General features: G+C 38.8%; 53 protein-coding genes, 4 pseudogenes and 1 riboswitch (2 of these 58 running past the window's edge). Of the genes and pseudogenes, 25 read left to right on the forward strand and 32 right to left on the reverse strand.

Features of this window, described 5'->3' with window-relative positions; translation table 11 throughout:
* Both ABLB96_RS13465 and ABLB96_RS13470 read right to left on the reverse strand, forming a co-directional pair.
* Positions 1-535 carry the 5' portion of an amino acid ABC transporter permease gene (locus tag ABLB96_RS13465; RefSeq protein ID WP_000418067.1) on the reverse strand. 131 nt of this gene lie to the left of the window's left edge, so the window shows 535 of its 666 coding nt (coding positions 1-535); the start codon lies at positions 533-535; its stop codon lies off the left edge, out of view.
* On the reverse strand, positions 525-1,184 hold the full coding sequence (locus tag ABLB96_RS13470) for an amino acid ABC transporter permease (RefSeq protein ID WP_001104469.1): 660 nt from the start codon (positions 1,182-1,184) through the stop codon (positions 525-527). Before ABLB96_RS13470 ends, ABLB96_RS13465 begins: the two co-directional genes overlap by 11 nt.
* A 64-nt stretch (positions 1,185-1,248) precedes the next feature.
* Between ABLB96_RS13470 and ABLB96_RS13475 the strand changes: the two genes are divergently transcribed.
* Positions 1,249-1,353, forward strand: a complete 105-nt coding sequence (locus ABLB96_RS13475) for a hypothetical protein (protein ID WP_081404484.1) — start codon at positions 1,249-1,251, stop codon at positions 1,351-1,353.
* Between the two features lie 116 nt (positions 1,354-1,469).
* Here the strand turns inward: ABLB96_RS13475 and ABLB96_RS13480 are convergent, their stop codons facing one another.
* A complete protein-coding gene (locus ABLB96_RS13480; protein ID WP_017392947.1) occupies positions 1,470-1,754 on the reverse strand; it encodes a GNAT family N-acetyltransferase in 285 nt (94 codons plus the stop codon).
* Positions 1,755-2,017: 263 nt separating this feature from the next.
* Here ABLB96_RS13480 and ABLB96_RS13485 point away from each other — a divergent pair, with 263 nt between their 5' ends.
* Positions 2,018-3,223: an MFS transporter gene (locus ABLB96_RS13485; protein WP_348897062.1), complete on the forward strand. Its 1,206-nt coding sequence runs from the start codon at positions 2,018-2,020 to the stop codon at positions 3,221-3,223.
* Here the strand turns inward: ABLB96_RS13485 and ABLB96_RS13490 are convergent.
* Positions 3,201-4,091, reverse strand: coding sequence for a LysR family transcriptional regulator (locus ABLB96_RS13490; protein WP_000608482.1), 891 nt, complete (start codon positions 4,089-4,091; stop codon positions 3,201-3,203). The two genes, ABLB96_RS13485 and ABLB96_RS13490, sit on opposite strands and share 23 nt — an antisense overlap.
* A gap of 286 nt (positions 4,092-4,377) precedes the next feature.
* Between ABLB96_RS13490 and ABLB96_RS13495 the strand changes: the two are divergent.
* Both ABLB96_RS13495 and ABLB96_RS13500 read left to right on the forward strand, forming a co-directional pair.
* Positions 4,378-4,739, forward strand: a pseudogene (locus ABLB96_RS13495) (cyclophilin-like fold protein).
* Positions 4,740-4,784: 45 nt separating this feature from the next.
* Positions 4,785-5,855: an alpha/beta hydrolase gene (locus ABLB96_RS13500; RefSeq protein ID WP_348897063.1), complete on the forward strand. Its 1,071-nt coding sequence runs from the start codon at positions 4,785-4,787 to the stop codon at positions 5,853-5,855.
* Between the two features lie 46 nt (positions 5,856-5,901).
* On the opposite strand, the gene ABLB96_RS13505 is transcribed toward ABLB96_RS13500, so the two are convergent.
* Together ABLB96_RS13505 and ABLB96_RS13510 are read right to left on the reverse strand one after the other, a co-directional pair.
* On the reverse strand, positions 5,902-6,861 hold the full coding sequence (locus ABLB96_RS13505; RefSeq protein WP_348897064.1) for a response regulator transcription factor: 960 nt from the start codon (positions 6,859-6,861) through the stop codon (positions 5,902-5,904).
* Positions 6,858-10,322 (reverse strand): ATP-binding protein, encoded by a 3,465-nt coding sequence (locus ABLB96_RS13510; RefSeq protein ID WP_348897065.1) that lies wholly within the window; start codon positions 10,320-10,322, stop codon positions 6,858-6,860. The genes ABLB96_RS13505 and ABLB96_RS13510 overlap by 4 nt, the downstream gene beginning before the upstream one ends.
* 195 nt (positions 10,323-10,517) lie before the next feature.
* Here ABLB96_RS13510 and ABLB96_RS13515 point away from each other — a divergent pair, with 195 nt between their 5' ends.
* Positions 10,518-12,134: an allantoin permease gene (locus ABLB96_RS13515; RefSeq protein ID WP_348897066.1), complete on the forward strand. Its 1,617-nt coding sequence runs from the start codon at positions 10,518-10,520 to the stop codon at positions 12,132-12,134.
* A gap of 57 nt (positions 12,135-12,191) precedes the next feature.
* On the opposite strand, the gene ABLB96_RS13520 is transcribed toward ABLB96_RS13515, so the two are convergent.
* Positions 12,192-12,647: an Lrp/AsnC family transcriptional regulator gene (locus tag ABLB96_RS13520; RefSeq protein ID WP_000376211.1), complete on the reverse strand. Its 456-nt coding sequence runs from the start codon at positions 12,645-12,647 to the stop codon at positions 12,192-12,194.
* A 156-nt stretch (positions 12,648-12,803) separates the two neighbouring features.
* On the opposite strand from ABLB96_RS13520, the gene ABLB96_RS13525 reads away from it, so the two are divergent.
* Entirely contained in the window at positions 12,804-13,415 is a 612-nt protein-coding gene (locus tag ABLB96_RS13525; RefSeq protein ID WP_348897067.1) for a LysE family translocator, read from the forward strand.
* Positions 13,416-13,487: 72 nt separating this feature from the next.
* On the opposite strand, the gene ABLB96_RS13530 is transcribed toward ABLB96_RS13525, so the two are convergent.
* Positions 13,488-14,099, reverse strand: coding sequence for a translesion error-prone DNA polymerase V autoproteolytic subunit (locus tag ABLB96_RS13530; protein ID WP_348897068.1), 612 nt, complete (start codon positions 14,097-14,099; stop codon positions 13,488-13,490).
* A gap of 286 nt (positions 14,100-14,385) precedes the next feature.
* On the opposite strand from ABLB96_RS13530, the gene ABLB96_RS13535 reads away from it, so the two are divergent.
* The gene (locus ABLB96_RS13535) at positions 14,386-14,619 is read left to right on the forward strand and encodes a hypothetical protein (RefSeq protein WP_348897069.1); all 234 of its coding nucleotides are present in this window, start codon (positions 14,386-14,388) and stop codon (positions 14,617-14,619) included.
* A gap of 62 nt (positions 14,620-14,681) precedes the next feature.
* On the opposite strand, the gene ABLB96_RS13540 is transcribed toward ABLB96_RS13535, so the two are convergent.
* On the reverse strand, positions 14,682-16,085 hold the full coding sequence (locus ABLB96_RS13540) for a KGG domain-containing protein (protein WP_348897070.1): 1,404 nt from the start codon (positions 16,083-16,085) through the stop codon (positions 14,682-14,684).
* Between the two features lie 479 nt (positions 16,086-16,564).
* Here ABLB96_RS13540 and ABLB96_RS13545 point away from each other — a divergent pair, with 479 nt between their 5' ends.
* Together ABLB96_RS13545 and ABLB96_RS13550 are read left to right on the forward strand one after the other, a co-directional pair.
* Positions 16,565-16,969, forward strand: coding sequence for a DUF6367 family protein (locus ABLB96_RS13545; protein WP_348898381.1), 405 nt, complete (start codon positions 16,565-16,567; stop codon positions 16,967-16,969).
* Between the two features lie 139 nt (positions 16,970-17,108).
* Entirely contained in the window at positions 17,109-17,987 is an 879-nt protein-coding gene (locus ABLB96_RS13550; RefSeq protein WP_348898363.1) for an SDR family oxidoreductase, read from the forward strand.
* Between the two features lie 63 nt (positions 17,988-18,050).
* Here the strand turns inward: ABLB96_RS13550 and katE are convergent, their stop codons facing one another.
* Together katE and ABLB96_RS13560 are read right to left on the reverse strand one after the other, a co-directional pair.
* A complete protein-coding gene (gene katE / locus ABLB96_RS13555; protein ID WP_348898364.1) occupies positions 18,051-20,195 on the reverse strand; it encodes a catalase HPII in 2,145 nt (714 codons plus the stop codon).
* 53 nt (positions 20,196-20,248) lie between these two features.
* Positions 20,249-21,658 (reverse strand): iron-containing redox enzyme family protein, encoded by a 1,410-nt coding sequence (locus ABLB96_RS13560; protein ID WP_348898365.1) that lies wholly within the window; start codon positions 21,656-21,658, stop codon positions 20,249-20,251.
* A 315-nt stretch (positions 21,659-21,973) separates the two neighbouring features.
* On the opposite strand from ABLB96_RS13560, the gene ABLB96_RS13565 reads away from it, so the two are divergent.
* The 3 genes from ABLB96_RS13565 to surA1 all read left to right on the forward strand — a co-directional run bounded on the left by ABLB96_RS13565 (position 21,974) and on the right by surA1 (position 23,350).
* Positions 21,974-22,468, forward strand: a complete 495-nt coding sequence (locus ABLB96_RS13565; RefSeq protein ID WP_348898366.1) for a CinA family protein — start codon at positions 21,974-21,976, stop codon at positions 22,466-22,468.
* A gap of 268 nt (positions 22,469-22,736) precedes the next feature.
* A complete protein-coding gene (locus ABLB96_RS13570; protein ID WP_348898367.1) occupies positions 22,737-22,928 on the forward strand; it encodes a hypothetical protein in 192 nt (63 codons plus the stop codon).
* Between the two features lie 104 nt (positions 22,929-23,032).
* Positions 23,033-23,350: a surface antigen protein 1 gene (surA1, locus tag ABLB96_RS13575; RefSeq protein ID WP_348898368.1), complete on the forward strand. Its 318-nt coding sequence runs from the start codon at positions 23,033-23,035 to the stop codon at positions 23,348-23,350.
* 241 nt (positions 23,351-23,591) lie between these two features.
* Here the strand turns inward: surA1 and ABLB96_RS13580 are convergent, their stop codons facing one another.
* Together ABLB96_RS13580 and ABLB96_RS13585 are read right to left on the reverse strand one after the other, a co-directional pair.
* Entirely contained in the window at positions 23,592-24,020 is a 429-nt protein-coding gene (locus ABLB96_RS13580; RefSeq protein ID WP_348898369.1) for a hypothetical protein, read from the reverse strand.
* A 269-nt stretch (positions 24,021-24,289) separates the two neighbouring features.
* The gene (locus ABLB96_RS13585) at positions 24,290-24,433 is read right to left on the reverse strand and encodes a hypothetical protein (protein WP_348898370.1); all 144 of its coding nucleotides are present in this window, start codon (positions 24,431-24,433) and stop codon (positions 24,290-24,292) included.
* Positions 24,434-25,403: 970 nt separating this feature from the next.
* Here ABLB96_RS13585 and ABLB96_RS13590 point away from each other — a divergent pair.
* Entirely contained in the window at positions 25,404-25,691 is a 288-nt protein-coding gene (locus ABLB96_RS13590) for a hypothetical protein (protein WP_348898371.1), read from the forward strand.
* Here ABLB96_RS13590 and ABLB96_RS13595 read toward each other — a convergent pair.
* Entirely contained in the window at positions 25,674-26,597 is a 924-nt protein-coding gene (locus ABLB96_RS13595; protein ID WP_348898372.1) for a LysR family transcriptional regulator, read from the reverse strand. The genes ABLB96_RS13590 and ABLB96_RS13595 overlap by 18 nt on opposite strands.
* Before the next feature lie 111 nt (positions 26,598-26,708).
* Between ABLB96_RS13595 and ABLB96_RS13600 the strand changes: the two genes are divergently transcribed.
* On the forward strand, positions 26,709-27,947 hold the full coding sequence (locus tag ABLB96_RS13600; protein WP_348898373.1) for an SGNH/GDSL hydrolase family protein: 1,239 nt from the start codon (positions 26,709-26,711) through the stop codon (positions 27,945-27,947).
* A 45-nt stretch (positions 27,948-27,992) separates the two neighbouring features.
* Here ABLB96_RS13600 and ABLB96_RS13605 read toward each other — a convergent pair whose 3' ends face one another.
* From ABLB96_RS13605 to ABLB96_RS13620, 4 genes are all read right to left on the reverse strand, one after another.
* Positions 27,993-29,276 (reverse strand): DcaP family trimeric outer membrane transporter, encoded by a 1,284-nt coding sequence (locus ABLB96_RS13605; RefSeq protein WP_348898382.1) that lies wholly within the window; start codon positions 29,274-29,276, stop codon positions 27,993-27,995.
* 240 nt (positions 29,277-29,516) lie between these two features.
* A complete protein-coding gene (locus ABLB96_RS13610) occupies positions 29,517-30,188 on the reverse strand; it encodes a class I SAM-dependent methyltransferase (RefSeq protein WP_348898374.1) in 672 nt (223 codons plus the stop codon).
* A 70-nt stretch (positions 30,189-30,258) separates the two neighbouring features.
* The gene (locus tag ABLB96_RS13615) at positions 30,259-31,953 is read right to left on the reverse strand and encodes an AMP-binding protein (RefSeq protein ID WP_348898375.1); all 1,695 of its coding nucleotides are present in this window, start codon (positions 31,951-31,953) and stop codon (positions 30,259-30,261) included.
* A 110-nt stretch (positions 31,954-32,063) separates the two neighbouring features.
* Positions 32,064-32,681 (reverse strand): TetR/AcrR family transcriptional regulator, encoded by a 618-nt coding sequence (locus ABLB96_RS13620; RefSeq protein WP_348898376.1) that lies wholly within the window; start codon positions 32,679-32,681, stop codon positions 32,064-32,066.
* A 144-nt stretch (positions 32,682-32,825) separates the two neighbouring features.
* Between ABLB96_RS13620 and ABLB96_RS13625 the strand changes: the two genes are divergently transcribed.
* From ABLB96_RS13625 to ABLB96_RS13665, 9 genes and pseudogenes are all read left to right on the forward strand, one after another.
* The gene (locus tag ABLB96_RS13625; protein WP_002114559.1) at positions 32,826-33,998 is read left to right on the forward strand and encodes an isovaleryl-CoA dehydrogenase; all 1,173 of its coding nucleotides are present in this window, start codon (positions 32,826-32,828) and stop codon (positions 33,996-33,998) included.
* 24 nt (positions 33,999-34,022) lie between these two features.
* A complete protein-coding gene (locus ABLB96_RS13630; RefSeq protein ID WP_348898377.1) occupies positions 34,023-35,624 on the forward strand; it encodes a carboxyl transferase domain-containing protein in 1,602 nt (533 codons plus the stop codon).
* 9 nt (positions 35,625-35,633) lie between these two features.
* Complete coding sequence (locus tag ABLB96_RS13635) at positions 35,634-36,437, forward strand: enoyl-CoA hydratase/isomerase family protein (RefSeq protein WP_348898378.1); 804 nt, start codon at positions 35,634-35,636, stop codon at positions 36,435-36,437.
* Between the two features lie 11 nt (positions 36,438-36,448).
* Positions 36,449-38,440: an acetyl/propionyl/methylcrotonyl-CoA carboxylase subunit alpha gene (locus ABLB96_RS13640; RefSeq protein ID WP_348898379.1), complete on the forward strand. Its 1,992-nt coding sequence runs from the start codon at positions 36,449-36,451 to the stop codon at positions 38,438-38,440.
* Positions 38,437-39,339: a hydroxymethylglutaryl-CoA lyase gene (locus tag ABLB96_RS13645; protein ID WP_348898380.1), complete on the forward strand. Its 903-nt coding sequence runs from the start codon at positions 38,437-38,439 to the stop codon at positions 39,337-39,339. Before ABLB96_RS13640 ends, ABLB96_RS13645 begins: the two co-directional genes overlap by 4 nt.
* A gap of 329 nt (positions 39,340-39,668) precedes the next feature.
* Positions 39,669-40,759, forward strand: a protein-coding gene (locus ABLB96_RS13650) for an IS4-like element ISAba1 family transposase (protein ID WP_085947913.1) whose coding sequence is annotated in 2 segments (ribosomal slippage) — positions 39,669-40,209 and positions 40,209-40,759 — 1,092 coding nt in all. Because the reading frame shifts where the segments join, the coding sequence is not laid out codon by codon here.
* Positions 40,760-40,779: 20 nt separating this feature from the next.
* Positions 40,780-41,046: pseudogene (locus tag ABLB96_RS13655) on the forward strand (type ISP restriction/modification enzyme); the annotation flags it as partial.
* 118 nt (positions 41,047-41,164) lie between these two features.
* Positions 41,165-41,560: a hypothetical protein gene (locus ABLB96_RS13660; protein WP_107010074.1), complete on the forward strand. Its 396-nt coding sequence runs from the start codon at positions 41,165-41,167 to the stop codon at positions 41,558-41,560.
* A gap of 133 nt (positions 41,561-41,693) precedes the next feature.
* Positions 41,694-42,302 carry an AAA family ATPase gene (locus tag ABLB96_RS13665; protein WP_107010075.1) on the forward strand — a complete coding sequence of 203 codons (609 nt, stop codon included), beginning with the start codon at positions 41,694-41,696 and terminating at the stop codon, positions 42,300-42,302.
* Positions 42,303-42,457: 155 nt separating this feature from the next.
* On the opposite strand, the pseudogene uca reads toward ABLB96_RS13665, so the two are convergent.
* The 3 genes and pseudogenes from uca to ABLB96_RS13680 all read right to left on the reverse strand — a co-directional run.
* Positions 42,458-45,373, reverse strand: a pseudogene (uca, locus tag ABLB96_RS13670) (urea carboxylase); the annotation flags it as partial.
* 2 nt (positions 45,374-45,375) lie between these two features.
* Positions 45,376-46,029 carry an urea amidolyase associated protein UAAP2 gene (locus ABLB96_RS13675; protein WP_348896750.1) on the reverse strand — a complete coding sequence of 218 codons (654 nt, stop codon included), beginning with the start codon at positions 46,027-46,029 and terminating at the stop codon, positions 45,376-45,378.
* Between the two features lie 15 nt (positions 46,030-46,044).
* The gene (locus ABLB96_RS13680) at positions 46,045-46,785 is read right to left on the reverse strand and encodes an urea amidolyase associated protein UAAP1 (RefSeq protein ID WP_348896751.1); all 741 of its coding nucleotides are present in this window, start codon (positions 46,783-46,785) and stop codon (positions 46,045-46,047) included.
* A 28-nt stretch (positions 46,786-46,813) separates the two neighbouring features.
* Positions 46,814-46,909: riboswitch (guanidine-I (ykkC/yxkD leader) on the reverse strand.
* A gap of 225 nt (positions 46,910-47,134) precedes the next feature.
* Here ABLB96_RS13680 and ABLB96_RS13685 point away from each other — a divergent pair.
* Positions 47,135-47,566: an SRPBCC family protein gene (locus ABLB96_RS13685; protein ID WP_348896752.1), complete on the forward strand. Its 432-nt coding sequence runs from the start codon at positions 47,135-47,137 to the stop codon at positions 47,564-47,566.
* A 60-nt stretch (positions 47,567-47,626) separates the two neighbouring features.
* Here ABLB96_RS13685 and ABLB96_RS13690 read toward each other — a convergent pair whose 3' ends face one another.
* Complete coding sequence (locus ABLB96_RS13690; RefSeq protein WP_348896753.1) at positions 47,627-48,187, reverse strand: TetR/AcrR family transcriptional regulator; 561 nt, start codon at positions 48,185-48,187, stop codon at positions 47,627-47,629.
* Positions 48,188-48,865: 678 nt separating this feature from the next.
* Between ABLB96_RS13690 and ABLB96_RS13695 the strand changes: the two genes are divergently transcribed.
* Positions 48,866-49,363 (forward strand): hypothetical protein, encoded by a 498-nt coding sequence (locus ABLB96_RS13695; RefSeq protein WP_348896754.1) that lies wholly within the window; start codon positions 48,866-48,868, stop codon positions 49,361-49,363.
* On the opposite strand, the pseudogene ABLB96_RS13700 reads toward ABLB96_RS13695, so the two are convergent.
* The 10 genes and pseudogenes from ABLB96_RS13700 to ABLB96_RS13745 form a co-directional block, all read right to left on the reverse strand.
* Positions 49,349-49,438, reverse strand: a pseudogene (locus ABLB96_RS13700) (sel1 repeat family protein); the annotation flags it as partial. The gene ABLB96_RS13695 and the pseudogene ABLB96_RS13700 overlap by 15 nt on opposite strands.
* Positions 49,439-49,538: 100 nt before the next feature.
* Entirely contained in the window at positions 49,539-49,997 is a 459-nt protein-coding gene (locus ABLB96_RS13705) for a hypothetical protein (protein ID WP_348896755.1), read from the reverse strand.
* Positions 49,998-50,017: 20 nt separating this feature from the next.
* Positions 50,018-50,674: a hypothetical protein gene (locus ABLB96_RS13710; RefSeq protein ID WP_004835462.1), complete on the reverse strand. Its 657-nt coding sequence runs from the start codon at positions 50,672-50,674 to the stop codon at positions 50,018-50,020.
* A 9-nt stretch (positions 50,675-50,683) separates the two neighbouring features.
* Entirely contained in the window at positions 50,684-51,208 is a 525-nt protein-coding gene (locus ABLB96_RS13715; protein ID WP_348896756.1) for a PAAR domain-containing protein, read from the reverse strand.
* 13 nt (positions 51,209-51,221) lie between these two features.
* A complete protein-coding gene (locus ABLB96_RS13720; protein WP_348896757.1) occupies positions 51,222-51,650 on the reverse strand; it encodes a PAAR domain-containing protein in 429 nt (142 codons plus the stop codon).
* A gap of 147 nt (positions 51,651-51,797) precedes the next feature.
* Positions 51,798-53,018 carry a chloride channel protein gene (locus ABLB96_RS13725; protein WP_348896758.1) on the reverse strand — a complete coding sequence of 407 codons (1,221 nt, stop codon included), beginning with the start codon at positions 53,016-53,018 and terminating at the stop codon, positions 51,798-51,800.
* Between the two features lie 303 nt (positions 53,019-53,321).
* Positions 53,322-55,040: a biotin carboxylase N-terminal domain-containing protein gene (locus ABLB96_RS13730; RefSeq protein ID WP_348896840.1), complete on the reverse strand. Its 1,719-nt coding sequence runs from the start codon at positions 55,038-55,040 to the stop codon at positions 53,322-53,324.
* Positions 55,040-56,623, reverse strand: a complete 1,584-nt coding sequence (locus ABLB96_RS13735) for an urea amidolyase family protein (RefSeq protein WP_348896759.1) — start codon at positions 56,621-56,623, stop codon at positions 55,040-55,042. Before ABLB96_RS13735 ends, ABLB96_RS13730 begins: the two co-directional genes overlap by 1 nt.
* A 31-nt stretch (positions 56,624-56,654) precedes the next feature.
* Positions 56,655-57,461 carry a putative hydro-lyase gene (locus ABLB96_RS13740; protein ID WP_348896760.1) on the reverse strand — a complete coding sequence of 269 codons (807 nt, stop codon included), beginning with the start codon at positions 57,459-57,461 and terminating at the stop codon, positions 56,655-56,657.
* A gap of 12 nt (positions 57,462-57,473) precedes the next feature.
* On the reverse strand, positions 57,474-57,671 hold the 3' portion of the coding sequence (locus tag ABLB96_RS13745; protein ID WP_000496072.1) for a LamB/YcsF family protein. The gene runs 567 nt beyond the window's last position; 198 of the gene's 765 nt are visible here — the last part of the coding sequence; its start codon lies beyond the right edge, outside the window; its stop codon occupies positions 57,474-57,476.

Here is a 57,671-nt window from a genome sequence, read left to right on the forward strand (position 1 = left end):
TTTGCTGGCCAACTTTAATGACCTCAACTACACCAATCAGGACTGCCAAGGAACTAGTTTTCACCATTCGGGTAAATAAATTAATCGCGCCAGGAGTTACTCGTTTTAAACTTTGCGGAAAAATGACATAGACCAAAGCTTGAACATGGGTAAGTCCGAGCGCATAGGCCGAATCACGTTGATGCTGATCAATCGAAGTAATGGCAGCACGAACCAAATCGCCCATTTCAGCCGTACCCCATAAAACAAACACAACAACGCAAACCCACATTGCAGAAAACTGCCAGTTAAACCATGTCGCAAAGCCGAAATAAAACACAAACAGCAAAACTAAAATTGGAATGATTCGAATCGCTTCTAAATACAGACGGCACAATGCTTTAACGACTATGTTTTTAGAAGTCATAATGACGCCGAAAACTGTGCCGAAAATTGCAGAGAAAAAGACCGAAATAAAAGCAATTTTTGCAGTTGCCCAAAGTCCCCACATTAAACGTTCGAGGTGACTCGCTTGAAATAGATAATCAAGTTCCATGGCTCACCTTCCGACTTCTGTGCTCCAGATAACTGGTTAAAATAGACACGGGCAATAAAATAATCAGATAAGCCATGATGAGTAAAAACAGAGCTTCCGTAGTTTTATAATCCATGCCAATTAAGTCTTTGGTCACAAAAAGCAGTTCAACGACAGCAATGGCACTCACCACAGAACTTTCTTTAATTAGAAATAGGCAATTTGCCCCGATTGCCGGAATTGAAATAGCCAGTGCTTGAGGAAAAATGACATATCTAAAAATTTGAATCGGTTGCAGACCAATACTTTTTGCTGAGTCAATTTGCCCTTTTGCCACAGACTGTAAACCTGCTCGGAAAGCTTCAGCCATATAGCTTCCGCCTAAAAAGGTCAGTCCGATTACACCGCAAGTGAAACCATCGATTTTGATACCGAGTTTTGGCAAACCGTAATACAAAAAGAAAAGTTGGATTAATAAAGGGGTATTTCGAGATAACTCAATATAGAACTGGGCAATTCTATTTAGCACCCGCACGCGATATGTGATTAAAATACTGCAAATCAGCCCTACAATAATCGCCAGAATAATGCTGATAATTGAAATTTTCAGCGTGGTCAAAGTTGCAGAGAAAAATTGCGGCAACACACTATGGATATACTGCCAGTTCAAGGAAAATTCCAACAAATAATATTAAAACGTTATAAATATTTAGCTTTCGTCAGCCATTAAATATTTGTGTAACGAGTTTATTTTTTTCCCAATTGGTCTAAAACTATTTTTATTAGATAAGCTTTTCTATAAGTTTGATAAATTCGATTTGGTAAACGAAAACTGTTAACTCAGTTGAAGACAACTGCTTAAAACATATTCACTAAAACAAAGATGAATAATAAAACTAATAAAAAAATCGGACACCACGGCCCGATTTTTATTAAATGATTTTCAATTTATTGCTTATTTTCTAAGTACATCACCAATACTTGGGTCTTTATCAAAAACTGATTTTGCATATGGGCAAAGTGGAATTACTTTTACGTCTTTTTCACGAACAAAAGCTACCAAAGCATCCAGTAATTGTCGACCTACCCCTTGTCCGCGATAATTTTCATTCACATCTGTCGAATCAATAATCAGCATGCTTTCGCCTGCCCATGTATAAGTCATTTCACCTGCAACGGTTTCACCATCAAGTAAGCTAAAGCTGCCGTGTTTTGTATCATCTTTTTGTTGAATATTCACAATGAATTCCTCGTATTACAACTCATATTTATTTAGAAATGACTTTGTATAATCTTTATCTATAAGAACAAATTTAACTGTAAAAAAATAGCCTGTTTTTAGCAGTGAGTCTGTATGCTTTTTAAATACAATTCATGCATAAAACTCATAATTCTATTCGTAATTCTGCGTCTAATCCTTTCAAATCATTGCTGTTAAGCTCTGCGACCGGATTTTATTCATTTCATTTATGAAAATTAAATGGTTTTGAGATGGGAAATTTTATGTCTTCTTTTCATCAAACTGAGCCAAGCAAACATGAGAATACAACACCTGCATGGGGTGCAGTATTTGTAATGTCGCTCTGCTGCGCAGTATTAATTGCATCTGAGTTCATGCCTGTAAGTTTACTCACTCCCATTTCTGCAGATTTAAACATGAGTGAGGGCCAAGTGGGGCAAGCTATCGCAATTTCAGGTATTTTCGCCGTGATGACCAGTCTAACAATTAGCCGTGTATTTAAGGCAAGGGATCGACGTCATATCATTTTATTACTCACCCTACTGATGATTGTTTCTGGCATAGTCATTACATTTGCCCATTCTGCGGCTTTGTTTATGTTGGGTCGTGCAATCTTAGGCGTAGTTATTGGCGGTTTTTGGGCGATGTCGACATCAATTGTCATGCGACTCGTTCCTCCGCTTTCAGTACCTAAAGCACTCGGGTTATTAAATGGCGGAAATGCCTTAGCGACAACCATTGCAGCACCATTAGGCAGTTTTTTAGGTTCAATTATTGGATGGCGTGGCGCTTTTTTTTGTATTGTTCCTATCGCGATTGTTGCACTTATTTGGCAATTTAAAAGTATGCCCTCTCTTCCAGCAATCTTGTCGGCCGAGAAATCGAAAAACCCATTTGGTTTACTAAAACGCCCAATTGTACTTTATGGGATGACAGGAATTTTATTGCTGTTTATGGGCCAATTTGCACTATTTACCTATTTACGCCCATTTCTAGAAACTGTTACTCATGTCAATGCAAGCATGTTATCTATTTTATTATTAATCTTGGGTTTAGCAGGTTTAATCGGTACATTTGTAATTAGTTTAATCCTCCACCAACATGTTTATCGTTATCTGATTCTTATTCCATTGATCATGGCAGCAATTGCTGGAGCTTTTGTGCTAGGTGGTGAGAATTTATGGTTCATTGCAATATTGATGGGTTTATGGGGCTTTATTGGAACGTCAGCACCTGTTGCATGGAACACATGGCTTGCCCAGACACTACATCAAGATGCCGAAATTGGCGGTGGTTTGATGGTTGCGATTATTCAATTTGCAATTACTCTAGGCGCAACTATAGGCGGATTATTATATGACTCACATGGCTATAGCACCACGTTCTATATGAGCGCAACGATTTTGCTATTAGGCGCAATTACTGCTTTTCTCACATGGCGAAATGCTATTCACGTAGCACATCAATAACCAACCGTAACGCAGGTGAAAGTTGTCTTCGATGTGGATAGTACAAATGGTATCCGGGAAACTGGATACTGTACTCTTCCAAAACTTGAATCAGATTTCCCTCTTTTATATCTTCTCGAATCAAATCTTCGGGAATATAAGCAAGTCCAAATCCAGCTCTAACAGCTTCAACAATATCGTAGCTTTCATTAAATATCCATTGTCCTTGAATTTTGATTTTTGACTCTTGACCATCTTTGACAAATTCCCATGCGTAAACACTGCCTTGAGTCGTTAAACGAAAGCCAATACATTGATGACTTACTAAATCTTTAGGCGATTGTGGAATTCCATATTTTTCAAAATATGCCTGAGTTGCTATCACCACCATTTTGACATCTGGGCTAATACGTACCGCAATCATGCCATCAGCTACACGGCTTCCAAAACGAACCCCTGCATCAAACCGCTCAGCAACAATATCGACCATCCCACTATTGGCAGTTAGTTCAACTTGCACATCTGGATATTCACCAGCAATCTTTTTAAGTTTGGGAATCAGCACTTCCCGTATTGCATGGCTACTGGCATTAATCCGAACTGTACCAGCGGGTTGGTCTCGAAATGAAGTTAAAAGGGATAATTCATTATCAATCTGATCGAAGCTGGCACTAATCGTTTGTTTCAACCTTTCGCCTGCTGCTGTAGGTGAAACACTACGTGTGGTTCTGGTCAGGAGCAACATTCCCAAACGTTCTTCTAAACCTCGAATGGTATGGCTTAGGGCAGATTGTGAAATTCCCATTTTCCCAGCAGCCTTAGTAAAACTGCCCTCTCGAGCCACCATGAGAAAGGCATAAAGATCATTATAGTTTTCTTTATTTATCATCTGCTTTTATCTCTGTTCAAGGTTCAATATCATTATAGAGTATAAAACTATTCATGAATATTACTCATAAGTCCATGTTTGTTTTTTAGACTAATTATTAAAAAGAAGATTCGTTAAAATCCATATCAAGCAGTAAACATGAAGATTTAAATAAACTGAGGCGATTATTATGAGTCATTTTATTATTGTAAAAAATTAATGAATCACACTCATATCTTTACGTTAAAGAATAAATAGCTTCATTGCACTTATATGCTTTTTTCTTAAAGAAGTGAGGTGAGTTGATATGGCTAATTATAAGTTTTTTAGAGGCTTAGTCAGCCTATGTATTTTGTTCTCAATTACTTCCGCCTCTTATGCAATAAAGCCTCAAGGTAAAAATCAACAAAGGATATCAAAGATTATGACTCTACTGAAAAAATAGCTGATCTACCCAACAAGCTAATTACACAAAACGCGCCTCATGGATATGCCGGAAAAGCGGGTGATCTTACCTATTATGCTCCTTGGGGCAATCTGGCTTTTTTCTATAAAGATTCACATGTTGGTTACGCCAATGGTCTCATTTTTCTTGGAAAACTAGATGCTATTCCCCAAGCATTCAAGCAAAACCAACCGATCAAAATTTCAATTTCTCAAATCAAATAAGCATGTAGCTATTCACCCATTCACATTGTTTAAATTGAGGTATTTATGAGTACATCTCCCTTGTTTAAAAAGCTAAAAACCCATACAGCGGCTGCAATTTGTGCAGCAACTATTGGTCTATTTTCTTCAACTTCTGCTATGGCGGCCGATATGTCTAATGGTGCAAATAACTTCTATCAAAGTCAGCAAGTGACTATTCAAAAGGTGACTTTTAAAAATCAATACAATATGGATATTGTCGGCAATCTGGTTATTCCCCAAAATTTGAATAAAAAGACTAAAGCCTCTGCAATTGTAATTGGTCACCCTATGGGGGCTGTAAAAGAACAAAGCTCTATGCTTTATGCACAAAAACTGGCTGAACAAGGTTTTGTGACCTTAGCAATTGATCAATCATTTTGGGGTGAAAGCGCGGGCCAACCAAGAAATGTGGTTGCACCAGACATTTATGCAGAAGCGTTTAGTGCCGCTGTAGATTATTTGGGAACACAATCTTTCATTGACCCTAATAATATTGGTGTACTCGGTATTTGTGGAAGCGGGAGCTTTGTCATTAGTGCAGCAAAAATTGATCCGCGTTTAAAAGCTATTGCCACTGTAAGTATGTACGACATGGGTGCAGCAAACCGCAATGGCTTACGTCACTCACAAACCCTAGAGCAAAGAAAGCAAATTATTGCAGAAGCCGCTGCACAGCGTTATGTTGAATTTAAAGGTGGTGAAATCAAATATACCAGCGGAACTACGCATGAGCTAACAGCAGATACACACCCTATTCAACGCGAATTTTACGACTTTTATCGCACTCCACGCGGAGAATATACGCCTAAAGGCTCATCGAGAGAGCTTACAACTCACCCAACGCTCACAAGTAATGTCAAATTTTTAAACTTCTATCCATTTAACGACATTGAAACGATTTCACCACGTCCGATGTTGTTTATTACAGGTGATCAGGCTCATTCAAAGGAGTTTAGTGAAGAAGCTTATAAACTCGCAGGCCAACCTAAAGAACTTTACTACGTTAAAGGTGCTGGACATGTCGATTTATATGATCGGGTCGATCTCATTCCATTTAATAAATTAACCAGTTTCTTTAAACAAAACTTGAAGTAAGAAAAATGATAGAGGCTCTCTAAGGGCCTCTAGCCTTTTAATTAAGTTAATGAAACTCTTGCACCAAACTATTAATGTGCGCCACAGCAGCAGTTCGATTTTCAACGCAAAGTTTTTCAAACACATGCTCTAAATGCTTATTTACCGTCCGTGGACTCAGCTCCAAGATTTCGGCAATATCTTTATTGGTTTTCCCTAACAACAACCAGTGCATGACTTCTGCCTCACGTTGAGTCAACTGCGGACAATATTTCAAAATATCAGCCATTTCTAAGGCAGGTGTAGAAGTCTTAATCTGTATCAGATAGTTTTTTGCCACACTTGGGTTAGTCTCCCACGGCGTGAGCAATAAAAGCTGTAATTGCTGAGATGGTGTTGAATAAGAACAGCTGGTTAATTTTTTGGGGTCTTTTTCATGTTCCAAGTCTGAAAACCAAGCTTTTAAACCTGCTTCAAAACCCTCTAATTCAGATAAATATTGATTCAGTAAATCACTGGCTTTTTGAGTTTTCCACACAATTTTACCGTGAACATCTAGCGCGAGAATGGCTGTTTCCGTTGCATCAATCACCTGTTTTTGTTGTTGCAATAATTTGGCATGTGCCAAATGCGTTTTCACTCTTGCCAGTACTTCTTCAATATTCAGGGGTTTGGTCACATAATCCACCCCACCCACCTGAAAACCACGCACTATATGTTCTGTTTCCGACAAGCCTGTCATAAAAATGACGGGAATAAACTGCGTAATTGGACTCGCTTTAAGCTGTATACAACTTTCAAAACCATCCATATGTGGCATATTGCCATCAAGCAAAATCATATCAGGTAAGCATCGGTGTGCTATTTCAATAGCACTCAACCCATCGGTTGTGACAAGTACGCGATAACCTGCCTGATCTAGACTTTCATGTAGCAAGCCTAAATTTTCAGGCACGTCATCCACAATCAGAATAACAGCCTGCTCGTTTGGCGAAGCTTGCTGAAAAGAAACATGTTGCGTACTCATTGCTTATCCTGAATTAATCGTTGGGCGTGTTTTAAATCAAACTTTTGAATAGCCTGTTCAAGCTGCTCCCATAACTCATCATGCTCCGGAAAACTTTGACGGCATTGCGTTAAAGTCTGTTGAATTCCTCGAATATAACCCTGTCCAATCAAATCATTTAACTGTTGCAAGCTTTGCGGTAAATCGAGCAGATCATTATTTTCAGTTTGTTTAATTGGTTCATGAACAAGGATTTCCTCTTGCTTAAACACATTTATATCCAGTGCTTGAACTTCATTATTTTCAAGGTGTACATCTGATTTAGAATCAATCCACACCAAGCCTAACTTATCTCCAATTTTACTGAGCAATAAATTGAGATCGATTGGTTTTAGCATAAAGTCTTCACTTAAGACGGCATCTTGTGGATTGACTTCACGCTCGCCTGCATTGGCTGAAATAATTAAGATCGGCACATTGGTAATATTATTCTGACGCAATAATCGCGCAGTTTCCCAACCGCCCATCATAGGCATATTTAAATCCATCAAAATCAGGTTAGGTTGAAAAATAGGTACTCGTCTTAAACAGTCAATGCCTGACTCGGCTTCTTCAATCATAAATCCTAAAGGTTTTAGAAAATTAGCGACTAAGCCTCGATCCACCGCTTCATTATCGACAACCAAAATTCGTTTACGCTCACCTTGATAGCCTGTAATCTGGTTAGAGTAAACATTAGAAATCGGATGAACTACTTCTTTTGAAGGTAAGTAAAACTTAATCTTAAACTGTGAACCTTGATTGAGCTGACTAGTCACAGATAGTTGACCACCAAGTAAATCGACCAACAATTTGACAATCGGTAGTCCGAGTCCTGTTCCGGTAAATCCACCTTGCACTACATTGCTGCCCCGTTCAAATGGATTAAATATTCGCTCTAAATCTGCTTCTGCAATACCACAGCCCGTATCTCTAATTTCAAAATAAGCCGTTTGAAAACGATACTCAACTTTCAAAGTAATTGTACCGCTGGTCGTAAACTTTAAAGCATTGCCCAGTAAATTGATGAGTACCTGTTCTAAGCGTTTTTTGTCGGTACGCACATAGTGCGGTAGGTTCTCTCCAATTTCATAAATAAACTGTAAATTCTTCTGTTCAAACTGAGGCTGAAACATTTGAATAATCTGTTCAATAAAATTGGGAAAATGAACATCCACTACGTTTAAAGAAATTTTGCCTGTTTCAATTCGTGCTAAATCTAGTAAACCATCAATCAATGAAGTCAGATGCTGTCCACTGCGGCTAATCACCCCGAGCGCCATTTTGCCTTGTTCTGAAAGCTGTTCTTGTTTTTGAAGTAATTGGCTATAGCCCAAAATACTATTTAGAGGTGTTCGTAGTTCGTGGCTAATACCAATGACATAACGACTTTTTGCATCATTTGCCCGTTCTGCTGAAATTCTGGCATCTTGCAGGTCTTTTGAAGTGACTTCATGGGCAGCAATTTCATCAATCAATAATGCTGTTTGTTGGTGTGTCTCAATTTCGGCATTACGGCGGCTTTCATCGTTTAACACTAACCACCATGCAGCAACACTCATTAATAAAAATAAGATGGTGTAAATTTTGATAAACAGTGTAAATAGTTGAGGAACGGCTGCCGCATTAATTGTTTCTAAATAGGTTTTTTCTTGGATATAAACCAGACTTAAACTCACTGCCAAAACAATAGAAAGCCCTAGAGTCAACAATAGATACAAACTGACCCTGCTATTTAAACGGCTCGCCCAACGTTCTGGTAAATAGTGCCAAATGGCTTTTTTGAGTTGTACTGACCAGCGTGCATCGGGTTTACATAAATCGTGGCAGCGTGCTTCAAGTGAACAGCATAACGAGCAAATCGTACCGTTATAGGCTGGGCAGCCCGCCATATCGGCAAGTTCATAGTCCCGTTCACACACCACACAGTTTGCAACTGAGGTTGCCTGAATTTTTTCAGGCTGACGTGCGATGTAATATTTGCCTTTGGTTAAGTAAGCAATGATAGGAACACATAACACTGCACTCCCTAAAGCAATAAAACTCGCCAAGCCTTTCGCCATGAGTCCGAAAAAGCCCAAATAACTCAGCATCGATAACACTGAGGCAATCAGTAATGCGCCCACACCTACGGGGTTAATGTCATATAAATAAGCACGGCGAAATTCAATTCCCTTTGGGCTTAAACCTAAAGGCTTACAAATAATTAAATCGGCAACAACGGCGCCAATCCATGCCAAAGCGATATTGCTATATAGTCCCAAAATGCGTTCAACTGCATGGCTAATTCCCATTTCCATCAAAACAATGGCAATAAAAACGTTAAAAAGAAGCCAGACAATTCGTCCCGGATGGCTATGAGTCAAGCGGGCAAAAAAGTTTGACCATGCCAGTGAACCAGCGTAGGCATTGGTCATATTAATTTTAATTTGCGCCAAGCAAACCAGTGCTAGAGTCAAGATTAAGGCAAGCTGAGGGTTTGGAATAAATTGCCGATAGGCAACCCAATACAGATATGTCGGATTGTCTAGTTCAGAGACTGGAATAAACAGCTGAAAAGCCAAAACCATCAGCAGCATGCCCATCAAAACTTTTAGAAATCCAAAAATAATCCAAGATGGGCCACCTAAAAAAACGGCAAAACGCCATGCGGTTCTATTTTTTTCTTGTTGGGGTAAAAAACGTAAATAGTCGGCTTGCTCACCAATTTGGATCACAAACGAAAAAATAAGAGTGCACGCCGCACCAAAGTAATACAGATTAAAATCGGTTGAGTTCGAAACCGCACCAACAAAATGCAGACTACTACTTAAAATTTGTGGCTGTTTCCAAAGTACAAAAAACCACGGCAATAACAGCAATAAAAGCCAGATTGGCTGAGTGATTGCCTGAACTTTATTAATAAAACCAATGCCTTTGACCACTAAAGGCAAAATTACTAAGGCAGAAATTAAGTAACCAATAACTTGCGGGATACCTAAAGCAAGCTCAAGTGCCATTGCCATAATGGCGGCTTCAAACGCAAGCAAAATAAAGGTAAAGCTGGCATAAATTAGAGATGTAATGGTCGAGCCAATGTAGCCAAAACCTGCACCACGAGTAAGCAAATCGACGTCTACATTATATTTTGCAGCGTAGTAACTAATCGGCCAACTGGTTAAAAATATGATGGTACATACCACAATTGCTGCCCAGACTGCATTGCTAAAGCCATACTGCCAAAGCATCGTCGCCCCAATGGCTTCCATCGCCAGAAAGCTAACGGTCGAAATTGCGGTATTGGTAACGGTCCAAGGTGACCACTTACGTACTGAGGTCGGTGCATAGCGCAGTGCATAATCTTCGATACTTTCATCTGCCACCCAAATATTATATTCACGGCGTGTTTTGATCACACGTTGTGGCGCTTGTTGGGGGCGTGAAGAATCTGGCATAACACTCATGTTTTGGATGTGGCTGCATTAAACCCAGCAATCCTTATGCCAAAAGTCATTTATCATGGCGTTTTTTTCAAATACGCACATATACGCAAAATAACGTATTTTCAATTTTTCCCAAAAATCACACACTCAAAACCATCAAAAAACAATGATCAATATTTGTGTTGATTGACCGAAAATGATTGGGAGATTGATGTTATGAGTGTATCTGAACATCCAAATCTGGACACTGTGCAAGGTACAGATTCACAAAAAGCAGTGAATGAAACCTTAGAAGATTATACTTTACGTTATGCTCCACACAGCTTTCGGCGCTGGAGTCCCAAAGTTGTCGCTATTACTGCTCTTGGTGGTATTGCCTATCTTGCTGACTTTTCTATTGGTGCCAGTATTGGTATGTCTTACGGAACAACTAATGCTGTTTTCTCCATTTTATTTGCAGCGATTATTATCTTCTTAACAGGCATTCCTTTGGCCTACTACGCAGCGCGCTATAACATTGACCTTGACTTGATTACCCGCGGTGCAGGTTTCGGTTATATCGGTTCGGTTCTGACCAGTATCATTTTCGCCAGTTTCACATTTATTTTCTTTGCCCTTGAAGGTTCAATCATGGCGCAAGGGTTATTGCTTGGTTTAGGTATTCCGCTTTGGGCCGGCTATCTCATCTCGACCATTATGGTTATTCCACTCGTCATTTACGGCATGAAAGCTTTAAGTAAATTACAAGTTTGGACCACTCCACTTTGGCTCGTTCTGATGATTGGTCCTGTGGCTTATCTAATTTACCAAGAGCCTACCTTAGTTAGCCAGTTTGCTACTTTTACAGGTAAAGAAGGTTTTGCAACCATAGACATGGCAGCAATCATGTTAGGTGCGGGTATTTGTTTATCGCTAATTATGCAAATTGGTGAACAAATTGATTACTTGCGTTTCATGCCTGCTAAAACAAAAGAAAACAGCAAAGCATGGTGGGCAGCCGTTATTTCAGCGGGTCCGGGTTGGGTGATTTTAGGGGCAATCAAACAAATTATCGGGGCATTTTTAGGTTTCTATTTACTTACTAAAATACCGGGTGTAAACAGTACTGAACCTGTTCAACAGTTTAATGCAGCGTTTCATGACATGCTTCCGGGATGGGCTGCTTTAACACTTGCAGTGATTTTGGTGGTTATTTCTCAAATTAAAATTAATGTGACCAATGCTTACTCTGGTTCCCTTGCATGGACAAGTGCCTACACACGTATTAGCAAACATTATCCGGGTCGGATTGTCTTTGTGATGGTGAACTTGGCAATTGCACTTGCTTTAATGGAAGGCAACATGTTTGCGGTATTGGGTAAAATCTTAGGGTTCTATTCAAACTTTGCGATTGCATGGGTTGTAGTTGTCGCAACAGATATTTCAATCAACAAATATGTTTTAAAACTTTCACCGAAAGAACCAGAATACCGCCGTGATATGCTCTACAACGTAAACCCTGTTGGTATGGTTGCATTCCTTGTATCAGCAGGCTTATCAATTGCAGCATTCTTCGGTTTACTTGGTAGCTTCTTGGCGCCTTACTCACCGCTTATCGCACTTGTGCTTGCTTTTGTCTTAACTCCAGTCATGGGCTTATTAACCAAAGGAAAATACTACATCAAGTCACACGATGACGGCATTAAAGAACCACGTTACGATGCTGAAGGCACCCCAGTTGCAACGGTTTACCACTGCCGCGTATGTGAGCAAGGCTATGAGCGTCCAGATATTATGTTCTCTCACAAACATAACGGCACGATCTGTTCTTTGTGTAAAACACTCGATGCTTAAATACTCTCGATACTAAAAAAGAAGCTTTAAAGCTTCTTTTTTTATATTTGCTGATTCTTAGCCGATCGGAAATAAACGCTCAGGCACCACATCTTTCATCACAATGGTTGAGATGAGTCGTTGCACACTTGGAATAGCAGATAATTTTTCATCATACAAACGCTGAAAAGCAGGTAAATCTTTAGCCACCACATGTAGCAAATAATCTGGCTCACCAAACAAGCGCTGCGCTTGAATAATTTGCGGGATATCAATTACAGCATTTTCAAACTTCTCGACTGCCTGTTTATCACCTTCTTTAAGCGTAATAAAAACAATCGCTGAAAATTCAAATCCCACTAAGTTTGGGTCGAGTTCTGCCCGATAACCTTTGATGGCTCCCGACTCTTCTAAAGCCTTCACTCGTCTATGACAAGGTGAAATGCTCAAACCGACTTTTTCTGCCAACTCAGTGATAGATAATCGGCCATTTAATTGCAATTCAGCAAGAATCTTTTTATCTGTGCGATCCATTTAGAAAAATTTACCCCAAATATGTGTGATATGAGCAAACATTTAAAAGCACATTCTAAATACATGAGCATATTATTTTCAACAAGCTCGAATAAATAGGTTTTTTTTCTAAACCACGAGTGAAACCTTTGGAAAATAGTTTGCCGAGATAAGCATATGGCTTTTAACATTTTTATTGCATTTTGGAGTGTCTCCATTCTTTTTATTATTACGCCAGGGGCAGACTGGGCCTATGCCATTTCGGCAGGTATTAAAGGTAAAGTCGTCGTACCTGCTGTTGCAGGTATGCTATTTGGGCACTTTATTACGATTTTATTGGTAGCGGCTGGTGTCGGTTTACTTGTAGCAAATCATCCAACTGCACTCATGATTCTAACGGTTGCGGGTTCGGCTTATTTGTTATGGATGGGAATAAATTTACTCATTACCCCACCTACTCCGAATCAGTCCGATTCTGAAAAAGCACAATCACGGTTAAGATGGGCAACTAAAGGTGTGTATGTAAGTGGCTTAAACCCAAAAGTTTTTTTACTTTTTTTAGCGCTGCTTCCTCAATTTATTGACACTACCGCTTCATGGTCCGTGACGACACAAATTCTTGCCTTTGGTGTTGTTCACATGATTAGCTGCGCGATTATTTACTTAATGGTAGGTTATGGTTCAGAAGCTATTTTAAAAACCAGACCACAGGCAGCTCAGATAGTTGGCCGTTTTTCGGGTGGTTTGATGGTCGTTATCGCAACGTGCTTATTGATTGGGCAAATTTAAAAAGACATTTAGTAAAAAGTTACTGATCGTGATTTCAGATCAGTAACTTTAATAAAAAATATAAGAAAAAATTTATCTCATACGTTTGAGGTTATAAGTCACTACTCCCCAAATCACCAGTTCTTGGCCTTCTTCAATATAAATATTTTGATAATCAGGATTTTCTGCTTTTAACCAGATTTTAGGAGGCTGAAATTGACTATCTATCATTAAGCGCTTAACAGTAAAATCATTGTCGATGAGTGCGATTACAATATCCCCCGATTTAGCGGAAATACTACGATCTACAATAAGTGGATCATCAATATCAATTCCAGCGTCTAGCATGGACAATGAATTGGCTTTGACAATAAACGTGGCATTTTCATTTCTAATTAAATATTCATTTAAATCGAGTGCTTGCTCAATATCATCTTGTGCTGGCGAAGGAAAACCTGCCGCAACACGTTCTGTTGCTAAAGGAATATGGTAAATTTTGTCGTTGTTCGGATGGACTTGCTGAACTTTAAGTTTGGAGCTGAAGTCTGTCTGATTATCGGTTTTGACATTATTCAGTAACCAATTTTTGATAAAGTTGACTTGAGATTCGGGAACACGAATGACTTTTGTGGGTTCATTGAACTGTGCTTTACGTCCGGCATTTTCTCGCGCACCACCATGCTCGAAGTCTTTTTTCTTTGACATATCCTCTCCATTTCACCGTTCAAGTCCTACACAAACAATGTAACTTGAAAAAGTTACATTTTCAAGTTGACGAAATATTTTTTTTGCATAACAATAAATTTCATGATCAGATTTTAATCCATTTTGCTTTTAACAGGGATGTTTTAATCAAAATGGCAATTTGAAGAAAATCAAAACCTATTGCGAAATAGTCCTTATCACTGACTGTTTTTGATTTTTTATCAAATGAAATTCTGGACACTTAACATTTGGTTAAATTCAGTTTTTTGGTATGGAGACATGCGAAATGAGAAATCAACGTGATGCTGTTTTAGGTTATGCAAATGAACAACATGCCTACTATATTCGTCTTATTGAAAATAATGCCGTGCTAGGCGAAAGCTATGGAATATTTTGTGAAAATCCAGATAGCGAAGCAGCAGAAAGTATTATGACGACGCTATTTTTAAAGAAATCTTTTTGGTTAAACGGGTCTGAATACCTTGATATTGTAAAAGGCCTACAACCTCTCCCTCAGTAAATACAGTAAATAAACTAAAAACAAAGGAAGCAAAAGCCTCCTTTGTTTTTAAAACATTCTGCTTAAGACGTAAAACGTCCGTAGGCATCACGTTTTTGATTACGAGAGTTTTGACCGCGGCCATCATAATCATCATCGTCTTCACGGCTGCGACCGCGTCCTCGACCACTTGAACGGCCACCACGATCATCATCTTCGTCGTCATCATGACGGCTGCGACCGCGGCCTCGACCACTTGAACGGCCACCACGATCATCATCTTCGTCGTCATCATGACGGCTGCGACCGCGGCCTCGACCACTTGTACGACCACGATCATCTTCATCGTCGTCATCATGACGGCTGCGACCGCGGCCTCGACCACTTGTGCGACCACGATCATCATCTTCATCGTCGTCATCACGACGGCTGCGACCGCGGCCTCGACCACTTGTACGACCGCGATCATCATCTTCATCGTCATCATCACGACGGCTACGACCACGTCCTCGGCCACTTGTGCGACCACGATCATCATCTTCATCGTCGTCATCATGACGACCGCGGCCTCGACCACTTGTACGACCACGATCATCATCTTCATCGTCGTCATCACGACGGCTGCGACCGCGGCCTCGACCACTTGTACGACCGCGATCATCATCTTCGTCGTCATCATGACGACTGCGACCGCGGCCTCGACCACTTGTACGACCACGATCCTCATCTTCATCGTCGTCGTCATGACGGCTGCGACCGCGGCCTCGACCACTTGTACGACCACGATCCTCATCTTCATCGTCGTCGTCATGACGGCTGCGACCGCGGCCTCGGCCACTTGTACGACCGCGATCATCTTCATCGTCATCATCACGACGGCTACGACCACGGCCTCGACCACTTGTACGACCGCGATCATCATCTTCATCGTCGTCGTCATGACGGCTGCGACCGCGTCCTCGACCACTTGTACGACCACGGTCATCATCTTCATCGTCATCATCATGACGGCTGCGACCGCGTCCTCGACCACTTGTGCGACCGCGATCATCATCTTCATCATCGTCATCATGACGGCTGCGACCTCGGCCTCGACCACTTGTACGGCCACGATCGTCATCTTCATCGTCATCATCACGACTACGGCCACGGCCTCGACCATTTGTACGGCCACCGCGATCATCATCTTCGTCGTCATCATAACGGCTGCGACCACGACCATTACGCTCATCGTTCTTATGACTTAACGCACCAGCTTCACGAGCCTCTTCCGAGGTAAATTCATGTGCATTACCACTTGCATGTGCAGCTCGTCCAGCTTCACGTGCTTCTTCTGAAGTAAATTCATGTGCATTGCCACTTGCATGTGCAGCACGCCCACCTTTACTGGCTATTTCTCTAACTCTTTCAGGATCCATACTCGCAAATCCACGATTTGAAGTACCTGAACTATTGTTATCTTGATCTTCATATCTAGCATTAGCCATAGTTATATCTTCCTATATTAAAATTATAGTCGCTACCGCTTCTATTTAACGGATAAATTTAAGATAAGAGATTTAAAATATTTTCCCAACTATGCTATGTATCAAGCTTTTTAAATGTATATAAAATAATGCGCATACAAAAACCTAAGATCATTATTTAACAAAGATTTTATTAATTAAAATATTTATAATTTATTTTTATTTTTACTTTTTAAATATTCCACATACCTATTATTACTCAAACCAACACACTAATATATTTTTACAAATACAGTTAAAAATTATTCTTAAATAACATAATCTTTCACAATGTACAAATCAATAAAAAGCAGAAACATCTCAGCTATTGAACAAACAAATCAAAATATAATTAAAATTACTTAAAAACAATAACATAAAACATTACACTTTTAAAAAAAATTTGCTTGAGTGATAAAAATCACCATTTAAAATTAATTTATATAATTTAAAAGGAATTAATTATGCAATTAAATCATTTACAATCAACACTACAATACATTCATATTTCAGTTCCTGAAATTTTACTTAGTAATATTCAGATTAAAAGCTCTTGGCAAGATTTCAACCAAGAATGGAGCTATAGATTAGATCCACCTCATGCTAGCCACCCATTTCAAAGAGATTTACATATTATTAAATCAAAAAATATTGAAAAAGAAGACATAAAAGAGCTATTGAATAATCTAGTAGCTAAAAATAAATCTGAATTAACATCTATAGTAGAAGCAGAAACAGTAATAAAAGAAATTTTAGATTTATCAGCTTATATACCTATAGAAAATTGGCTAAATGATACAGGTAATCGATCAATTATTGAAAGTATGATTGATAAAAATAAAGTTAAATTATTAGATATTATTTAACAATTTTAAACGTTATATTTTTTTACATCCTTATATATAAAATAACAAAGACAACTTTTTCAAAAAGACTATTTACTCATATTCACGTGCAGATTAATCACTATAGAGGGACTGAAATTTAAATAGAGGTAGTCTAGACATGGAAAATACGACAAACCAATATCCATCAGAAGCTCCTGCACAAGTTCAATCTCACCAACCAGGTGATCAGGAAAAAATGTATCCTGAACCGGAAATTATCAAAGCATCACATAAAGGCAGTGAAAAACTAAAAGGTAAAGTTGCCGTCATTAGTGGTGGTGATAGCGGTATAGGCCGTTCCGTTGCCGTATTATTTGCCCGTGAAGGTGCCGATATTGCCATACTTTATCTTGAAGAAGAACAAGATGCCGAAATCACCAAACAGCTTGTAGAAAAAGAAGGACAACACTGTCTTTTACTCAAGGGTGATATTTCCGATCCAGATCTTGCAAAACAAGGCATTGATAAGGTATTACAGCATTTTGGTAAAATTAATATCTTAGTGAATAATGCTGGAGTTCAATATCAACAAAAAGAAATTGAAAGTATTAGTAATGAACAATTAGAAAAGACATTTAAAACAAATATTTTTGCATTGTTTTATTTAACAAAAGAAGCAATTCCATATATGGAAGAAGGCGATACTATTATTAACACCACCAGTATTACCAGCTATCAAGGTCATGATGAGCTAATTGATTATGCAAGTACTAAAGGCGCAATTACTTCTTTTACACGTAGCTTATCAAATAATTTAATGAAACAGAAAAAAGGGATTCGGGTAAATGGTGTGGCCCCAGGACCAATCTGGACTCCTCTCATTCCAAGTAGTTTCGATGCAGAAACTGTCGAAAAGTTTGGTAAAGATACTCCTATTGGGAGAATGGGTCAGCCAAGTGAAGTTGCTCCTGCATATCTGTTCCTTGCCTCAGACGATGCAAGCTATATTACAGGTCAGGTTATTCATGTTAACGGTGGTCAAATCGTAAATGGTTAATTAACTCGATCATATTAAAAAAGCCCTGAAAGCATTAACTTTCAGGGCTTTTATTTAAGTCACTTAAGCTGGAACATGTACAGCTATTTGTTCTCGTGACCAAACACGATGAGCTTTAATCAAGTTTTTAAATTTTTCTGCAACATGCTGGAACTCATCTTCTATGAGAGTCCCTTCATCGGCGACTAAACCGAGTGGTTCAAGCAAATCAGATTTATTGCCTAAAAACACAATTGGTTTTAAGTGCTTATAAGCTTCTAATACATAATGGCGAGCTACCCCATCTTGCATTACTGCCTTTAAATTATCTCCATCTGGAACAATTACTGCATCATAAGCAATTGAAGGTTCGGCCATTTGCATGCCATCAGCCACAATAATATTATCTTTATGATCTTTTACGGGAGCCAAACTCGGTGCAAGTAAATGGACAACAGCACCTTCTTTAATTGCCCAATTTTTAATGGCTTCAAGTGTATCTGACTTCACAAAATTATGAATAAGCACTGCAACCTTTCTACCTTGAATATCTTCAGGTGGGAAAGCCAAGAAAGATAATTTAGCTGATTTTTCAACTGCGGTTTTTTTATAATCAAGCGTTAAATCAGGCACTTCAATTCCTAGGTTCGCTCCCACTTGACGCGCCAAGTCTAGATCGATATTTGCCAAAATTTCTTGTACCTGACGCTCACGAATATGTTTTCTTTGAACTTTACTTAATTCAAAAGTATAAGCATCGACTACATGCTTTTGTTCATGGGGTGCAAGGCTTTTGTAATAGAGTCGAGGTTGTGAGAAATAATCAGAGAATGTCTCACTTCTTTGACGAAGTTTGTGTCCGCTAATTTTTTCAGGATAACTTTCAAAACCACCATTAGATGCCGCTGGCGGTGTTTCTACTGGCCAGTTTCCATCAATCGAATTTGGTTGATATGAAGCCTGCCCTTTATGAATCGTATGCTGATGAATACCATCACGTTGATTATTATGGAATGGGCATACAGGTTTATTAATCGGTATTTGGTGGAAGTTTGGCCCACCTAAACGGCTTAACTGTGTATCTGTATATGAAAATAATCGCGCTTGTAACAGTGGGTCGTTTGTAAAATCGATACCCGGTACTACATGCCCCGGACAGAAAGCCACCTGCTCTGTTTCAGCAAAGAAGTTATCTACATTTCGGTTCAAAACAAATCGGCCAATTGGTGTAACAGGGACTAACTCTTCAGGAATAATTTTTGTTGGGTCAAGTAGGTCGAAGTCAAAGTTCATTTCATCTTCTTCTTCGACAATTTGTACACCAAGTTCCCATTCTGGATAAAAACCTTGTTCAATTGCTTCATAAAGATCACGGCGATGGAAATCTGGGTCTTTACCTGCGAGTTTTTGCGCTTCATCCCATACTAAAGCACTTAAACCTTGTTTTGGTGTCCAGTGAAATTTTACAAAATGAGATTTACCTTCGGCATTAATAAGACGGAAAGTATGAACCCCAAAGCCTTGAATTGAACGTAAATTACGTGGAATAGCACGGTCTGACATTGCCCAAATTACTGCATGAGCTGACTCAGGGACTAAAGAAACAAAGTCCCAGAAAGTATCGTGTGCTGTAGCTCCTGTTGGCATTTCTGTGTCTGGCTCAGGTTTTACAGCATGTACAAAGTCAGGAAATTTAATCCCGTCTTGTACAAAAAAGACAGGTGCATTATTACCGACCAAATCGAAGTTGCCTTCTTGGGTATAAAATTTAATCGCAAAACCGCGAATATCACGAACAGTATCTGCCGAACCACGAGGCCCTTGCACTGTTGAAAAACGTACAAAAATTGGGGTCTGAATGCTTGGGTCGGTTAAGAACCCAGCTTTAGTTAAACGTTCATTTCCTTCATAAGCCTGAAAATAACCATGAGCCCCTACACCACGCGCATGTACGATACGTTCAGGAATACGTTCATGGTCAAAGTGCGTGATTTTTTCTCTTAAGATAAAATCTTCCAATAAAGTCGAGCCACGAATTCCTGCTCTTAAGCTATTTTGGTTATCCGCGATTTTAACACCTTGGTTTGTAGTTAATGCTTCATTAGTTGCATCATCTCTCACTGTGTCTAACTGTTCAGTTTTCTGGGTAGTATTGGCTTTATTTGCTGCATCAGCACCAGCCATTTCGCTTGTTTTATTAGTTAATTTAGTTTTGTCGTTCATGTCCATTACCTGTGTTTTGAAAGTTAAACTTGGGGTTGAAATAAAAAACGTTTATCAAACTAGTTTTTAAACGTACCTAAATAAGGAAAAAGAAGTTCTACGTATTTACGAGTACTCCAAAGACCAATACTTTTATGGTGAGAATCAGGGGCAAGAAACGGGGTAAGTTTGCATATTTTTATTGCAAGATCATGTGATTGCTGTACGCGCTCTTGGAGTGCATCCAACTCACCATCAGAGATATAGCTAAAGAGATAATCTTGAATACGCTGGCTATTCTTTAGTTCTCTGCTGTATGCCAAGAAGTTAGAAGAATGATCACTACCAGCAATCCAGTCATGAATAATTTGACGCTCTAGAGGGTTAAATACCCCAAACATTTTTCCATTTTCTTCATTAATCATCCGCCAGAACACACTTTGTTCAGGGTCGGTATTAAATTTAATCCACTTGTGATTAATGAGATGTGTAACCAAGCCTTTAACGTCTTCTGGGTTTGATAACCATTGATTAATCGTTTTGCATCCAAATTGTCTGGTTTCGTTATGAATCAACTGACCAACCAAAGCTTTTCTTTTAAGAATCTTAAGAACAAAGTCATCAAGGTTTAAATTATTGATAATGTGTGAAGACGAGACGCCACAATCATTAAGAGCAAATCCACGTTTTAACTTAGTGAGAAACTGCTCTTTGTCTCTGTATTTATTGTAAATATCTTCAATAACTTTAATGGCTTTATGCGCATGGCCATTGTCAATGTTATCAATGGTAATGTGCAGGTTAAAGTATTTAGAATCGATTCCTAATTCAGCAAGCTCATAATTAGAAATCAGAAGATGCAGCGGCAGCTGTTCATATCCTAAATTAAAACCAACAATTTCAGGGATAAATTCAGGCGGTGCATAACCCAATGCAAGTTGCACCACTGCTTGATAATAATATTCGTCTTCTAGAAGTAGATCGAAACTATCGAGGCCTAAACTTCGTAAAAGATCATCATAAATGCAGACATGATTGGCTTTTGGTTCACCTAATCCAAGCTCTTCCAAATAGGTAATGATCAACTCATGGAACATAGGATCATTCCAATAGTGTACAGAGCTATACAACCACGCTCCATCTACTTTCTTAGTTGGAGAAACCTTAATAAGAAATTCAAATGCCTGAGCAACATTATTAAAATATTCTCTGTCATGCCCTGCCTGTCTACGATTTAAATAAGACTGAAATTCCTCACAATTTTTTTTATTATCATTATCAAACCATGCTTTAATGGAATTAATATCTGAAGGAAAATTAACTTCCTTCATATCTATTTTCTCAATTTCTTTAGTTAAAAAGTCTCTTGCCTTTTCTTCTTTTTCAAAACTCGAAACATCCGGATCAAGAAAAAAAACAAACAGTTCATAATAATTTTGTTGATTATCTTGTAATAAGTCTAATAATCGTTCTTTCACTACAACAGGCATTTTCATTCTCCGTTTGTGAGATATCAATTACCATACGTCACATAGACTATAATCAAATTTTAAGTTTGTTATCGTACGTTATAAAAAAAGAACACCAAAACAATAAATCAAAAAAATTCAATTAGATACAAATTAACGCAAAATTACATTTAAACTTTTAGAATAACTTAAATCGCTGTTTTTATATAAAATTTGCAAAAATTAATCTATCTTTACATTTGATATCTATAAAAATTATAACTATTAAAAAATTAACAAAACAACCGATTAAATGGTTTTATAACATTTTAAAAACAATTGAAAAAGGAATTAAAAATGTTTAATACATGCTGCAAATTATTAGCCAAGGAAAAAATTAAAATTGCATTTTTTGAAAGTGCATCTGCTGGCTATCTTGCTTACCGTTTCTCCTTAAGCCCCCATTCTGGAGATATCCTTATAGGTAGTCTGGTAAGTTATGACCTGAGTGTAAAGGAAAAGACCTTACATATTTCCAAGGAACTTATTGAAAAATATACTGCAGAATCAATGGAAGTCACTATAGAAATGATTAATAAAGGAAAAAAACTTTTACATGCTGACCTCTATGTGGCATGTACTGGCCTCTTAAAAAAAGGAGGGTCTGAAACTGAAGAAAAACCCGTCGGAACATTTTTTTATTCAATAAATTACAAAAATAACTTTTATAATTTTAGGCGTGTTTTAAAGGGGCCAGCTTTTTTAAAACTCCGAAAACTTCTCTATTACATTACTCAAGATATAAAAATCATTATTTCTGATGAAGCATTTGTTAATCTACATAAAAATTAACAAATATACATTTAGACATATTCATTATTTTTCTTACCGCTTCTGTACCTAAATGTAATTTCTTAAACATTCATATTAATAATGTTTAAAATGAAAATTTGCGTACATTATAAAATCAATAAGTTATTTAAAGTTTATTTATTTTAAGTTTACAGTTAAATATAGGGTAACACCCCTACGCTTCAAATTTAAAATAAGCATGTTTTAATAAACCTATCTGAAGTTCTCAGATAAAACACATCATCATAATTGATATGAGGTAATTAAAATGAGCACTACTAATAATCAATCAAATCAACGTAATAATCCGCAGCAGCAACAACAGCAAAATGACTCTCGTAACAATCAACAGCAGCAAAACAATCAGCAGCAGCAACAAAATGACAATCGCGGCCAACAACAAGGCTCTAACCAAAAAGATTCTGGCCAACAAAACTCAAATAACAACCAACAACGTTAATCGTTTGTAGTTGTTATTTGAAGCGGTCATTTATTTAGGAAGGTGCAGTCACCTTCCTAAATCCAATATAAGCATAAAATTCAATAAAATATGAGGGAATTCTGATGACAGATCAAAATACAGATCATGCTCAATTAGTAGCTGGCGATCATAACTATTCTGATTCTCGCTGGCGTGAAAGCTATCTGACTCGACCTTATTATCAAGAAGCGCAATTAACTACCCCAGATCTAGATTATGATCGTGATTTTTCTGCCGCTTATGAACTTGGTCATCGAGCTCGTTCTGAATCTAAAGAAGGAACTCTGTTTGAAGATATGGAAGATAGCTTGCAGCAAAAATGGGAACACCTAAAAGCCGAGTCTCGTCTAAAATGGGAACATGCTAAACAAGCTATTAAGGATGCTTGGGACGATATGTAATATCCTGAAGGGTCCAAAGTTATGAGCCTATTTCCTATTGGCCCTGGGAAATAGGCTTTTTATTATTCTAAAATTATGTTTATTTAAAAATAGAGATGTATATTAAATTCAGAATTATTAATACATGTTTTATCTATAAAATACACAAACACATGCAACTTTCCTGAATATCAATAGTAATGATTGCTCTTGTTAAAACAAAAGTCTGACTCAAATTATCAGGTCAGATCCTTACTAAAAATTAATTTTGATTTTTTTTAAAATACTCAATTATTTCCTCACCATTATTCACATTTTTTTTCGGCGAAGAATAAGTTTCCTCATAAGCGTAGGCGGGTAAAGTAATTTTAGTTCTAATAGGCAGCAACTTCTCTTGCCCACCTGTGGTAATTCGTTCAATAAAACCAGCAAGCCAAAGTATAAATTCCTGAGAATTCTTACTTTTAGGAATAAGACTTAAATCCAATTTAATTTTAGACTCTTGTAAAGGTTTAATGAGCAGCTCAGCGAAATCAATATAATTATATAAAAGCTTTAGATTTGTCCCCTTAATCTCACCTCTGAGTTCGATCATCAAGTTGTTAAGATCTTCCATTGGTTCATCGGTAAACCCTTTTTTTTCTTTAACATTTTGATATATTTTCTCAGCTATTTTTAAATATTGGGGCATGTCCTTACCTTTTATATTTTGTTATTCCTAAAGTGAATTCTGGATGAATATAAGTAAACTATTGTGCTTGTTTTATTAATTTTTTGAAACGCCCCATTAGATTTGCAACAATTCGATAACACTAAAATTTTCAAATTACATAAACTCTCAACTCACTGATTAATATTATATTTTAAAATATTACGTTGTTTATTAATTCTATTTTTTAGATAAAATAGCGATAAAAAAAGCCCACTTAAATAGTGAGCTCTTTTCATAAAAACTAATTTTTATGAGTTTTTATTCATATCATGTGATGTGGTCGGATCACTTGCTTCATGCATTCCATCATGTTTTGAATTTCGGTCTTGGCATGCACTCATACCCATAGCAATTGCCAATACCATACTTACTGCACAAAAGATTCTTACCATTTAAATCACCTTTATAAATATTAAAATGTAGGTTTATGAATAACATTAACTTGTGTTGGCCTACCGCAGTGGTTCTCTTAACTTTTGTAGATTATGCAAGCTTTTGTAAAAACCTAAAATTTTGATTAATAAAATTATATTTCTTGCAATTGATATTTTAGTTATTTTTTGGCATGCGATGTTTAAATGAGCAGATTCATTATATAAAAATAGAATTACTAAAAAGTTTAATCATTCAACGTAGCTAATTAGTGGCATTTAAATACTCTACAAATAAACAATTAATAAATAATTGATATATAAGATTAAAAAGCAATACCACTACTAAAATAAAAATTAATTATATCGATATAATATTTTTTAATTTTCCTATTTTCTAAATAAAAACAGTGAAATATTTATAACAAGTTATATAAACCAATCTTTTATTTTTGCAATTGACCCACCCTAATGCTCAGCTTATGATGCTCGCGCTGACAAATTTTGTCAGTCGGTTTTAGCAGACCGTCTACCTAAGAGCACTAAAAACAAGTTTTTTGGTGTGTAGCCCCTCGTGCCTTTGATGGAGGAACGGGAGTGGGACACCTTCGGGTGTGCTGGTTTCTTAGGTATCAGTCTGCTAACCCTCTTTCGTTTCACCACCATAATGATTAGCAATGAGTGGGCGTAACTTCTTTTAATCAAGGAGTCACTCATGACGATTACTTTATATTCTTTATGCTTTTTTACTGATTCAATCTCTATTCGACATCTTTTATTTATTCCCTCTTTTTTTAGAGATCTGCTCGATCATCTTTTAAAAAGAAATAGTGTCTATAGCACTTAATCAATTGTCCATTTAATCCATTTGCGTATTTGCCCACTTAGGCAAATTGGGGTCAGAAGTTTTATCTATTCAAAAAGCGCATAAAGATTAGAGTACCTATCTATATCACTGAACGATAACAACAACTTTTGAAGAGTAACAATAATGTTTTATCTCTATCGTTTTGTTTTGGTGAGCATTCTTACAATAATTTTTTTAAATTTAATGGGGTGTCGACCAATGAGTAAAAATGAATTTAATACACGATGCGTTTGGTCGGGACATCATCTGTCAGAGTGTAATTGTATCTACAACTCTTTAGAACAGCACTATTCACCACAATTTGTAGAAAGCTTACCAAAAGTAAGCTTACAAAACATAGATGCGAAAATGAATTTTGTGGAAACGATGAATACGACAATTCAACAGTGCCAATTAAGCGCCAGACAATAATGAATTTATGGTGGCATGCTCCACCAAAAAGTCTAAAAATGCCCGTACACGACGAGGGACATATTTATCATGGCCAATCCAGACTGCATGAAATTCTTCAGATACATTGATATTCCAGTCTTCAAGAATTTTGACGAGTTGTTTTTGTTGAACTGCTCTTTGAATCTGAAATTCATTGAGCTGTGCAATTCCTGCACCTGTCAATGCTAACTGTAAGATCGCTTCACCTTGGTTTACTTTTAAAACTCTAGAGGGTGTTAAGTTAATTTCCTGATCTGCTTTTTTAAATAGCCAAGTTTTATTCTGACGTTGATAACTTACATCTAAAAGCTGATGCTGCTGTAGTTCATGCGGATGTTGGGGGCAGCCATATCGAGCAATATATTCAGATGAACACACATAGTGCTTTGTTGTACTACCTAATGAACGAGCCACCAAATTTGAACTTTTTAAAGGGCCGGTTCGAATAGCGACATCAATTCTTTGCTCAACCAAATTAATAACTTCATCACTTAAGTGAGCTTCAAGTTCAATTTGAGGATAGCGCTCATTAAATAAAGTAATACAAGGCAATAAAAAGTAAGTCCAATAGGAAAAGCTAGTATGTATTCTAATTCGCCCTTGCGGGATGTGATTTGAAGTAACGGATTGCTCAAGCTCATCTAGATCATTCAATATTTGAAGACCTTGCTCATAAAACTGGCATCCCTCACTGGTAAGCTGAAACTGACGTGTTGAACGATTCAGTAATCTAACTCCAAGTCTTTTTTCTAAACGTGAAATTAATTTACTTACCGCGGACGGCGTCATGTCACACGCTCGAGCGACTGCCGAGAAGTTTCCAAGCTCAACCACCCGAATAAAAATTGCCAACTCACCCGATCGATTTATATCAAAATAAGACATAACAAAATTTATTTATGAATTGTATTCACAAATCTTATTCCGCTTAGCCCGCTATAACAAGCCATCAATTTATTTCAAGATAACTTTAATTCGTTTTAAAGAGTTCATGAGATGAAACTTTATCAAGCCACTCTATTTTCTTTTGTTTTATTTACAAGCTTTACACGAGCAGAAGTACCAAATAACCAATGGGTAACGACTTGGTCTGCTAGCCCCCAAAAAGTCTGGAATAAAGACTTCGTTTTTCCAACATTCATTCCAGAGCAAATATCTAATCAGACAATTAGACAGGTGAGCCAAATTAGCTTAGGTGGTGAAGCTATCCGACTTGTTTTTACCAATCAATATGGCGAACAGCCGCTTTATATTGATAAAACAACGATTGGTTTAGCAAACGCAGTAAGCCTGAAATCTAAGAGCGCCTATCCTGTTTATTTTTCTGGTCAGCTTAAAGCAAAAATTTTACCAGGCAAACAACTGGTGAGTGACCCAATCGAGTTAGCTGTCCCTGACCATACTCAATTGGTGGTCAATAGCTTTATTCAAAAGCCTACAACATTTAAAACTTTTCATTGGGATGCAAAACAAACCAGTTGGCTCATTAGTGGCAACCAGACAACAACTTTAAATACGCCAACCGATGCCAAAACCACAACGGCGCGATTATTATTGTCGGCTATAGAAGTAAAACCAAAACAGAAAGCACATGTGGTTGCAGTCATTGGAGACTCGATTACCGATGGTGCAACCGCGACTTTAGATGCTAATAGTAGGTGGACCGACTTTTTAGCTAAACGTTTATCAGCACACCATGTGGCTGTGATTAATAGCGGAATTTCAGGAAATCGCCTACTTACCGAAGGTATGGGCGATAGTGTTATAAAACGTCTAAACAGTGAGGTGTTTCAATATTCAGGTGTTAAAACTTTAATTGTTTTGATTGGTATTAATGATATTTCATGGCCCGGCACGGCTTTCGCTCCTAAACAACAAACACCTTCTTTTGAAGCCTTAACCCAAGGTTATCAACGTGTTGTGAATGAAGCTCATCAACACGGTATTCAGGTCATTGGAGCTACCTTACTTCCGTTTGCAGGTGCTTTACCGAACACCCCTTTAGATAATTACTATCAACCCAATAAAGATCAATTACGTGAGCGCATCAACCAATGGATGAGAACCAGTCATACCTTTGATGGTGTACTTGACCTTGATCAAGGCTTAAAAGATCCTAAGCACCCTAATCGCTTAAATCCAGTTTATGATTCTGGAGATCATCTACACCCCAATGATCGTGGAAATCAACACATGGCAGAATTGGTAAATTTAAATCAAATAATTCACAATTAATGATTAGCCCATCAGGTGAGCATTTCACCTGATGGGAGTATCTATTTAGAAATCATAACTTGCTATCATGTTAAAGCGGTTATCAATGCCGTTTCGGCCATCGAAAGTTTCTCGTTCACCATATACATATTCAACACCTAAAGTAATGGGTTTGTATGGGTTATACATGGTATTTACCCAGCCCTGCCAAAGCTCTTTATTTTGAGTGGTACTATTATGTTGTAATTCGGCAAAACGGTTATCATCTTTGGCTTTCATATAGCCATAAGCTAAAGTCGAGCGAATTTTCGGTGTAAATTGATGAGTTATGCCCAAAGATACCGTATCAAATTCATTGCTATGCATGTTGTTTTGATCATCTATTGCATAGCCACTGTTGCTCCATAACAAGAAACGTCCATCCCCCTTAACATGGTAATAATCGGCTTTAAGTAAAGTATCTGGGGTCATTTGGTATTTACCGCCTAGGCCTACACCCCAAGCCCATTCACTATCATTATTCGTTCTTTTTTCAGCAACAAAACTACGGCCTGAAAGCATCGAACCATTGGCAAATTTATGATTTAAACGTCCGACTAAAGCAGGTAAGCGCATTTTATTATCTGGGTCTGTGGCCGCTGTATATTTCGGGTCTTCAACCGATACTACAAAACTTGTATTTGCCGTTAAATTATCGCTATAGCGAACCATTGGCGATCTAAGTAAAGCACTACCTACAAATGTACCTGCATCAATCGTTTCTGGATAATATTCAGGTGCAATAAATGTCGACCATGTTTGACCAATAAGCCATTTATCAAAAGTTAGATAAGCATGGCGTATACGAAACTGATCACGAGTGGCGGCCCCAAAGAAGTCCATTTCCAATTTTCCGCCCACATCACCAGCAGTTGTTGGTGTTTTAAAATTCAACCCGAAACGCGTAACATAGACTGTACTGTGCAATTGGTCTTTCTGGGCAGTTTCCTCTGGCGTGTGTTCAAGTGGAACCCCGCTAATATTGTTATACATGGTAGATGCACCCTTAATTTGATAAGAAGCATCTGCTCGTATATATCCATATAAGTTAAATTCTGTACCAGACTTAGTTAATACTTGCTGTATAGATTGTGGTGCTTGAGTGACTACAGGAGTTGTCTGCTCTACGCTTGCCTGTGTTAAAGATTTTTGAGTTTGTATATTGGTTTGTAGCATTGCCCGTAGTTCGTTTACTTCTTGGCGAAGTTGTTCTAACTCAGGGTTTACTTGTTCTGCAAAGGCAGAAGACATAAGCAAAGACACAGAAACCGCCAAAGCACTTTTGTAAATCGTTGTATTTAAAACTTTCATCATGAAATTTTCCTTTAGACCTTTAAACCGACTTAAAGATCTCGACATCCTTTTTTGTTATGCATCTATCTGAAATAGATCCTTGAAAATTTGCCTTTCTTTCACAAGAAAGAAGTTCCCTCATATTTTTTAGACCAAACCTCCCTAAAGCAGCACAAGGCTTTTAATTTTTCATTTTTATATTCTCATCCACATTGAGAATATTCGGTTTTAAGTCCTGATTTATATCCCCCAATCGTATTATTTTTTTGCAATAAACCCCTGATAAGTCAAAATTTGCGTATAAGGTTCTACACTTTCAAAGCCAGTTTTTTCCAAAAGTTTTATATATCCCTCAGATGTCAGGCTAAAAAAGTCTTGTGCCATACGCTCTAACATTTTTTGACATTGTTGTTCGGTTAAACCTTGTGCCAAGCATAGATAACGTAAAGCTTGAAGCTGCTTTGGGTTTATACAAGTCATGAGGTCATAAGTAAGCAAAACTGCTTTCTCTTTTAAGCATTCATAAATGTCTTTAAAGAATGTGGGCTTTATCTCATCGGCAACGAAATGCGCCACAAGAATAGAAAGTGCAGCATCGAAACAAGGTTCAACAGGCAGTGCTGAAGTATCACCATGTATGAAGGTGACTTGTGAAGATTTATCTAAAAGTTCAACCTGTTTTTGGGCTTTTTGCAGCATGGTTAAAGAAGGATCAACTGCTGTAAATTTCCAGTCAGGATGTCTTTTAAGTAAATATTCGAGTTCATACCCTGTACCACAGCCCACAATTAAGATATGAGCATTTGGTGGTAGTACCGATTGCAAAATGGCATCCACCTGTAGATGGATGACTTCATAACCCGGAATTAATTTACGAATATGCGCGTCATATCCTTCGACTACCTTTAGGCTAGTAAAGTCTTTTGCCATTTTGTTTTATCCCTTTTTATATTGCTTCCAATTTATAATTTGCCGCATTTTAACGGAGCTTTAGACCTTTTTAATCAAAGACATTTCCCGTTAAATTAAGCTCGGCACGCATAATTTCCTGCAATTTAAACTTTTGAGCTTTGCCTGAAGCAGTCATTGGAAACTCATTAAAGAATCGGACATAACGCGGCACTTTATTATGAGAAATGTGCTCTTTGCAGAATTGGCGAATGCTGTCTTCATCAATTTGATGATGTTCATGCAAAATAATACAAGCACAGAGTTCTTCACCATATCTAGCATCTGGTAAGCCAATGACCTGTACATCACTTACATCTGGATGGGTATATAAGAAGTCTTCAATTTCTTTTGGAAAGAGATTTTCCCCACCACGGATCACGACATCTTTAATACGGCCTTTAATTTTAATAAAACCGTCTTGATCCATTTCGGCAATGTCACCCGTGTGCATCCAGCCAGCCGAATCAATGACTTCTCGGGTCTTTTCTTCTTCGCCCCAATAACCCGCCATCACAGAATAACCACGAACACATAGCTCACCTAACGTGCCTTGCGGAACAATCCGCCCTTCTAAATCGACAATTTTAATTTCAACATGCGGATGAACATGCCCAACTGTGCTTACTCGTTTATCAATTGAATCGTTTACCGAACTTTGTACACTGACTGGCGAGGTTTCAGTCATACCATAACAAATGGTGATTTCGGACATATGCATACGGTCTATAACCCGCTGCATAATTTCACGTGGGCAAGGACTGCCTGCCATAATGCCCGTTCTTAAACTCGATAAGTCAAACTCATTAAACTGTTCATGTTCTAAAGTGGCAATAAACATGGTTGGTACACCATAAGCTGCCGTACAACGTTCTTGATGAATCGCTTTTAAAGTTTCTAAAGGATTAAATACAGCCGATGGATAAACCATGGTTGCCCCATGGGTAATACAGGCTAAATTGCCCATGACCATACCAAAACAATGAAACAACGGTACAGAAATACAAACGCGATCTTGAGGGGTTAAACGAATCCCTTCACCGACAAAATAACCATTATTTAAAATATTATGATGGGTCAACATGGTCCCTTTAGGGTTACCGGTTGTACCTGAGGTAAACTGAATATTAATGGTTTCATCAAACTGAAGTTGCTTCGCTAATTGTTTTAATTGTTCTAGCTGTTCAGACGTTGGTGTAGTGACTAAATCACTAAAGCGATAAATACCCGTATGTTGTTGGTCATCGATTTTAATGACAAATTTTAAATGTGGCAGTTGCGCCGAACTAAGCACTTTATCGGAACTGTTAGTTAACTCAGGGGCAATTTTTGTGAGTAATTCTTGGTAATCAGTCGTTTTGAACTGTGAAGCAATAATCAATCCTTTGCATGAGACTTTATTCAATACATATTCAAGTTCATGGCTTTTATAAGCTGTATTTAGATTGACTAAAATAATCCCTGCTTTAAAAGCTGCGAATTGTGTAACCGTCCATTCCACGCAATTAGGCGACCAGATGGCTAACCGATCTCCTTTTTTCAAGCCCAACTTTAACAGGCTACAAGCAAAAGCATTGACTTCATCCTGTAAAGCTTTATAGGTTAATCGTCTGTTTTGATGAAAACTAACGATTGCTTCCTTTTCTGCATATTGCCGACAGGCCTGATCAAATTGTTCACCAATGGTCATACCCAATAAGGGCTGTGTACTTGGTCCCGAGGCGTAGCTTAACCGTTCTTGTTGCATTGAATCATTCTCCTTGATTCTTTTAATTCTCTTCATACCTGATCTAATTGTTGTTACTGCAACTATTTTTCCAAACGACTTATTTTGTGTTGTTTTAACCTTTATATGCCCTATTTCTTCTGCACAGCATCTACACAAAAGTCAGCAATCTGTTTTGAAAAATAGTCTTTATGCTCATGATCAAACTTTGTATTTTGAGCTGGGTCTAGGGGTTCAACCACTACATAGGTCATGGCACCAACTACACAAAGTGCTGCTGTGTTTAAGTCATCCAAGACAAACTCACCACTTGCATTTCCATCTGCCAGTATTTTTTTAATACTTTGTTTAATCAATTGCTTCACACGAAAACGCTCATGTTCAACCGTTGAATCGACGGGTTCAAACATGAGTGAATATGCAAGCTGAGGACTATTGAGTGCCCGTTTTACAAAGGTTGCCACCGCTTTGTGTAATTTCTGCTTTGCCGATAAGCCACTTTCGGTAATCGAATCAATCACCAAGAGTTCTGTATTAATGGCATCAGACAAAACCTCAATCAACACTTGGCTTTTATTATCGAAGTAGCGATAAACCAGACCACTTGATACGCCCGCTTGCTCTGCAATTGTTTGTATTTGCGCGTCTTTAAACCCTCCCTCTGAAATTATTTTTCTGGCTGAATTCAAAATCGACTTTCGATTTTGCTCCATCCGCTCTTGCATTAAAGATGATCGTTTATAGCTCATAATTTATTCTCTAACAAATAAAATGAATTGTAAATCATTTTATGAATCAGTATTCACTTTTTCAAAAAATCATTGTATGTTACTTATCAAATACCCACAAAATATTTTATGGACAACAAATATAACCAATAGGATGAAAATACCATGAACCTACGCAGCTTGAATTTCGGTCTAGATGAAACTTTAATTGCACTTCAAGATTCAGTAGCGGCATTTTGTGCAAAGGAAATTGCACCTATTGCCCAACAAGTTGATCAAGACAATAAATTCCCTGCACACCTCTGGAAAAAGTTCGGAGATATGGGCCTTTTAGGCATGACGGTTTCTGAAGAATATGGCGGTGCCAATATGGGTTATTTAGCTCATATTATTGCTATGCAAGAAATTTCTCGTGCTTCGGCAGCCATTGGTTTGTCTTACGGTGCTCATTCTAATTTATGTGTAAACCAAATTAACCGTAACGGTAACGAGCAGCAAAAACAAAAGTATTTACCAAAACTGATTTCTGGTGAATATGTGGGTGCCCTTGCGATGTCTGAACCAAATGCAGGTTCTGATGTGGTCAGCATGAAATTACGTGCTGAGCAAAAAGGCGATCACTTCGTTTTAAACGGTTCAAAAATGTGGATCACCAACGGTGGTGATGCAGATGTACTCGTAGTTTATGCCAAAACTGACCCACAAGCTGGTGCAAAAGGCATGACCGCTTTCTTAATTGAAAAAGGCATGAAAGGCTTTAGTCACGGCAACCATTTAGACAAACTCGGTATGCGCGGTTCTAACACTTACCCACTGTTCTTTGACAATGTAGAAGTCCCTGCTGAAAACGTACTCGGTGGTGTCGGTAACGGCACAAAAGTACTGATGAGTGGTTTGGACTATGAACGTGCAGTTTTGAGTGCTGGGCCTTTAGGCATTATGGATGCCTGCTTAGATGTAGTCATTCCATACTTACACCAACGTGAACAGTTTGGTCAGGCTTTAGGTGAATTCCAGCTTATGCAAGGCAAACTTGCCGATATGTATTCAACTTGGTTGGCATGTAAAGCCCTCGTTTATGCTGTTGGTGCTGCATGTGATAAAGCTGACCATGACCGCAGTCTACGTAAAGATGCCGCAAGTGCCATTTTATATGCTGCTGAAAAAGCAACATGGATGGCGGGTGAAGCCATTCAAACTTTAGGTGGCAACGGTTATATCAATGAATTCCCTGCTGGCCGTTTATGGCGTGATGCAAAACTTTATGAAATTGGTGCCGGAACTTCTGAAATTCGCCGCATGTTAATTGGCCGCGAACTCTTCAATGAAACCAAATAATAATTATAAATAAGGACGCATCTTATGAACCAATTACAAAGCAAGATTAATGTTAGAAGTGAAGACTTCAAAACAAACCAGCAAGCCATGCAAACATTGGTCACAGATCTAAAACAAGTTGCCCAGCGTATTGCTTTAGGCGGCGGTGAAAATGCCCGTCAAAAACATTTGGCTCGAGGTAAACTTTTACCCCGTGAACGTATTGATCAACTGATTGATGTCGGCACGGCATTTTTAGAAATTGGTCAATTGGCAGCCTACAACGTTTATCAAGATGATGTTCCTGCTGCGGGTGTAATTGCTGGTATTGGTCAAGTCAACGGCATCACTTGCATGATCGTTGCCAACGATGCAACGGTTAAAGGCGGTACGTACTACCCACTTACGGTTAAAAAACATTTACGCGCACAAGAAATTGCCGAACAAAATCACCTGCCTTGTATTTATTTAGTAGATTCAGGCGGTGCCTATTTACCAATGCAGGATGAGGTTTTCCCAGACCGCGATCACTTCGGGCGTATTTTCTATAATCAGGCACGTATGTCGAGCCTAGGGATTGCTCAAATTGCTGTAGTAATGGGTAGCTGTACCGCTGGTGGTGCTTATGTACCTGCCATGTCTGATGAAACCATTATTGTACGTAATCAAGGTACGATTTTCTTAGGTGGCCCTCCTCTGGTAAAAGCCGCAACTGGCGAAGTGGTGAGCAGTGAAGACTTAGGCGGTGGTGATGTACACACACGTCTTTCAGGTGTCGCTGACCATTTAGCTGAAAATGATGAACATGCAATTGCGATTGCACGTAACATTGTTGCGAACTTAAATAAAAAACCAAACGACTTAAATAAACAAGTTGATGAACCACTATTTGATGCATCTGAACTCTATGGCGTGGTTCCAAACGATGCGCGTAAACCTTTCGATGTTCGTGAAGTGATTGCCCGTATTGTAGACGGATCTCGTTTTGATGAGTTCAAAGCACGTTTTGGTTCAACCCTGATTACGGGTTTTGCTTCACTTTATGGTATGCCAGTCGGGATTATTGCCAATAACGGGATTTTATTTTCAGAGTCTGCACAAAAAGGTGCGCACTTTATTGAGCTATGCACACAGCGCAATATTCCATTGCTATTCCTACAAAACATTACGGGCTTTATGGTTGGTCGCCAGTATGAAAATGAAGGGATTGCAAAAAATGGCGCAAAATTGGTTATGGCAGTTGCAACCGCAAATGTACCAAAACTGACCCTGATTATTGGTGGTTCGTTTGGTGCAGGTAACTACGGTATGTGCGGCCGTGCTTATTCACCACGCTTTTTATGGACTTGGCCGAACTCTCGTATTTCAGTGATGGGCGGCGAACAAGCTGCAAGCGTACTTTCGACTTTAAAACGTGACCAGATTGAGCAAAAAGGTGCCGAGTGGTCAGCGCAAGAAGAAGACGAATTTAAACAACCAATCCGTGAGCAATATGAGCGTCAAGGCCATCCGTACTATGCTTCTGCTCGTCTTTGGGATGACGGCGTAATCGACCCAGCTCAAACTCGTCAGGTACTTGGTTTAAGTCTTGCTGCTGCTATGAATGCTCCAATCCAGCCAACCAAATTTGGCGTGTTCCGCATGTAAGAGGTGTATATGAGCTATCAATTTTTACAACTCGAACAACAAGGTCAGGTTGCCTATGTTTGGCTGAACCGCCCTGAACTACACAATGCTTTTAATACAACCGTCATTGAAGAATTGCATACCTGTTTTAAGCAAATCAATACACGTGATGATATTCGTGTAGTAGTTCTAGCGGGTCGCGGCAAAAGCTTTTCAGCAGGTGCCGACCTCAACTGGATGAAACAGGCAGGTCAAGCATCTTCAGCAGAAAATGAAGCAGATGCTCTAAAGCTTGCCCAAATGTTAGATGCGCTTGCAACGCTTAAACAACCGACTATTGCGCGTGTGCATGGCATTGCCTTTGGTGGTGGTATGGGTTTGGCATCGGCATGTGATATTTGCATTGCTAGCACAGATGCCAAGTTTGCAACCTCTGAGGTTCGTTTGGGGCTTGCTCCATCTACCATTAGTCCCTACGTGATTCGTGCGATTGGCGCAAGACAAGCCTCTCGTTACTTCTTAACTGCCGAGCGAATTTCAGCACGTGAAGCCAAACACATTGGTTTGGCACACGAAGTGGCAGATGCAGAAGACTTAGATAAAAAAGTTCAAGAAATTATTGATGCATTATTACTTGGTGGTCCGCATGCTCAAGCGGCATCAAAACATCTGATTCAAATGGTGAGCAACCAGACCATGAGCAATAACTTGCTGCAACAGACAGCACATCATATTGCTCAAGTTCGTCAAGGCAGTGAAGCAAAAGAAGGTCTGAGTGCCTTTTTAAATAAACAGCAGCCTGCTTGGGTTTCTAACTCGAATAACAACAATTAAGGACGATCATCATGTTTGAAAAGATTTTAATTGCGAACCGTGGCGAAATTGCCTGCCGTGTGATTCGTACAGCCAAAAAATTAGGGATTGCAACGGTTGCTGTTTACTCCGATGCAGACGCAAACGCACAACATGTCAAACTTGCAGATGAAGCGGTTTATATTGGTCAGTCCCCTGCAACACAAAGTTATTTACAGGTTGATCGTATTATTCAAGCAGCAATTGATACAGGCAGCCAAGCGGTTCACCCGGGCTACGGTTTTCTTTCAGAAAATGACCAATTTGCGCTTGCTTGCCAACAACACAATATTTGCTTTATTGGCCCACCAGTGGATGCCATTTTGGCGATGGGCTTAAAAGCAACCTCTAAAGCTTTAATGGAAAAAGCAGGTGTTCCTTTAACACCGGGTTATCACGGAACCAACCAAGATGCTGACTTTTTAAAACAACAGGCCGACCGAATTGGCTATCCAGTTTTAATTAAAGCCAGTGCTGGCGGCGGTGGTAAAGGCATGAGTCTGGTTGAACGCAGTGAAGATTTTCTACATGCCTTAGCCTCTTGTAAACGTGAAGCCAAATCGAGCTTTGGTAATGATGATGTCTTAATTGAGCGTTATGTGATTCAACCGCGCCATATTGAAGTTCAAGTGTTTGGCGATACACATGGCAATTATGTGCATTTATTTGAACGCGACTGCTCTGTACAACGTCGCCACCAAAAAGTGCTAGAAGAAGCCCCTGCTCCACAGATGCCAAGCGAAAAACTCGATGCGGTGCGCCAAGCAGCAATTGATGCTGCGCGTGCGGTAAATTATGTCGGTGCTGGTACAGTTGAGTTTATTGTGGAACAAGACGGTACGGCTTATTTCATGGAAATGAATACTCGTCTACAAGTCGAACACCCAGTGACTGAAATGATTACAGGTGAAGACTTGGTTGAATGGCAACTACGTGTAGCTTATGGCGAACCTTTGCCAAAACTACAAAACGAATTACACATTCACGGCCATGCGCTCGAAGCACGGATCTATGCAGAAGAACCTGAAAAGGGCTTTTTACCTGCTATTGGTAAAATTGACTATCTGCACTACCCAACTCAAAACCAATATGTACGTGTAGACAGTGGTATTGTTGAAGGCGATGAAATCACGACCTATTACGACCCAATGATAGCTAAACTGATCGTATGGGGTAAAAACCGTGAAGCTGCACTCATTCAAATGCAACATGCTTTAAGCCAATTCCATGTCGATGGTTTAGGCAACAATATTGCCTTTCTTGAAAAAATTGTTCGTAGCGAATCGTTTAAACAAGCCAAGCTTGATACCAATCTGATTCAGCGTGAACAAAACTTCTTGTTTAGTCCTGAAGAAATCAAACCAGAACTTGTAGTGGCAGCGGCATTTATTGAGTTTCTAAGCAAACTTAATAACAACAGCTCAAGCCAAAAACAGCTTTGGCAAGCTCAACCGCTTTGGCGTTTAAATATTGCTTATCAGCACAGCATTAAACTGAATTATTTAAACCAAAATATCCAAGTCAAGTTTGCTTCAAATGAACATGGCTTCACCGCAGAATATAACGGTCAAAGCTACCCGATTTCTGGCCAATTGATTGATGCGCATACGGCCTCTGTTCAAATTAATGGAACACAGCAAAAACTGTCTTTTAACCAAAGTCAGCAAGGCATTACCTTATTCCAAAATGGACAAAGCTATAAGTTTGCTTATATTCGCCAAGACTTTAATCAAGCAGATAGTCAAGCCGATGAAGGTCACTTAAAAGCCCCAATGCCGGGTGTAGTCACGCAAGTGCTGGTAAGTGCAAATCATAGCGTGAAGAAAGACGATATTTTAATGACGCTTGAAGCCATGAAAATGGAATACACCATTCGTGCACCTAAAGACGGCTTGATTGTAGACTCTTATTTCCAAGTCGGTGATCAGGTCAAAGCTGGCGATGAACTTGTGGAATTTCAGCCTGCTCAGGAGGAAGTTGCATGAGTGAGTTTGTCAAAATCGTGGAGGTCGGTCCCAGAGATGGCCTCCAAAACGAAAAGCAGGCCTTGACCGTCGAACAGCGTTTAAACTTTATTAATGACTTGATAAATGCAGGTCTGAAATCGATTGAAGTGGGTTCATGTGTTTCGGCAAAATGGGTACCGCAAATGGCTCAAAGTGACGAGCTATTTAAGCTGTTACCCCAAACAACCGAGGTGCAATTTAGTCTGCTCACGCCCAATATCAAAGGTTTTGAGACAGCTCAAGCGGTAGGATGCAAAGAAGTTGCAGTGTTTACGGCAGCTTCTGAAAGCTTTACTCGTAAAAATATTAACTGCTCAATCGACGAAAGCTTTGAAAAATTCAGCGATGTCATGAGCGCAGCAAAAGCACATAACATCCGTGTACGCGGTTATGTCTCTTGTATTGTCGATTGTCCTTATGAAGGTGCAATTGCACCTGAGCAAGTCGTAAAAGTAGTGAAACGGCTCTATGACATGGGCTGCTATGAGGTGTCTTTAGGTGAAACCATTGGCACGGCAACACCAGATCGTGTTCAAAAGGTTTGGCAAGCCTGTCTTGCTGAACTCGACAGCAAGGTTTTAGCTGGGCATTTCCATAACACCTACGGCATGGCAATTGCCAATATTTATCAGTCTTTACAGCAAGGCATTCGTGTTTTTGATTCGTCTCTTGCAGGACTTGGTGGTTGCCCTTATGCCAAAGGGGCTTCTGGCAATGTATCGACAGAAGATCTGTTTTATTTACTGTCGCACATGGGGTTTGAAACGGGGATTGATTTAGAAAAACTGATGCAAGCCAGCCAAAATATTAGCAATGTATTAAACCGAAAAAGCTTGTCGAATTATGCAAATGCGTATTGGCAAACCAAGTGTGCATAGTCATAAATTAAAATCACTCAGCATCTGGTATAAGGCTTAAGATTAGGCGAAATACCAGATCATCCTATCTCATCTTTATCTCATTTCATTTAGGAATTGGGACTAAATCTCTCATGCAATTTTTTTAAAATCTATTATTTATCTCTGTATTAAATGCCTCTCTCAACAGAAGCATTCTCTACCCTATTTTTATTCTAATCCGTATTATTCTTTATCCTTTTTTCAATTGTAGTCCTTAAAAAATTTATCTCATTATTTCTCTGTACACGACAAAAATAGATAACTCATTGAAATAATGTCATAATAATTGTTTTCTAACGACGAATACTATGACACATCTCAATGAGTTATATCTTATCTTAAACAAATCTCTAAAATGGAACAAGTCACATTTAAAGTGCTTTGCGCTCATCATGCTTGTGATTATTTTAAAGCAAACATGTAATCTTTCTTCTGCATCTAAAGCCTTGCCCATCAAGTGCTTACCACAATCATTTTATCGACGTATGCAGCGCTTCTTTGCAGGTCAGTATTTTGATTATCGTCAAATTTCTCAGTTGATTTTCAATATGTTTTCATTCGACCAAGTGCAACTGACTTTAGATAGAACCAATTGGAAATGGGGAAAACGAAATATTAATATCCTGATGCTCGCAATCGTTTATCGTGGAATAGCGATACCTATCCTTTGGACATTGCTTAATAAACGTGGAAATTCAGATACGAAAGAGCGCATTGCTTTGATTCAACGCTTTATAGCCATTTTTGGTAAAGACCGTATTGTGAATGTGTTCGCAGACAGAGAGTTTATCGGTGAGCAGTGGTTTACATGGTTAATTGAACAAGACATCAACTTCTGCATTCGTGTTAAAAAAACTTCATTGTCACCAATCATTTAGGAAAGAATCATAAAATTAGTGATTTATTTCGCCATCTTAAAGTTGGTCAAATTGAATGTCGTAAACGACGGATTTTGGTTGGTCGGGTGAAACTATATATAAGTGCACTACAGTTAGAAAATGGAGAGCTTTTACTCGTCGTTTCTCCTCAGTTTAATGCCAATGCTATTCAGGATTATGCATTACGCTGGGAAATTGAAACCTTATTCAGTTGTCTCAAAGGACGCGGGTTTAATCTTGAAAATACGCGCTTGACAGACCCTAGACGAGTGAAAAAATTGATTGCGGTGTTAGCTATAAGCTTCTGTTGGTGTTACTTAACGGGTGAATGGCAACATGATCAAAAAAAAGCGATAAAAATAAAGAAGCATGGACGACTCTCAATGAGTTTATTTCGCTATGGTTTAGACTATGTTCAAATGGCGATTCAGCGTTTAATTGGTTTTGGGAAAAAAGAAGAGTTTAAGGAAATTTTGGCAATTTTAAGAAGGCAGAATCCTGATAGGATAAGGGTTCTGTGAAATTTGTCGTGTACAGAGCCGTTGTTTATAATAATGCTATCACTATCGAAAATATCCCATTAGAAGCCTATGACTACGTTGTAAATGGCAAGCCTGCACTCGAATGGGTTATGGAACGCCAAGGCGTATCTACGCATAAAGACAGTGGCATTGTGAATGATGCGAATGATTGGGCAATCGAAACAATGAATGATCCATCATACCCTCTCAATCTGTTTTTACGAGTGATTACTGTCAGTCTTGAAACAATGAAGATTGTTAGAAACTTACCTAAATTAGATATTTAGTATTAAAAAATGGGGGTGAACCCCCCCATTTTTTTTACAAAAAAAACCTAATAATAGTTTAAAAAATACAACTATTATTAGTTACAATATTAGTTTAACTTATAGTTTGGATATTGATATGAGTAATAGATTTAAAAAAGCAATGGAGAATACTGAGTTTACTCAAGATGACGTAAATTCAGATGCAAAGGTATCAGATGGTAAAGAAAAAAAAGATAAGGAACAAATCGTCACACGCAATAAATCAATCATCAATATTGAGAAAAACACACTACCAATAGCTAAACGTGTTCGTACTAAACATGGTCGCAACCTAACTATCCCACTCTTTGTTGAAGAACTTAACGTGATTGATGAAGCTGTTAAAAAACTTGGGCAAGATCAGAATATTTCGATTAGCGTATTCATTCGTGAGAGTATCTTGCAACAATGTAAAAAGGTTTTGGGTGCTAAAGAATATCAAGAGATATTGAATAATCAACTTAATGTTACTAAACCTAAAAAAGAACAATAAATAATAGTTGTATTTTTAGGTGTATAAACAGTTTTATGTATACAGTATTTTATAGTTTAATTTATCAATTAAATAATACGACTATAAATACAAACAAATAAACGATTATTTATTAATTTAAAGGTGTTTGTTAATGGCTAAGATTATAACTATAGCGAACCGAAAAGGTGGAGTTGGTAAGACTACACTAGCTACTAATTTAGCTGTATCGCTCAATCAAAAAGGAAAAAGCATACTGATTGATTGTGATGAACAACAATCATCTTCAAAATGGGCTAGACAACGTGGAGATATTGAGTGTCAGTGTATTCACGAAAATCTATTACTACAGCTTGAGAAATTAGATGCGGAATATGAGTACGTCCTAATAGATGTTGCAGGGCGAGATTCAACGGTCTTTCGTGAAGCTCTACTTGTATCCAATGTGCTAATAATCCCTACTCAGCCAAGCCTACTTGATCTGCAAGTATTGGACTACATGCAAGAGAAAGTTGCTGCTGCTAGAAAGACTAATAAAGATTTAGACGCATACGTGTTGATTAATAGAGCTTCAGTACGCTCAAATGAGCTAAATGACGCTGTGGAGCTTATTAACGAATATGAGCAGTTCAAACTACTAAAAACAGTGCTATTCGAGCGCAAACAGTATCGTGATGCGATTCTTGAATCAAAGTCAGTAACAGAAATGAATAGCTCGAAATCGAAAGACGAAATGAACGCTTTAATTATCGAATTGTTGTGATCGAGTCCACCAAGAACAACACCTCCATGCGAGGTGTTTTTTTGTAGAAACCTTTTACTTATAAAAAATCATTCTACAGGCACACACACAAAACGGATAATCAAACATAAATATTTGATTTATTTGTATTTTACTATTCCAATTTCCGCACTAAGTTTAGTGGTAACTAAGCGTTGACGTGGGTCGAGCGGCGTTGCAACGGGAGCACCCAAATACACATCTCCCAACCCCATCACTAGATAGTTTGCACTATAGACCACCTCTTTAACGGCTTGCTTGGAAGCTAAGCCATTAATACGGCGAATAAACTCAACATTATCGGGGCACCACGGCGCATCTGGACGAACAATTTGTGTGTAGCGTTCGGTGGCAAGCTTTGTTTGTGAATCTTCCCAAGCCAAAGGCAAGTAGACAGTCCGTGAAGGCACCTGCATATTTTGAATGTCGGGTAACTCGGCTTCTGCTTGTTGAAGTTTCTGTAAAAGCTCAAGTTGATCAAGCTGAATTGAATCAAAATGAATTTGTAGTGAACGAATGCCAGGTGTTAAGTCGATAATGCCCTGAATGTTTTGATCTTTGACCCATTGCATAAGCGCATGAATACGGAAGCGTAAATTTAGGTCGAGGACTAACTCTCCATATTCCACCAATAAATAGCTATTTCCTGCTGGTCGATAGGTCACGCTTGGTAAATCAGCTTCACCTTGTAAAGTTGCCAAAACTGCATCATTTAAAGTGTCGGGTTCTGCTCGAATGGTTGGGTTGAAATCAATGTGAGTTGTATCAGTCGCAGTTAAGCTTTGATGATATTTTTGATCGAGTGCTTTCGCTTGCACATAACTCACAGGTACAAATTTGACTTTATCGCCTGCTTTTAGCTGCCCAATTTTCCAAAGCTCAGAATGAATGACTACCGCAGGACATACAAAGCCGCCTAAGCTCGGACCATCTGGCCCCAAAATAATTGGCATATCACCTGTAAAATCAATTGCGCCAATCGCATATGCATTGTCATGAATATTGGACGGATGTAAGCCTGCCTCGCCACCATCTTCACGTGCCCACGCTGGTTTTGGCCCAATTAAACGAATGCCTGTGCGGCTTGAGTTATAGTGAATTTCAAACTCGTTGGCAAAGAATGTATCGATATCTTGTTTGGTAAAAAAATCTGGTGCGCCATGTGGCCCATACATCACTGCAATTTCCCAAGTTTGGGTAAAGCTAGGAATTTGTGCTTGAGCTAGAGCTGTGGTCGTTTGAGCGGAATATTCAGTAATTGGCAGCATATCGCCAATTAATAAATTACGGCCTGCATGCCCACCAAATTGCCCCAAAGTAAAAGTCGCTTGCGAGCCTAAATAGTCAGGAACATCGAAACCACCTTTAACGCCAATATAGCTACGGCAACCTGATCGAATAATCCCACATTTTAAAACTTGGCCCTTTTTTACATTAATGGTTTGCCACATTGGCACAAGTTCGCCATCAAGTTTTGACGGCATATCACCGCCTGTAATGACAATTTGGCTGTCGCAGTGAAACTTTAAAGTTGGCCCTTGTAAGGTACATTCAAGCCCTGCGGTATTTAGCTCATTGGCTAAAAGCTGGTTTGCCACTGTTAAACTGAGTGGATCGATGGCACCTGATGGCGGCACACCAACATCCCAATAACCTAATCGGCCTGTTACGTCCTGAATGGCAGTTTGAATACCGGCTTGCAATACCTCAATTTTTTGAGTTTTCCATTCAAATGTATTTAAAAACCGGGTGGTTTGAGTGCCAAGCGCAAACACATCGCAAGCAATAATGTTTTGTAAATATTCCAGATTGGTTTCAATGCCTGCCACTTGCGTGTTGGCAAGGCTGACACTCATTGCATGTATGGCTTGTTCACGTGTTCCAGCAGTCACAATAATTTTGGCAATCATTGGGTCATAAAAAGATGACACCGTTGAACCTGTTTCCACCCATGTTTCGACTCTGGCTTGCGGGTCAAATTTAACATGTGTGAGTAGACCTGCACTCGGCTGGAACTGTTTAATCGGGTCTTCGGCATAAAGACGAACTTGAATGGAATGGCCTGTTGGCTCTAACTTTTCTGTTGGCGCTGACCAATCACCACTTGCTAAAGTAACCATCCACTCGACTAAGTCGACACCAAATACTTGCTCGGTCACGCCGTGCTCAACTTGCAAACGCGTGTTGACCTCTAAGAAATAAAATTCTTGGGTTTCGGTGTCCATGACAAACTCAACCGTGCCTGCCGAGCGGTAGTTCACCGACTGCATGAGTTGAATCGCAACTTTTTGAAGGTAGTTGCGTTGCTGTTCATTTAAATGTGGCGCAGGTGTTTCTTCAATCACTTTCTGATTACGGCGTTGTACCGAACAATCACGCTCACCCAAGGCTAAAACTTGGCCTTGCCCATCACCAAAAATTTGTACTTCGATGTGCCGTGCATGTTGTACAAATTTCTCTAAGTACAAACCTGCATCTTTAAAATTGACCTGCGCTAAATAAGACACAGTTTGATAGGCATCTTTTAAGCCATCTTCATTCCACACCAGACGCATACCAATACCACCGCCACCCGCGGTACTTTTCAGCATAACCGGATAACCAATACGAGCAGCTTCAGTTAAGGCCTCAGCTTCATCGGCAAGTAGCGAACTACCCGGCAGTAAAGGTACATTGCTTTTAATAGCGAGTTCACGCGCAGTATGTTTTAAACCAAAGTCGAGCATTTGGCTTGAAGTTGGCCCAATAAAAGCAATACCTTGGTTTTCACATAAATCACAAAATTCTGCATTTTCAGACAAAAAACCATAACCGGGGTGAATCGCTTCTGCGCCCGACTGTTTCGCAACCTCCAGGATTTTTTCAATATTTAAATAGCTTTGATGAGCGGGCCCAGAACCAATCAAAAAAGCTTCATCGGCCAAAGTCACATGTAACGAATCACGGTCGGCTTCCGAGTAAACCGCAACCGAAGCGATACCAAGTTTTTTTAGGGTGCGAATTACACGACAAGCGATTGCACCGCGGTTAGCAATTAGAACTTTTTTAAACATGCTTACACCCCTTCCGCTTCGCGGACAATCAGTTGAATTTTGGTTGGGTTATAGGCATTACATGGGTTATTGAGCTGTGGGCAATTGGAAATTAAAACAATCAAATCCATTTCTGCCCGAACTTCGACATATTTTCCCGGTCCTGAAATTCCATCATCAAATTTAAGCTGACCGTCTGGCGTTACTGGCACATTCATGAAAAAGTTAATGTTTGGGCCGATATGACGGACATTTAAGCCATGCTTTTTCGCAATGGGGTGTTTTGCTAAGGCATACATAAAGTTGTTACGGCAACTATGCATTGGGTACGTTTCATGTGCATAGCGAACCGTATTACTTTCGCATGAACAGGCGCCGCCAATCGTGTCATGGCGACCGCAATTATCATCATGAATAATGGCAATTGGGCGGCCAAAGTTACTATAGAGCTTGGTGCCCTTTTCTAAATAAATGTGTTGGTTAATGGCCAAAGTATCCATTGCGCTATAACGCTCCGTCGGGTTTTCGGCACTTATAAACAAAGTATCGACCGCTTGGTTTCCCTCAAGATCAATAATTCGAAAATATTGGCCCTTTTTAACCTCGCACATCCACGCTTCACCCGCAGGACAAACTTCATTTAAAACTGCTTTTTCAAATGATTGTAAAACTGTCATGATGCTTCTCCTGATTTAAATATTGCTAAGTGCGTAGTAGCGCGCAGTGTTTTGAAACGCACGCTGATTTTGCGAACATGCATCACGACAAATATCACTGTCTGTTAAAGAATTGGCTTTAAATAAACTGAGTTGAATATCGGCAGGTTGATAGCTTGGGCTAGTGTCTAAACCATGCGGTGCGGCAGATAAAAATAGTAAGCAGTCCATTTCAAGGCGCAGTTCAATGCTTTGATTAGTGTTGTCAGAACTGACATAAGACAAAGCGCCGTTTTCATCTGGCGTAACTTTAGAAAATAGATTAACCGCAGCACTCAGGTCTTGGCTGGCAAGTCCGTATTTACACATTTCAATGAGTAAGCTGTCCAAGCCGTTTTGGTACATATCATTGCGGGCATCTTGAAAGGTTCGAGTACCAAATTGCTGTTCAATTTGTTCTGGTCGGCTTGGGCCACAAAGTGCGTCGTTCCAGCCATGGTCGTCATGAACAATGGAAGCCATGACACGGCCAAGGTCTGAGTACAGTACATTGGAAGCTTTTAAATAGGCAGTGTGTTGCCCTTTTAAACTGTCGGGCATGTTAAAACGTTCAAGCACATCGGCAGCATTTACACAAAACAAAGAAACATTTGCCTGAGCACCAAGTGAGGTAAATCTAAGAATAGTTCCCTTTTGAATACGACCCGACCAGTGATGTCCTCCGGGTAAAAGTTCGGTCCAAATCGCCTGATTGTTATGATAACTTGCAGTGTTCATAGCTACTCCTGTCGGATAGTTTTAGACTTCCTCCCGGGCTTTTATCCCTCCGTGTAGTTCGCTAGGAACCGTGAACTCTCGGTCCAGTCATACTGTAAGTATCGGAACCCTAGATCACTTTTGATTGTTTATGACTATGCAAAGGGCATGCCAGCTTAGTATTACGTTTTTGATTAAAAGTAATACTAAATTTGGGCAATTTGAGTGCGCTTTAGAATAAAAAGTAAAGAGATGCACTAAAAGCTGTGCATTTAAAAGTAACTGAACAAAAATTCCACGTTATTCAAAAGCGTGCTAATATCCAAATTATGACAATTACTCATGTCAAATTTACTTTAGAGGGAACAAGATGTTAAAAACTCAAAAAGTCAACATCGTACAAGAATTTGATGCGCCTATAGATAAGGTCTTTGCGACCTTAAGTGAACATGAAAACCTAAGTAAACTTTTTGCCCCTGCTAAAGTTACTCGCATTAGTAACGGCAAGGATGCACGTAACGGTGTTGGCTCTGCACGCAAGATGTCTATTCCGTTTACACCTTCATTTGTTGAAACAAATTTAGTCTATAAAGAAAATGAACTGATTGAGTACGCGATTACAAGCGGCATTAGCCCAATTAAAGCGCATCGCGGTGTGATGCAATTTACTGACTTGGGAAATAACCGAACTCGTTTAAATTACACCATTAGCTTTAAAGGCCGCGTTCCTTTTCTTGGCCCGATCATTAAAGCAGCTTTAGAAAATGGCGTGAGTCGTGGTCTTAAAAAACTTAAGTTTTAAGAAGCTAATATCCAATAAAAAAGCCCAGTGATGGGCTTTTTTATTTTAAGATTTTTAGGCTTAGTACTCAGATAGCATTATTAAAAAATAGTCTAATAATTTATCTCTTTCATCTGTTTTGTCTTTACTTAAAAGCTGAACCATGGCCCCATCAATCACAAATAAAAACATATGGGCGTCTTCAAGTGAAGCTGTGGGTTTAATGGTTAAAATTAGGCCATGTATTTGAGCCACTAACCAATTTCTATAATCAACCACCACTTTGTAGGCAGTTGGATAAAAATTTTCAATTTCAAAAATCGCTTTAAAAGGCAAACGGTACAACCCTTCGAGGTTAGCATGGAGATAAAATATTTTTCTTAGCTTATCAAACACCATAAGTTCACGGTAAGAATGAATAATAGAGAACACCTCTTCTTTTAACCCATCCTTTTGAAAGGTTAAGCACATTTTAATCAGTCTTTCTTTTGAATGAAAATGGTTATAGAACGTGGCTTTATTTACTTTGGATTCGGCAATAATTCGGTCAACACCGACTTTGTGAAATCCATATTGGTTAAATAAGTCTTTTGCTGTGTGAAGCACTCTGAGTGCTCTAAATGAAGATTCTAAATTTTTCATGTATACCGCTTAAAATAATTTTTTGTTGTATATAAAAGAGATAGACATGCCGTCACTCTTAAATTGAGCGTTAAAAACAGGCATGCAAAAGCAGCACAATAAAGGTGTGCTCGCCTATCTCGGGTTTATTGTTGCTATGATTTTTGAGTCGTAACGATTCTTAAGACGTAAAAGACCTAGAGTCGATTAAACCGATTTATAGACTGTTTAAACGGTATAAATAGAGAGATTTTGGCAAAGGCCAATAAAGATGAATTAGTACGCATAGCGGACTCCTTGTGTGTAAAGAAGTTCTACCAGATCACTGTCAAATGATTATGGTGGTAGAACGAGAGAAGGTTGACAGACTGACACACAAGAATCAGCACGCACAAGGCGTCCCTCCCTCGCCCTACCGCTACGAAGGGGGACGAACGAGTTTGCCACCAAAAAGAGAACTTTTTGATGTCTTGTGTGTTAAATCGATCTGTCAAAATCGACTGGCAATGTGGCCAGCACGCAAAGGATAGTATTCGCTTTTGTTATCGTCAAGCGTAGGAAATGACATTTGTATTAAAGTAGAGCGGTTGGGGAATAAAAGTTATTTAATAGATTTAAGTTATGGTTTAGTTCATTATGAAATTTCTAATATCTTTTAGTATGATATATTTTCATTATAAAAATGATTAGAGTTATCTAATGACATTAAAGTCTTTATATATTGAGCTTTATTATGGAGAATATTCAGCTCAAGAAAAAACGAAAAAGATTAATAAATATATTGAAGAAAACGAAGATATTCACATAGATTTTTTTACCGAGCTACTACAGCCATTTAATGATTATAATTCTTTATTACTTCAACACATAAATTTAACAGATTCTAGTTTTTCATATAATTGTATTGAAGCAGAAATATTAGCAGCTAGATTTTTTTTAGATGTTTTAAATAATTATCAAGAAAACAATCTAAGCCCAGTTCAACTATGTACTATTTTCAATAATTTAGAAACAGGTTTTATGGGCGCTCCAAGAAATCTTCCAGACAACATAATTTATTACCCTACTTGGCTCGAATCTTTTTACGATGCTTGTGACTGGTGCGATGAAACATGGACTTTAGAGAATTCTCCTCACCTAATTGAAGTCACAAAACAGCAAGTCCATATCATAGAAAAATGGCTATTCTTCAAATAGTGATAAGGCATCCTTATTGCCATTTTCAGCTGCTTTTCTTAGCCACTTTTCGGCTAATTTTCCATGTCTTTCCAAAAGTTACTCTATGGACACCTGTCTTTGCCAGCTTCCAAATATTTGATAGGAGACAGAGAACCTTTTTGGTGAACAAAAATATGAAAACTGTATATTCATACTAATTAATGCATTCACGTACAAAGCGTTCTTCGTCACCTTCAGAAGAAAATATATTGTGATCTTTAATACAAAAATTTAATGTTTGCATTACCACCCCGGGCTCATTAAAAAGTCCCTCTCTTGAAATAGAAATATAGTAAGGTTTCTTTTCTTCAATTCCGTTGCTTTTATAATTACCAATAACAATCTCAGCTACTCTTTTTTCAACATTTTTTTGCAAAATTTTCTTATATTCTAAACTATTTTCTTTTTTATCACTCAAGCTTCTTACTTCATACCCATGAATCATTATTCCATCTTTATTTAATAAAAAATGGATATCTAAGTTGCTCATATTTACCTTAATTTTATTTTCTTCTTTTTTAGAAAAAAAACCAAATGCGACATAGCATAAATACAAGAAAAATATAACAAAAATAACCAATATTACTTTATTACCAACAGACGAATCTTTCACTTTAATAGTTCCTAGTGTATTTATTTTATTACTTGACGAATTTTTTGTTCATACATAGCAAGAACTTTATCCCTACTCTTACCTACAACATTCTTTCTATTTCTTTCAAGCATATAACTCACGTCATAATTATTTTTTAACAACCAATAGTCGGCCAAAATTTCAGCCTGTGATTCTAAATTATAGTCTAAAAATCTTTTAGTCGTATTTTTATATTTAACAAACTCAGCAACAGTTGGGCTTTCCCATATATTGTATATATAAGGATCATATTTAAAATTACTAAGAACAGAACAAGCCTGCAATGCTCCAGCATTGGCTAGAACAATAAGTTTACGTTGATGTTGCCAAACGTGACCAAGCTCATGAAGGAAAATTTTCTTATAAGAAATATCCTCCAAACTATAATCATCTCTATAATGTTTAGGCATTATATATATACTGCCATTCGGAGTGACGAATGTATCTTCATTTTGAGATTTAAGCGGAAAAAAACTTCCAAAAAATATCTTTACTGTTGTGTAATTTATTGAATTTTTAAAGACAGATGTTGCTAATTTAATTTCACCATTCGTTAGCGGTCTAGATGGAGTTTCAATCTTTACTTCTTTAATACTACCTTCTTTTTTATTTGTAAAAATATTTAGAAGACTTTTAGGGGTTTCAGACCAAGTCATAAAATTCTCTTATAAATCATGAAAATAAACTATATTATCTTTAAGAACAAACTCTATCTCAGTAATAGGCTCTTGTTTCTCTGTATAAAACCGCGTGGTGTTACCATTTAAATCAAGCTTACCATCTTGAAACCTTCCCCCTACTTTAACCCGACAATCAATGTATTTAAATATATCGTTCAGACCCTCCTCAAAAACAATTTTAAGTTGCTCATCAAATTTTTCTTGAGTGGCGGAGGTCTGATTTGTTTGCTGAGAATAAGGACTACCACTCTCACCAACAACATGACTTTGTTGAGGTAAAAGTGTAGCCCCACAAGATAGTTTATCACCTACATAGGCAACTGGTTTTCCATCAAAAATCACATGATCATGACTTTTAATAACTGTAGACCAACACCTACACTTAGGACAAACATGCCCATCCCCAGCACGAACAAATAAGTTACCCATTTGGGAACTTAGCATTTGAGTTGAGGGAACAATTCCTCCATGATCAGTAATAGCATTATGGATTGCAAAACCTTTCGACATCTTACTTATCCATTTATTTATTATTTAAAAAATCTAAAGGTTTTGGGCCATCATTATATATACATATATAAACTGACTTATTTGGACTCTCTATGATTTCATCATTATTATCCAAACGGGAACCAATTAAAGCTACTGATTGCCCTTCTATAGTTAAAGCTTCACCAGCACCTGTAATAATTTTTGCTGTTGTACCATCTGCATAAATTGCTTCATCACCCACCAATGCTAGTGAAATTCCGTTTAATTTTGAATGGTGTCCAGAAGCTCGAATAAGCTCACCATTTTTTGTTTTGGCGCCATTTACTGCAATATAATATTTAGTAAATGGCTTATTTTGCCAATATAAATTTTCTGCATTTAAAATCTGTTGAATATCATTTTCTGAAAGATCTTGTAATTGTTCGTAAGAAAGATCTCTTAAAAAAGTAGGACTTGTCATTTTTGTACCATTCTAATTTTTTCAAAATGAATAATAGCAAAAATTTATTAATATAAAAAATAAACTAAACGTAATTTTAAAATAAAACTCTCATATTTAAATATAAAAAATAGGCCAGATTATAATAAGGCCTATTTAAAACCCTTTCTAATCCATCAACTTTTTACGGCGATACAACCCACAATCCCCTGAAAATAACGCTGCCAATAAACAAGTAATAATGGCGTAAGTGGCAACATTCATTCCAAATAGCTCAACAGCTAAAATAATAGACGTTAACGGTGCCTTACTCGCCCCTGAAAACAAACTGACTAAACCTAAGCCTGCAAGCAATGAAAGTGGTAGGTTTAAAACCGCCCCTAAAGCATTACCTAATGTCGCACCAACATAGAACAACGGCGTAATTTCACCACCTTTAAAACCTGACCCTAAAGTAATAGCGGTAAAAACGGTCTTATTAAAAAAGTCGTAAAACTCAATCGGTACATAAAAAGATGAAATGATTTTATCTGTACCCAAACCATTGTATTGCTGATGTGCAGTGAACAACGTAAGTAGCATAATGACAATACCACCGACCATGGTTCTTAATGGCAAATAGCGAATGTATTTATAAAAGAGATCACTTGCCAAGTGAATGGCTGCAATAAAGAAACGCGCAGCTAAACCAAACACTAGCCCTGCCGCAATCAAGCTCATGAGCGTGCCAAAATGAATGGCTGGAAACTCGCTAATCACATAGTAGATGTGCGGATGAACAATATCGAATAGCTCAGGGATAGTCGAAGCAATAAGTGCCGACACAAAACATGGGAAAATGGCTGAGTATCTTAAGTTACCTAAAGCGGTAATTTCTAAACCATAAATTGCACCTGCCAAAGGCAAGCCAAACACCCCTGCAAAGCCTGCACCAATACTGGCGATTAAACAAATTTTTCGGTTATCTTCCGAGATTTTTAATATATGGCTTAGGTGGTCAATTAAGGCACCCGAAAGCTGAACTGCTGGTGCCTCACGCCCTGCCGAACCACCAAACAACTGCGTTAAAATTGAGGTAATAAAAATGATGGGACTCATTCGTTTTGGAATAAACGACTTCGGCTGGTGAATTTCATCTAGAAGTAAATGTGTTCCCCGTTCAATTGGTGAACCATATTTTTTAATGAGATAACCAATACCAAAACCCACAAAAGGCAGAAAGTAGATCAGCCAGTGATGCAGACTTCGGACTTTGTTTGAAATATCAAAAGCCACAAAAATTAAAGTCGATGCCAACCCCGCTACGACTCCAATCACAATCGAGATGACGAGCCAATAGACACTGTATTTTAGAATTTGATCATATTCAGATGAAGGTAGAATTTTCATTCGCTTTCTTCAATTCGCCTTTGAGTGAGTGCCAAATTCTCAAATTATTTTTATGCCGCCAGCTCATTAAGTGAGAAATGCTTAAACTGGGCTAAAAATTAAAGCTCGCATAAGCGAGCTTTAAATACAGTGATCAATATTTACACCACTAATCTGTGATAAATATCTCATAACCCGTACAGGCTTTCAAGGTGTAAATAGTTAATGAAAACCTGAAAAACGCATGATTGAGTTAATTAATAAGCATTCGATTTGACCCGATCAAACTAAAAATAAAATCAGGTCAAATTATTTATTCAAAACTTAATTAATGCTACCAATCACCGTTTCTGCATGGCAGGTCGCGCCTTTCTCTGCGCCAATTTGAATAACACCACTACGGTGTGCAAGTACCTGCACTTCCATTTTCATGGCTTCCATAATGGCTACCACTTGACCTTCGGTGACTTGCTCATCATTTTCAACTTTCCAAGCGCTAATCACACCATTAATTGGGGCAAGTAAATGCTCGGCACTTACTTCTGGTTCGGCTGTTTGTGCTTGGGCTGCGGTCGCTGGGCCTTGTGCAAACATCCCCGCAGGTAAACCTAAACGGTGTAACTTACCATCAATTTCAATATAGCTAAGTAACATCGGTTGTTGATGGTTTGGAATGCCTCGTTTCGTCGGCTTTAACTCTTGTTTAAAGTCATTTTCGATCCAACGCGTGTGTACATTAAATTCATCAGTAAAGTCAGGTTCATTAAGTACTGCACGGTGAAAATCTAAAACCGATGCTATGCCTTCAATTTTAAATTGTTTTAAAGCACGTTTAGCGCGGGCAATTGCAACTTCACGAGTTGGGCCAGTCACAATCAGTTTTGCCATGAGTGAATCAAAGTGACTAGATACTAAAGAGCCAGTTCGAACACCTGTATCGACTCGTACACCATGACCAAACGGCGCTTCGAATAAACTCAACACACCAAAGGCTGGAATAAACCCACGAGCTGGGTCTTCGGCATTTATACGAAACTCAATCGCATGTCCCTGCGCTTTTGGTGTTTCTTTAATAGAAAGCACTTCACCTTGCGCAACACGAATTTGCTCAACCACCAAATCAACTTTTGAGGTTTCTTCGGTAACAGGATGCTCAACTTGCAAACGTGTGTTTACTTCTAAAAATGAAAGCTTGCCGTCACGACTCAGTAAGTATTCAACTGTACCTGCACCTACATAGTTTGCAGCCTGACAAATGTTTTTTGCCGATGTTAAAATTTGCTGGTAAATCTCATCGCTAATAAATGGTGCTGGTGCTTCCTCGACTAACTTTTGGTTACGGCGTTGCAACGAGCAATCACGTGTACCCAGTACCACAATGTTGCCATGTTGGTCGGCAATCACCTGCGCTTCTACATGGCGCGGTTTATCGAGATATTGCTCGACAAAACATTCACCACGGCCAAAAGCAGCTTTTGCCTCGCGTACTGCCGACTCATAAAGCTCTTTCACTTCTTCGAGTTTCCACGCAACTTTTAAGCCACGGCCACCGCCACCAAATGCGGCTTTAATGGCAATAGGCAAACCAAACTGTTTGGCAAACTCTAAAGCTTCATCTGCATTGTTGAGTGGGTCTTGCGTACCCTGAACTAACGGCGCACCGACTGAAGCAGCAATTTTACGTGCTTCGATTTTATCACCTAGTTTTTCAATCGCACTTGGAGATGGCCCTACCCATTTTAAACCTGCATCAATCACGGCTTGGGCAAACTCGGCACGTTCAGATAAAAAGCCATAACCCGGATGCACCATGGTCGCTTTCGATTTTTTTGCAATTTCAATAATCGCAGGAATATTTAAATAGGTTTCACTGGTGGTAGCACCAGCCAAGCCCCATGCTTCATCTGCCAGTTCGACATGCATGCTGCCAATATCATCATCTGCATATAACGCAACCGATGAAATGCCCATGTCACGGCAGGCATGGATAATACGAACGGCAATTTCACCACGGTTAGCAATCAATAATTTTTCTGTATTCATCATTCATTCTCAAAATCTGTAAATTCGGCAATTTTTTTAAATTTGATGCGGCAACCTGCCGGAATCTGTGCCACCAAGTCCCAATGGTGTTTAGCAACAGAGCCAATAACCGGATATCCGCCTGTTAAAGGGTGATCATTCATAAATAAAACGGGTTGGCCGCTTGGTGGAATTTGTAAAGCGCCAATACATGTGCCTTCACTTTCCAGCTCGTAGATAATTTTGCGGGTTAAAGCCTGCTCACCTGAAAGTCTTAGCCCGACTCGGTTGCTTTCATTGGTCACAAGCCATTCTTGCTGACAGAGTAGTTCAATACTGTCTTGTTCGAACCAGTCTGTGCGTGGTCCCATCACAATATCTAACTCAACCACTTCACCTGCTTGAGGCAAATTGCTTTTGCCCAGTTCATTTACGCTAATGTTGGCTGCCTTAACCTGCCCTTGATAAATGGTATCTCCAAGTTTTAAAGGCTCTGGTCCTAACACTGCCAAGCTGTCAAACGAAGCGCTATTCAGTACTGGTTCAACGTCTATACCACCGCGAACTGCCAAATAGTTTCTTAAGCCTGCTGTTGGTGGCTGAATCTGAAACTCATCACCTTCATCCAGATCAATCGGTTGATAGCTTGCAAAATCTGCGGTTTGCCCATCGGCAAATTTCACACGAATGTTTGAGATCGCTCCTGCCACTGCAATAACACCTGCATGCTGCATTTTGGCTTTTAAGCCACCATTTAAAACTTCAATAACGGGTGTATCGGTTGGATTACCCACAATACGGTTAGCACTATGCATGGCCGACAAGTCCATTGCACCTGCAACACCAACCCCAATATTGGTTTGGTTTAAGCGCCCTTCGTCTTGAATGAGCATCTGTAAACTTGGCGCAGTAATCGTAAACAGTGGCACCGATTGTTTCGGTTCAACCCTACGCGTAATTTGCTGTGGTACATTCACAGTCGCTGGGCGATGCGTGACATCCTCAAAATGTACGGTCATGCCCGGTAAAAGTAGTGCTGGATTTTTACGCTCTAAATCCCACATTTTTTCCGATGTAGTACCAATCAGCTGCCAACCACCCGGACTGTCTTTTGGGTAAATACCAGAGTATTTTCCAGCCAAACCCAAAGAACCTGACTGTATTTTTTTACGCGGAACCGTTAAACGCGGAATATCAGTAAAAGGCTTATCGGGACTACTCATATAAGCAAAGCCCGGCGCAAAACCAATAAAAGCGACATTCCACAGGCTTTGGTGATGTTTTCTAATCACATCAGCCACAGACAGCCCTTGTAACTCTGCAACCTGTGCAAGGTCTTCGCCATCGTAACGAATCGGTACAATCACTTCTTGGCTGCTACGCTCAAATCTAGAATCAATTTTGAGGCTTTGAATTGAAGCAACCAACGTTTTAAAGTCAGTTTCGATCTCGTTAAAAAAAACCAAAATTGTTTTTGCAGCGGGGACTAAGTCTTTAATTCCATTCAATTGCGTATTTTGCAATTTATTGTACAACGCCAAAGTTTCCTCTAAGCTCGCAAGCTCAATCAGAAAACAATCGGCGTTTACCGATAAAAAACGCATTTGCTTATCCTTTTAATTCTTCTTTAGCTATTTAGCCCATCCAAGCACGGTCAGGAATGTCGGTAATAAACATGTGACCCGGTGCATGACTAATCGCAAAAGGAATTTTTGAGTTCATGACTGCTGCTTGTGGTGTTACCCCACATGCCCAAAACACTGGAATTTCACCCGCTTCAATGCGAGAAGCATCGCCAAAATCTGGCTTATTTACATCCAAAATCCCTAAGCTTTCAGGGTGCCCAATATGTACAGGTGCGCCGTGTACACTTGGCATACGTGAGGTAATTTTTACCGCTTCACTAATTTGATGAGATGGAATTGGTCGCATGGAAACCACCATATTTCCTGAGATTCGCCCTGCTGGTTCACACTGTATGTTGCTTAAATACATCGGTACATTGGTGTCGTCATGAATATGGCGAACTTCAATCCCCGCTTCTTGCAAAGCTGTTTCAAACGAAAAACTGCAACCAATTAAGAAAGTCACCAAATCAGGATGAGCGTTATAAATCTCGCTTGCATCGGTCACTTCATCGACCATTTGACCATCGTTCCAAATGCGATAGCGCGGGAAATCGGTTCGAATGTCTGAGTCTGCTGCAAGCTTAGTTGCATAAATGCCTTCTTCGAGCACATCAAGCACTGGACAGCTTTGCGGGTTACGGTGCGCATAGAGTAAAAAGTCATATGCCCACTCTTTTGGCACCGAAATCATGTTGACCTGCGTCATGCCCGCAGCCATACCTGCTGTCGGTTTATCAAAACCTGCACGAATTTTTAAACGCGCATCTAAAGCGGCTTCAAGCTGAGCTGGGTCGACTTTAATATCCTTATACATGGTTGCTCATCCTTATGCTTTATTTACAAACGGGCGAATTTCAATATTGTTTTTTACAAGCTCGGCTTTAATGGCAGCCGACATCTCAAGCGCACCGTCGGTGTCGCCATGTAAGCAAATGGTGTCGGCTTGAATTGGAGTAAATACGCCATCAATTGACTCTACCCCACCATTTTTAAGCATAGATACCACACGGCTTGCTACAAATGC

The sequence above is a fragment of the Acinetobacter sp. XH1741 genome, assembly GCF_041021895.1.
GTDB lineage: Bacteria > Pseudomonadota > Gammaproteobacteria > Pseudomonadales > Moraxellaceae > Acinetobacter.

Coding starts and splice junctions, on each gene's coding strand:
- ABLB96_RS13485 (WP_348897062.1), top strand. CDS start 2,018: ATGTCTTCTTTTCATCAAACTGAGCCAAGCAAACATGAGAATACAACA.
- ABLB96_RS13490 (WP_000608482.1), bottom strand. CDS start 4,091: ATGATAAATAAAGAAAACTATAATGATCTTTATGCCTTTCTCATGGTG.
- ABLB96_RS13500 (WP_348897063.1), top strand. CDS start 4,785: ATGAGTACATCTCCCTTGTTTAAAAAGCTAAAAACCCATACAGCGGCT.
- ABLB96_RS13505 (WP_348897064.1), bottom strand. CDS start 6,861: ATGAGTACGCAACATGTTTCTTTTCAGCAAGCTTCGCCAAACGAGCAG.
- ABLB96_RS13510 (WP_348897065.1), bottom strand. CDS start 10,322: ATGAGTGTTATGCCAGATTCTTCACGCCCCCAACAAGCGCCACAACGT.
- ABLB96_RS13515 (WP_348897066.1), top strand. CDS start 10,518: ATGAGTGTATCTGAACATCCAAATCTGGACACTGTGCAAGGTACAGAT.
- ABLB96_RS13520 (WP_000376211.1), bottom strand. CDS start 12,647: ATGGATCGCACAGATAAAAAGATTCTTGCTGAATTGCAATTAAATGGC.
- ABLB96_RS13525 (WP_348897067.1), top strand. CDS start 12,804: ATGGCTTTTAACATTTTTATTGCATTTTGGAGTGTCTCCATTCTTTTT.
- ABLB96_RS13530 (WP_348897068.1), bottom strand. CDS start 14,099: ATGTCAAAGAAAAAAGACTTCGAGCATGGTGGTGCGCGAGAAAATGCC.
- ABLB96_RS13535 (WP_348897069.1), top strand. CDS start 14,386: ATGAGAAATCAACGTGATGCTGTTTTAGGTTATGCAAATGAACAACAT.
- ABLB96_RS13540 (WP_348897070.1), bottom strand. CDS start 16,085: ATGGCTAATGCTAGATATGAAGATCAAGATAACAATAGTTCAGGTACT.
- ABLB96_RS13550 (WP_348898363.1), top strand. CDS start 17,109: ATGGAAAATACGACAAACCAATATCCATCAGAAGCTCCTGCACAAGTT.
- katE (WP_348898364.1), bottom strand. CDS start 20,195: ATGGACATGAACGACAAAACTAAATTAACTAATAAAACAAGCGAAATG.
- ABLB96_RS13560 (WP_348898365.1), bottom strand. CDS start 21,658: ATGCCTGTTGTAGTGAAAGAACGATTATTAGACTTATTACAAGATAAT.
- ABLB96_RS13565 (WP_348898366.1), top strand. CDS start 21,974: ATGTTTAATACATGCTGCAAATTATTAGCCAAGGAAAAAATTAAAATT.
- ABLB96_RS13570 (WP_348898367.1), top strand. CDS start 22,737: ATGAGCACTACTAATAATCAATCAAATCAACGTAATAATCCGCAGCAG.
- surA1 (WP_348898368.1), top strand. CDS start 23,033: ATGACAGATCAAAATACAGATCATGCTCAATTAGTAGCTGGCGATCAT.
- ABLB96_RS13580 (WP_348898369.1), bottom strand. CDS start 24,020: ATGCCCCAATATTTAAAAATAGCTGAGAAAATATATCAAAATGTTAAA.
- ABLB96_RS13585 (WP_348898370.1), bottom strand. CDS start 24,433: ATGGTAAGAATCTTTTGTGCAGTAAGTATGGTATTGGCAATTGCTATG.
- ABLB96_RS13590 (WP_348898371.1), top strand. CDS start 25,404: ATGTTTTATCTCTATCGTTTTGTTTTGGTGAGCATTCTTACAATAATT.
- ABLB96_RS13595 (WP_348898372.1), bottom strand. CDS start 26,597: ATGTCTTATTTTGATATAAATCGATCGGGTGAGTTGGCAATTTTTATT.
- ABLB96_RS13600 (WP_348898373.1), top strand. CDS start 26,709: ATGAAACTTTATCAAGCCACTCTATTTTCTTTTGTTTTATTTACAAGC.
- ABLB96_RS13605 (WP_348898382.1), bottom strand. CDS start 29,276: ATGAAAGTTTTAAATACAACGATTTACAAAAGTGCTTTGGCGGTTTCT.
- ABLB96_RS13610 (WP_348898374.1), bottom strand. CDS start 30,188: ATGGCAAAAGACTTTACTAGCCTAAAGGTAGTCGAAGGATATGACGCG.
- ABLB96_RS13615 (WP_348898375.1), bottom strand. CDS start 31,953: ATGCAACAAGAACGGTTAAGCTACGCCTCGGGACCAAGTACACAGCCC.
- ABLB96_RS13620 (WP_348898376.1), bottom strand. CDS start 32,681: ATGAGCTATAAACGATCATCTTTAATGCAAGAGCGGATGGAGCAAAAT.
- ABLB96_RS13625 (WP_002114559.1), top strand. CDS start 32,826: ATGAACCTACGCAGCTTGAATTTCGGTCTAGATGAAACTTTAATTGCA.
- ABLB96_RS13630 (WP_348898377.1), top strand. CDS start 34,023: ATGAACCAATTACAAAGCAAGATTAATGTTAGAAGTGAAGACTTCAAA.
- ABLB96_RS13635 (WP_348898378.1), top strand. CDS start 35,634: ATGAGCTATCAATTTTTACAACTCGAACAACAAGGTCAGGTTGCCTAT.
- ABLB96_RS13640 (WP_348898379.1), top strand. CDS start 36,449: ATGTTTGAAAAGATTTTAATTGCGAACCGTGGCGAAATTGCCTGCCGT.
- ABLB96_RS13645 (WP_348898380.1), top strand. CDS start 38,437: ATGAGTGAGTTTGTCAAAATCGTGGAGGTCGGTCCCAGAGATGGCCTC.
- ABLB96_RS13660 (WP_107010074.1), top strand. CDS start 41,165: ATGAGTAATAGATTTAAAAAAGCAATGGAGAATACTGAGTTTACTCAA.
- ABLB96_RS13665 (WP_107010075.1), top strand. CDS start 41,694: ATGGCTAAGATTATAACTATAGCGAACCGAAAAGGTGGAGTTGGTAAG.
- ABLB96_RS13675 (WP_348896750.1), bottom strand. CDS start 46,029: ATGACAGTTTTACAATCATTTGAAAAAGCAGTTTTAAATGAAGTTTGT.
- ABLB96_RS13680 (WP_348896751.1), bottom strand. CDS start 46,785: ATGAACACTGCAAGTTATCATAACAATCAGGCGATTTGGACCGAACTT.
- ABLB96_RS13685 (WP_348896752.1), top strand. CDS start 47,135: ATGTTAAAAACTCAAAAAGTCAACATCGTACAAGAATTTGATGCGCCT.
- ABLB96_RS13690 (WP_348896753.1), bottom strand. CDS start 48,187: ATGAAAAATTTAGAATCTTCATTTAGAGCACTCAGAGTGCTTCACACA.
- ABLB96_RS13695 (WP_348896754.1), top strand. CDS start 48,866: ATGACATTAAAGTCTTTATATATTGAGCTTTATTATGGAGAATATTCA.
- ABLB96_RS13710 (WP_004835462.1), bottom strand. CDS start 50,674: ATGACTTGGTCTGAAACCCCTAAAAGTCTTCTAAATATTTTTACAAAT.
- ABLB96_RS13715 (WP_348896756.1), bottom strand. CDS start 51,208: ATGTCGAAAGGTTTTGCAATCCATAATGCTATTACTGATCATGGAGGA.
- ABLB96_RS13720 (WP_348896757.1), bottom strand. CDS start 51,650: ATGACAAGTCCTACTTTTTTAAGAGATCTTTCTTACGAACAATTACAA.
- ABLB96_RS13725 (WP_348896758.1), bottom strand. CDS start 53,018: ATGAAAATTCTACCTTCATCTGAATATGATCAAATTCTAAAATACAGT.
- ABLB96_RS13730 (WP_348896840.1), bottom strand. CDS start 55,040: ATGAATACAGAAAAATTATTGATTGCTAACCGTGGTGAAATTGCCGTT.
- ABLB96_RS13735 (WP_348896759.1), bottom strand. CDS start 56,623: ATGCGTTTTTTATCGGTAAACGCCGATTGTTTTCTGATTGAGCTTGCG.
- ABLB96_RS13740 (WP_348896760.1), bottom strand. CDS start 57,461: ATGTATAAGGATATTAAAGTCGACCCAGCTCAGCTTGAAGCCGCTTTA.